Consider the following 56,560-nt stretch of genomic DNA (forward strand, 5'->3'; position numbering starts at 1 on the left):
TCGCCGTCAGGTAGCGGCCGCGCTGGAAGGCGCCGTAAGCTTCGTCGATCTTGCCGGTGAAGGGTTTTTCCGCCGGCAGGTCCGGCAGGTCCGCCCCCATGCGGTCGAGCACGGAGAGACCCGTCGAGGGGCCGTCGGCCGGCTTGTCCTTCTCCGCCGTCGCGGCAGGCTGGTCGTCGACCGATGCGGGCTCGGCCTCGCTTGCCGGATCCGTGACGGCGGTCTCAGCGCTGCCGGCCGTCACGGACGGTCCCTTCTTCGCCGGCTCCGCCAGGGCGGGCGCGGCCACGACGACGCCGGTGGCGAGCAGCGCCACCGGCACTATGCGGCAAGCTTGGATGAGAACGGCCCTGATCATGGGCGCCTACTATTGCTCAAACCGTGGCGCTTTTTCGTCAAGAAGCGCGTTGACCGCCGCAACCACATGAGGCGCCTGCGCAGGATCGGCGAAAACCGCCTTGTCGAGCGCCACGAACTCCGCGCCGGTCTCGGCCGCGGCAAGGGCGGACTGCGGATCCGTGCCACCGAGCACGATGCAGGGGATCTCCACCATGGAGGCCCACCATTCGGCAAGCGCGAGGTTCTTCGGATGCGCCTCCGGCTTGATGTCGCCGCCGATCTTGCCGAAGAAGATGTAGTCCGGCTGCACCTCGCCGATCTCCAGCGCCCTGTGCCGGTCCGTCGCATTGCCGCCGCCGACGATGAGCTTCGGCGTGAACTTCTCGATGGCCTCGCCCAGTTCCTCGATCCCGCCGGTAATGTGGATGCCGTCGGCCTTCGCCCGGCCGGCAACGCGGGTATCGCCGGCAACGAGCGCCGCGGCGCCCGCCTGCTGGACGATCGGCACCAGGGTTTCGGCATGCTTCTGGAACTGGCCGTCATCCAGCCCGTATTGCGGCAGGATCACCGAGGCGACGTCGCCGCCCTTCAGCGCGCCTTCCAGCATCGCGGCGCGGGCGGAAAGGTCCTCGCCCTCGGGGAGGATCAGCACCAGGCGGCAGCGGGGTTCGGCATCGGACATGGATGGACTTCCTTAGAATACGGCACTCGGGCTCGTCATAACAGATCAAAGCGGATAGACGGAAGGACGAACAGGATCAACCGCCCTCCATGCCCATCGACCCCACCATCTACTATGCCGCCATCCCCGCAGTCCTCCTTGTCGGCCTGACGAAAGGCGGCATGGGCGAGGCACTGGCCCTGATGGGCGTGCCGCTGCTTGCCATGGCCGTTCCCCCGGTGCAAGCCGCCGCCATCCTGCTGCCCATCCTCGTGGTGATGGATTGCGTCTCGCTCTGGATCTGGCGCCAGCACAACGACCGCACGCTGCTGAAGATGCTGCTGCCCGGCGCCCTCATCGGCATCGCGATCGGCTGGGCGACATCGGCCTATGTGCCGCGCGATGCGCTGCGCCTCATCATCGGCCTCATCACCGTGCTCTTCGTCGCCCGCTACTTCTACAATAGCTGGCGGGCACGGTACGGCTACATCGTCCCGGCCAGGCCGCACCGGCTGCTGCCCGCCGCCTTTCTCGGCACGCTGTCCGGCTATGGCAGCTTCGTCGCCCATGCCGGCGGCGCGCCCTTCCAGGTCTACGGCCTGCCGCTGAAGCTTCCGCCGCGCGACTATACCGGCGCGGGCGTACGCTTCTTCGCCATCCTCAACGCCATCAAGCTCGGCCCCTATTTCGCCCTCGGCCAGCTCGACACGACCAACCTGACGATATCGGCCACGCTGGTGCCGCTCGCCATTGCCGCAACGGCCGTCGGCGGCTTCCTCGTCAAGCGCATGAAGCCGGATGTCTTCTATCCCTTCATGTATGCCATGGTCCTCGTCGCCGGCCTGAAACTCGTCTATGACGGCGTTCTCGCCTTTCTGTGACGGCCGGGAAACCGGGCTCTTCGCAGCGCACAAAACGCTTGCCGCAAATGCTGCTTTGCCATAGCTTTCGGCCATGGCGCACCCGGACCCCTTCACGGCGATTGCCGATCCCAACCGCAGGTTCCTGCTGGAGGAGCTGCGCCGCGCGCCGCGTACGGTCAACGAGCTGTCCGAAGGCCTGCCGATCAGTCGCCCGGCGGTCTCGCAGCACCTGAAGGCCCTGCTCGACTGCAATCTCGTCAGCGTCAAATCCGAAGGCACGAAGCGCATCTACGCCATCAACGCGAAGGGTTTCGACCGGCTCAATCTCTGGCTCGACCAGTTCTGGTCGTAACGCCGACGTCCCATCCTGAAACAGGACGCCCCGGCGCGCTATCATGGCGGCCAGGGCGTCTCGACATCTAAGGTTTTCGTGTACCGGGAGCGGTTTCGCGAATTGGGCTCCTACCCTGGTCCTCCCATACAGACCAACTGTTCCGCGACCCTCACCCCTTCTGTAACTTTGGAAAAATCCCTGTCCTTTCAGTGAGACGAGCCGCGAAGGCGCTCGATCTCGTCCTTGATGCGCAGCTTGCGACGCTTGATGTCTGCAATCGTCTGGTCCTCGGAGGAGGGCTGATTCATTGCAGCGTGCAGCTCTGCCTCCAGAGCGAAGTGCTTCTTTTCGAGCGTGGCCAGATGAGCCTCAATCGTCATGTGACAGTTCCTTCCTTTTGCTTGCACCCGGTCATTTGCATGCCGGGTGATCCAGGTTGCAACAGAACCAGTGTGCCATGTCATTTTTCATTTGTCGAAGGCGAAAACGTGGCAAGGGATAACTTCCCGTTACCAGGGGTTTCGTGGTAGGAGCAGCCTTCATACAAGCTGGAGGATCGCGGCTCGGCCGCGTCGCCGACGACGGGGAAAGAATAGCATGGCCGACCAGGAACAGGCTGAATTGCGGCTTGCAGCCGCACGGCTTCGCCAGGAGCACGAAGACTACGATGCCGCTATCAACGCAATGATCCAGGTCGGCTGCGAAGCCCTCAGAATCCAGCGCATGAAGAAGAAGAAACTGGTCCTCAAGGACAAGATTTCCAAGCTGGAAGACCAGATCATCCCCGACATCATCGCCTGAAAGCGGGAAAGACGCCTTGGACACGACAGAAACGCCCCCCGTCGCCATCATCATGGGAAGCCAGTCCGACTGGGAGACGATGAAGAACGCCGCCGATACGCTCGATGCGCTCGGCGTCGACTACGAGGCCCGCATCATTTCGGCGCACCGCACGCCCGACCGGCTCTACAGCTTTGCGCGCGGGGCGAAGGCGGAGGGTTTCAAGGTCATCGTGGCCGGCGCCGGCGGCGCGGCCCACCTGCCCGGCATGGCCGCGGCGATGACGCCGCTGCCGGTCTTCGGCGTGCCGGTCCAGTCCAAGGCGCTGTCCGGCCAGGACAGCCTGCTCTCCATCGTGCAGATGCCCGCCGGCATTCCCGTCGGCACGCTCGCCATCGGCAAGGCCGGCGCCGTCAATGCCGCCCTGCTCGCCGCCGCCGTTCTGGCGCTGAGCGATCCGGAACTCGCCCACCGCCTCGATGAATGGCGGGACAACCAGTCGAACGCCGTCGCCGAATATCCCGTGGACGGCCCCCTATGAGCACCCGCACGATCGGCATCATCGGCGGCGGTCAGCTCGGCCGCATGCTGGCCATGGCGGCTGCCCGGCTGAACCTCAGGACCGTCATCCTCGAACCGCAAGCCGATTGTCCGGCCGCGCAGGTCGCCAACGCCCAGATCGTCGCGGCCTATGACGATGCGGATGCGCTGGCGGAACTTGCCCGCGTCTCAGACGTCGTCACCTACGAGTTCGAGAACGTGCCCGTCTCCGCCGCCGAGGCGCTCGCCGCGGCCGTTCCGGTCTATCCGCCGCCGCGCGCGCTGGAGGTCTCGCAGGATCGGCTTATCGAAAAGCGCTTCATCCGCGACTGCGGCATCCGCACCGCCGATTTTGCCGCCGTGGACAGCCAGGCCGACCTCGAAGAGGCGCTCGACCGTTTCGGCGGCGTCGGCGTCCTGAAGACGCGCCGGCTCGGCTATGACGGCAAGGGCCAGCGGCTTTTCCGTTCCCCCGCGGAGGAACGCGACGGCGCCTTCGAGGCGCTCGGCGGCGTGCCGCTGATCCTCGAAAGCCTGGTGCCGTTCGAGCGGGAAGTCTCCATCATCGCCGCGCGCGACCGCGACGGCACGATCGCCTGCTACGACCCGGCGGAAAACGTCCACCAGAACGGCATCCTGCACACTTCCACCCTGCCCGCCCGCATCAACGAGGCGACCGCCGACCAGGCCCGCAAGGCCGCGCGCGCCATACTCGACCAGCTCGGCTATGTCGGCGTCATCGGCGTGGAATTCTTCGTGTTGCAGGATGGCGGGCTCGTGGCCAACGAGATCGCACCGCGCGTGCACAATTCCGGCCACTGGACGGAGGCGGCCTGCATCATCTCGCAGTTCGAGCAGCATATCCGCGCCGTTGCCGGCCACACGCTCGGCGATCCCCGCCGCCATTCGGACTGCGTGATGCAGAATCTCGTCGGCGACGACATCGAGGACGTTCCCGCCTGGCTCACCAGACCCGGCGTGCTCGTCCATCTCTACGGCAAGACCGAGGCCCGGCCGGGTCGGAAAATGGGGCATGTCACGCAGATTCTGGACTGACGCAATTCCAGGAAAACTGTGCGTAAAAGCCTCCCAAGCCCGCCACAAATGGTTGACAGCACAAAAGCGACAAGGTACATGCCTGCTAACCCGAGAGCGCGCCCGAAACGGCGCGTTTTTGATTGAGGAAATCCGGCGAACTCGAGTCGCCCTGCAATACGCGGATCAGAAAAATGAAGATCAAGAATTCGCTCAAGTCGCTCAAGGCTCGTCATCGCGAGAACCGCCTTGTTCGCCGTAAGGGCCGCATCTACATCATCAACAAGCAGAACCCGCGCTTCAAGGCTCGCCAGGGCTGATTGGCGTCGTGGTCGCCATCCCGCGAGCGGGATGTGATGATCGAGAAATATTGATTTGAAGTTGGGCCATGGCGGTTTACCATAACCGCCATGCGCTTTTTTATGCTTTCAGCACTCTGTCTTTCCCTCGCCATGATCGGTACCGCACCGACCGCTGCGCTTGCGCAGGCGGTGGACAAGGCATCAGTCGATCCCGCCTCCAGCACCTTCACGACCCAGGCGCAGCGCCTCGACAAGCTCTTCACCGAGCTGAAACACGAGGGCAATGCGGATACGGCCCGCGGCATTGCCGACCAGATCCGCCGGGAATGGCAGGAATCGGGCAGCGCCAGCATCAACCTTCTTATCCGGTGGGCCGACAAGGCCATTTCAGAGGAAAAGAACGCCGCAGCGCTCGATTTCCTCGACGAGGCGATTCGCCTGAAGCCCGATTATGTCGAGGGCTGGAACCGGCGCGCGACGCTGCATTTCAAGATGGGCAACTATCGCAAGTCGATGTCCGACATCAACCGGGTGCTGGCCATCGAGCCGCGCCACTTCGGCGCGCTCGCCGGCATGGCGGCGATCCTCGCGCAGTCGGGCCGGGACGAACTGGCGCTGAGGGCCTGGGAACGCTTCCTCGACATCTATCCGAGCGAGCGGCAGGCGCAGAAGGAAATGGGCAACCTCGCCGAAAAGCTGACCGGCCAGCGCACATAGCCTGCGGCGAGGAACCCGCCTGGATCGACACTCTCGCCACAAACCGGACTACACCGTCACGGACCTTGCCATCTGGGCGCTGGAGAAGGTCGTCAGGAATCGGCAAGGCGGGCCGAGGCCCGCCTTGCGAGGGTTCATGAAGAACAGGCTCAGACGCCGCTGACGCCGTCCGCGCCGATATAGGCGATGCGCAGCATGTTCGTCGCGCCGGGCGTGCGCAGCGGCACGCCGGCCGAGATGATGATGCGGTCGCCCGGCTTGCCGAATTCTTCCGCGACGACGATGCGGCAGGCGCGGTTCACCATGTCGTCGAGGTCTTCCGCATCGCCCGTGACGACGCAGTGCAGGCCCCAGACGACCGAGAGGCGGCGGGCCGTTTCGATGACCGGCGAGAGCGCCAGGACCGGCACTTCCGGCCGCTCGCGCGCGGCGCGCAGGCCCGTCGTGCCCGACGAGGTGTAACAGACGATGGCCGACAGTTTCAGCGTCTCGGCGATCTGGCGGGCGGCGAGCGAGATGGCGTCGGCGCCCGTGGCTTCCGGCGTCGAACGCTGGGCATAGATGATGCCCGGATAGTGCGGGTCGCGCTCGACCTTGCTGGCGATCGAAGCCATGGTGGAGACAGCTTCGACCGGATAGTCGCCGGAGGCGGATTCGGCCGACAGCATCACGGCGTCCGCGCCTTCGAAGACGGCGGTCGCGACGTCAGAGACCTCGGCGCGGGTCGGCACGGGGGCGGAGATCATCGATTCCAGCATCTGCGTTGCGACGACGACCGGCTTGCCGGCGCGGCGGCAGGCGCGGATGAGCTGCTTCTGCAGGCCCGGAACGGCTTCCAGTGGCATTTCCACGCCGAGGTCGCCGCGCGCCACCATGAGCGCGTCGGACAGTTCGATGATCTCGTCGATGCGCTCGATCGCCTGCGGCTTCTCGATCTTCGACATCAGGCCGACGCGGCCGCGGGCGACCTTGCGCACCTCGGCAAGGTCTTCCGGGCGCTGGATGAAGGAGAGCGCCACCCAGTCGACGCTGCCGGTCGCCAGAACCGCATCGAGATCGACGCGGTCCTTCTCGGTCAGCGCGCCGACACCGAGCAGCGTATCGGGCAGGCTGACGCCCTTGCGGTCGGAGATCTTGGTGCCGGAGACAACGGTGCAGACGATGGATTTGCCGTCCGAGCTTTCGGCGCGCAGGTGCAGCTTGCCGTCGTCGATCAGCAGGCGATGGCCGGGCTTGACGGCTTCCAGGATTTCCGGATGAGGCAGGTAGACGCGCGTGTTGTCGCCGGGCACGTCCTTGTTGTCGAGCGTGAAGGTCTGGCCGGGTTTCAGCTCTTCCGATCCGTTGGCGAACTTGCCGACACGCAGCTTCGGGCCCTGGAGGTCGGCGAGGATGCCGATCGGGCGGCCGCAGCGGGCTTCCACGGCGCGGATGCGGCTGATCAGCGTGCGCATCACGTCATGGCTGGCATGGCTCATATTGATGCGGAACAGATCGGCCCCGGCCTCATGCAGCTTCTGGATCATCTGCTCGTCGGACGATGCGGGTCCGAGCGTGGCGAGGATTTTGACTTTTCTGTTCCGTCTCATCAGTTCTGGCTTTCCTGGGTCCCTGGCGTATCTGAGAGCTGCACCATCCAGCTCCCCTGTCGGCCCGTGTCATATTCCTTGAAGCCCATGCGCTGGAAACCGCGTGCGAAGCAGTCCTGCACGCCGGTGATCTTGAACTCGTTCTCGGCGACGCACATGTTGACGTCGCCGGTCCAGCGGCCGCCGCGGGCGGCATCTTCGGCATAGAGGTAATAGTAGCGCGACTGCAGCTCGCCCTCGATCAGCGTGGCGCAGGTGGTCGCGGGAACCTGCCACCAGCCTTCGGTGATCCAGCCTTCCTTGGCGCGGTAGCCGATGGCGACACCGACAAGGTTCTGCGTGCCGTTGCAGACGCGGAAATCGGCTCTTGCCGTATCCGGCACGGAAAGGGCGGCAAACCCTGCGAAAGCAAAGAGGCCGGCCTGGACTAGGCCGCGGGCTTTCGGGAAAAACGGGCGATGGCTCTTGGCTCTCACGGCTTCCGATGCAACTCCGTTGATTTGATCTCGCGCTTTCTTGCGACGGCGGGGCATGAATGTCAACGCAACACTAATCGATTACAATTTCACGACGAGAGAAGGATTCTTTCCCGAAAGGCGAGGCACTGCGCTTGCGGCTCCCATTGCCCCATGCGATCAGTCGGCATGAGCGATGCACATTCGGCAAAAGGCATGCAGGATCACTCCCCCTTCGAAATCATCGACGGCGACCTCGGCCTCGGGCTCGTCATCCTGGCGGACCACGCCACCAATCGTCTTCCCGAACGCTACGGTCGCCTTGGCCTGCCGGACAGCGCCTTCGAGCGCCACATCGCCTACGATATCGGCGTCGAGGGCGTGGTACGCGGCCTGAACGCCCGGCTGAACGCGCCTGTCGTCATGAGCCGCTTTTCCCGCCTCCTGATCGACCCCAACCGCGGCGAGGACGATCCGACGCTGGTGATGCGCATTTCCGACGGCGCGATCATTCCAGGCAATCACCCAATCACATCAGAAGAATGGCAATACCGGCTGGAAGCCTTCCATCGCCCCTACCACGATGCCGTGTCCCGGACGATAAAGGCCGTCGCGGAAAAGACCGGCAGGGCGCCGCTCGTCCTCTCCATGCATTCCTTCACGCCGGCCTGGAAGGGGGTTGCCCGGCCCTGGCAGGTGACCGTGCTCTGGGACAGCGACCCGCGCGCCGTCCAGCCGCTGCTGGCCGGGCTCGAGGCGCAAGGCGACGTCGTGGTGGGCGACAACGAACCCTATGACGGGGCGCTGCGCGGTGACACGATGTTCCGCCATTGCATGCGGCCCGGCATCCCGCATGCCCTCATCGAAATCCGCCAGGACGAGATCGCCGAACCCGCCGGTATCGCCCGCTGGGTGGAGCGGCTCGCGCCGATCTTCGCCCGGTTGAATGCGGACGAGACGCTGCACACCTATACCGTATTTCCCTCCCGCACGGGACCCTATTGAGGCCAAGACGATGACCGACCTGAGCAAGGAACAGCAGACCGAATTCGAGGCCGCCGCCTTCCGGCGCCTCATCAGGCACCTCGCCGAGCGCAGCGATGTGCAGAACATCGACCTGATGAACCTTGCCGGCTTCTGCCGCAACTGCCTGTCGAACTGGTACCGCGAGGCGGCGAACGAAGCGGGCGTGCCCCTCGACAAGGAGGCCTCGCGCGAGATCGTCTATGGCATGCCCTATGAGGAATGGCGTGCGCGCCACCAGCGCGAGGCGAGCGAGGCGCAGAAGGCCGCCTTCGAGGTGAACCGCCCGAAGGAATGAGCCTTACCCCCGTGAAAATCGGGGAGCAGGCCTTGATCTTGCCGGAAGTTCGCGGCAAGTCACGGCCTTCGAATTTTATCCCATCCAAGGAGAAGACCATGTCGGATGCCCACGGCGTCGCCCGCGACCAGCTTCGCGCGTTCATCGAGCGGATCGAGCGCCTCGAGGAAGAAAAGAAAACCATCGCCGACGACATCAAGGACGTCTATGGCGAGGCCAAGGGCGTCGGCTTCGACACCAAGATCCTGCGCAAGGTCATCCAGATCCGCAAGCAGGACAAGGACGAGCGCATGGAGCAGGAAGCCATCCTCGACACCTATCTCCAGGCCCTCGGCATGGTCGAGCTGCCGCCGGACGCGTGATACGCCGTCAAGCATCCTGGAATTCTCCCGTCATGCTCGGGTCGAGCCAGAGGATGACGGGAGTCGGCGAGCAAGGCCGATCAATAAAAAACCCGCCGGATCACTCCGGCGGGTCTTTTGTTGGGAATGAACCCAAATCTCAGTTCTCGGCGCTCTGGAACTTGCGCACTTCCATGAAGTTCACAGCAGTTCCGCTGAAGCGGCCGGCGTCGATGGATTTCTCCTCCGGCTGGAAGCCGGCCATGTAGACGGTCGTCGGCGCGGCGCGCAGCGTGCGGCTGACAAAGCGCGGCGCCTTGACGGGCTTGGAGAACGTCGCGACGCGGCCCTGGGTCAGCGCCCATTGCGAGATGATCTTCTGCGTCAGCTTCGGCTCGGTGCGGATGGCACCGCGGCTCGCCGCATCGGCATCCTTCTTCTTCGGGCGGCCGCCCTTGGACATCGTTTCTTCAGCCGGCTTGCCGTCGAAGGCATCGAGCCCTGCCAGCGAACGCGTGCCGCGGGCATTGGTGGAGACGAGCGCCGCCATTTCGACCGGGCCGCCCGCAGTGCCATCCGCCGTCGGATCGGCAAGCGCGGCAAGGCCGGAGCGATCGGCAGCAATGGGCAGGGCGACATCGGCTTCCGCGGCGGCCATCAGCGCGGTCTGCGACTGGTCGAGCGAGACCTCGGGACGCAGGCCCGGCACCGGCACCATGGCCAGTTCTTCCGCATCCTCGACGGCCGCTTCCGCGGTCATGATCGCGGCCGGCTCGGCATCGCCAGGTTCGGTGCGCGCACCGAGCAGGACGGGAAGCGGGATCTTGTAGGCCGCAAGGTCCTCGAATTCAGGCTTCTGCTCTTCGGTCGTCGCCGCTTCGAGGGCCGCAACGGCGGTGCTCGTCGTCGGGGCGACAAGGGCAAGCTCGTTCGCCGTCTCGGCGGCCTTGAAGGCAGGGCGGCTGCCCGGCACCGGCGCGGTGAAGGCAAGCTCCGTCTCGACTTCCGTCACGACCGGCTTCTTCTCCTCGACGACCTTCCTCTTCGCGCCCGCGCCGCCTTCGTCGAAGTTGTCGGCAATGGTAGCGCTGCTGGCGATCATTTCGGGTTCTTCATCCTCGTCGCCGCCGCCACCGAAGAGGGCAGCCAGGAAGCCGCCCTTGCGCTTGGACGCCGCCGGGGTGGAACCGCCGCCGGCCACCTGGATCGTGTCCGCGCCGACGCGGCGCCTGTAGTCGGCAACCGCCTGCTGGTAGCCCGGCAGCGGCTTGCCGTCCGTCGGAACGTGCATGGTCTTGCCGTCCGGGAACAGGCTGACCAGTTCCTGGCGGCTCATGCGCGGCCAGGCGCGCACGCTGCCGACGTCGAGATGCACGAAGGGGGAGCCGGAGGTCGGATAATAGCCGACGCCGCCGACCTGGAATTTCATGGCTGTGGCGCGCAGCGTCGCGAGCTTGACGCCCGGAATGTAGAAGTCCATCGCCTTGCCGAGCATATGCTGGCTCTTCTTGGCGACACCCTTGGAGCGCGAGCGCAGCATGCCGTTGGTCGCCGGCGAGCGATAAGCCGAGACGACGTTGATGTAACCGGTCGCGCCGACCTTCTGGTAGACTTCCCAGACGAGGTCGAGGAGCCGCGGATCCATCTTGGTCGGCTCGTTGCGGCGCCAGTCGCGCAGGAACTGGTTGATCTGCTTCAGGCCGCGCGCATCATAGCGCCCGTTGCGCTTGAAGGTGATCTCGGCCTTTTCCTTGGTGTGGATGAAATAGAGCTTCAGCGTCCGGCTGCCGCTTTCGGCCTGGACCGTGGCGGGAATGGCCGTGGGCAGGATGAGGGCAGCAGACAGCACAGCCGTGGACAAAGCCTTAGGCAGCTTTTGCAACACTGTCTTGCAGAGGCTGCCCAGGGATGCCCCGGGGCGCTTCATCGATGCGAACAAATTTGCCAACTCTTTCCCCGTCCGAAGGACAACGAACGTCCGTTATCCCAGATGACTGCCAATTGCGGTGAGAGCATGGCAAATACGCCACACTCGTCGTCGCGCACCCGTTATAGTGAACAATCCACTAACAGGGAATAAACGGCAATCGAGAAATCGCAAGTGGCCGGGATTCCAAGGGTTTTTACGCAGCTTCTTTCAACGGATCGTCCGGATCGATGCCATAATCCTTCAGTTTGCGATAGAGAGTCGAGCGGCCGATGCCCAATTTGCGGGCAACCTGGCTCATCTGGCCATGATAAAACTTCAGGGCAAAGCGGATCAGTTCCTCCTCCACATCGGCCAGCTTGCGCACGTGGCCGCCCTTGTCGACGCTGGCGATCGCGTTTTCCGGGCCGGTTTCGGCGCTTGGCGATTCGTTCGGGCGGAAGTCCGGATAGACGCTGGGCAGGCGCGTTTCGGCGGCCGGCTCGGGCGTGCGCTGGCTTGCCGATTCCCAGGTGACGGCACCGTCCTCGGCAAGACCGTAGCCCGGCACCTGTGCGGCGATCTGCGGGAAGTCGGCAGCGGTGAGCTCCGCGCCCTCCGAGAGCACGACGGCACGGAAGATGGCGTTTTCGAGCTGGCGGATATTGCCGGGCCAGTCATAGGCCGTCAGCAGCGCCATTGCAGCGGCGGAAACGCCGAGCGGACGGGCGAGCTTCTGTTCGCCGGCAAAACGCTGCACGAAGGCGCGGACCAGAACCGGAATATCCTCCTTGCGCTTGCGCAGCGCCGGGATCGTCACCGGGAAGACGTTGAGGCGATAGTAGAGGTCCTCGCGGAAACGGCCCTCGCGCACCTCGTTGATGAGGTCGCGGTTGGTCGCCGAGATGAGGCGGACATTGACCTTCTGCGGGAAGCGCGCGCCGATGGTCTCGATCTCGCCCTGCTGCACCGCGCGCAGCAATTTCACCTGCACGTCGAGCGGCAGGTCGCCGATCTCGTCGAGGAACAGCGTGCCGCCGTCGGCCTCCATGAACTTTCCGGTATGGCGCTCCGTCGCGCCGGTGAAGGCGCCCTTCTCGTGGCCGAACAGGATGCTTTCGACGAGATTGTGCGGGATCGCGCCACAATTGACGGTGACGAACGGCTTGTGCGCCCGGTCGCTCGCCGCCTGGATGGCGCGCGCGACCATTTCCTTGCCGACGCCCGATTCGCCTTCCAGCACGACCGGAATGTTCGACTGGGCGGCACGGCGGCCGAGCTCGATGACGCGCAGCATTTCGGGGCTGGCCGAAACGATATCGTCGAAATGCACCGTCTCGCTGCGGTGGCGGCGCCCGCCGCGGCCGCGGCCTTCGCGCTGGTCCATCTTCAGCGCATTGCCGACGGCGACGTTCAGCCGCTCCGGCGAGACCGGCTTCACCACGAAATCGAAGGCGCCGGCGCGCATCGCCATCACGACCGTCTCGATGCCGCCCTGCCCCGTCTGCACGATGACCGGAATGGTGTTCTCCCGTTCGGCCAGCGCTTCCAGAAAGGCCGAACCGTTCATTTCCGGCATCATCAGGTCGAGCAGGATCACATTGATAAGACCGCCCTTGCGATCGAGCAGATCGAGGCCCGCACGGCCGTTTTCCGCCATATGGGCGACATGGCCGGAGCGCTCGATCATGTTCTTCAACAGCCTGCGCTGGACAGGATCATCGTCGATGACAAGAATATGGGCCGTCACTGGAACCTCCTTGCCTAAAGGCGTGCGTCATGCACGCCCCAAGGGAACTAGACACCAGCGGACCATGGCAGAAAGGGTTGAACATGCCGTTTTGAGAAAGGCTTGCATTTTAACCATTGCCGACGCAAGCAAGGGGCCGATCCGCCCATCCCCGGAAGAGAGACAGACGATGACCCGATTTTCCCGATCCCCCCGCATCGCCTTCGCGCCGGCCGACGCCGCCGCAGCCGCTGAACTGGGCGATCTTCCCGGCTGGAACCTTGCCGATCTCTATCCCTCGCAGGCGTCCCCGGAATTTGAGGGCGACATGAAGAAGGCCGAGGCCGATGCGCTCGCCTTCGAGGCGAAATGGAAGGGCAGGCTGGACGCCGCGACGGAAAAGACGGGCGACGAGGGTATCGGCGCGGCCATCCGCGAATTCGAGGCGCTGGAAGACGTGATGGGCCGCCTCATCTCCTTTGCGGGCCTTACCTATTTCACCAACACGACCGATCCGGCGAACGGAAAATTCTACGGCGACATTCAGTCGAAGCTGACCGATCTCGGCGCGCATCTTTTGTTTTTCTCGCTTGAACTCAACAGGATAGCGGGCGAGCGCATCGAGGCAGCGCTGGCAAATGACGCCCTTGCAGCGCACTACCGCCCGTGGATCGAGGACCTGCGCAAGGACAAGCCCTACCAGCTCGACGACAAGACGGAACAGCTCTTCCTCGAAAAATCGATGACCGGTGCGGCGGCCTGGAACCGGCTCTTCGACGAGACCATGGCCTCGCTGCGCTACACGATCGACGGCGAGGAGGTGCCGCTGGAAATCGCCCTCAACCAGCTCCAGTCGCCGAACCCGGACGACCGCCGCGAGGCGGCGCAAGCGCTGGCGAAAACCTTCAAGGACAATATCCGCACCTTCACGCTGATCACCAACACGCTCGCCAAGGACAAGGAAATCTCCGACCGCTGGCGCGGCTTTTCCGACATCGCCGACAGCCGGCACCTTGCCAACCGCGTCGAGCCGGAAGTCGTCGCAGCCCTGGCCGCGGCCGTACGCGAAGCCTATCCACGCCTCTCACACCGCTACTATGCGATGAAGGCGAAGTGGCTCGGAATGGAGCAAATGGACTATTGGGATCGCAACGCGCCCCTTCCCGAGACACCCGACGCGGTGATCCCCTGGAACGAGGCACGCGACACCGTGCTCTCCGCCTACAGCGCCTTCGCGCCCGAAATGGCCGACATCGCCAAAGAATTCTTCGACAAGGGCTGGATCGACGCGCCGGTGCGTCCCGGCAAGGCCCCGGGCGCCTTCGCCCATCCGACGGTGCCCTCCGCGCACCCCTATGTGCTCGTCAACTATATGGGCAAGCCGCGCGACGTGATGACACTCGCCCACGAACTCGGCCATGGCGTGCACCAGGTGCTTGCCGGCGGCCAGGGCGCTCTGATGGCCTCGACGCCGCTGACGCTGGCCGAGACCGCCTCCGTCTTCGGCGAGATGCTGACCTTCCGCAGCCTGCTCGACAAGACGAAGGACAAGCGCGAGCGCAAGGCGATGCTCGCCCAGAAGGTCGAGGACATGATCAACACGGTCGTGCGCCAGATCGCCTTCTACGAATTCGAGCGCAAGGTGCACACCGCCCGCAAGGAAGGCGAACTCACCGCCGACCGGATCGGCGAACTCTGGCTTTCCGTGCAGGAGGAAAGCCTCGGCCCGGCCATCCGTATTTCGGAAGGCTACGAGACCTACTGGGCCTATATCCCCCACTTCATCCACTCGCCCTTCTATGTCTATGCCTATGCCTTCGGCGATTGCCTGGTGAACTCGCTCTATGCCGTCTACCAGCGGGCGGAAGCCGGCTTCCAGGCGAAGTATTTCGACCTGCTCAAGGCCGGTGGCACCAAGCATCATACCGAGCTGCTGAAGCCGTTCGGCCTCGATGCGAGCGATCCGTCGTTCTGGAGCAAGGGACTGTCGATGATCGAAGGGCTGATCGACGAACTGGAAGCGCTTGATAAGGCCTGACATCGAAAGAAGAAGCCGCGCATGACCGACCGCGAACGCTTTGTGCTCCTCAGGGACGACCGTGAGGACCGGACGGTGGTTTTCGCCGAGCCGCTTGGCGTCGTCACCGTGCGCGAGCGCGCCGGCTTCGAGCCCGCCTTCGCGGCCTTGCAGGCGGCACATGCGAAAGGCCACTGGATCGCCGGCTTCATGAGCTACGAGGCCGGCCATCTCTTCGAGGAGAAGCTCGCTCCCTTCGCCGTGGAGAACCGCCCGACGCCGCTGATGAGTTTCGGCATCTTCGAAAAGCCGGCGGACGACCACCCGCTGGCAAAACCCCGCCAGCGCACTGAAAACGAACCCTTCCTCACCGAGCCGAAAGCCGGCTGGGATTTCGAGACCTACCGCGGCCGCTTCGACCGCCTGCACCAGCATCTGCGCCAGGGCGACTGTTACCAGGCCAATCTCACCATGCCGATCCGCGCCCGCTGGGCCGGCGACCCGCTCGCCGCCTTCTGGTCACTGATCGAGCGCCAGCCCGTGCGCTACGGCGCCTTCGTCTCGCTCGACGGGCCGCAGCTCCTCTCCCGCTCGCCGGAACTCTTCTTCGACGTCGACAAGGACGGCTGGATCGAGACGCATCCGATGAAGGGCACCGCGCCGCGCGGAACGAGCGTAGCGGAAGATGCCGAGATCATCGCCGCCATGCAGGCCGATCCGAAGTCGCAGGCGGAAAACCGCATGATCGTCGATCTGCTGCGCAACGACATCTCGCGCATCACCGAGGTCGGCACGCTTCACGTGCCGAAACTCTTCGCCGTCGAGACCTATCCCACCGTGCACCAGATGGTGAGCCATGTGCGGGCCAAACTCCTGCCCGGGATCTCGATCCGTGACATCTTCGCCGCCCTCTTCCCCTGCGGCTCGATCACCGGCGCGCCGAAGATGAGCGCCATGAAGATTCTGCACGACCTGGAGGACGGCCCGCGCGACGCCTATTGCGGCGCGATCGGGATGATCGCACCGGACGGAACCATGCGCTTCAACGTGGCGATCCGCACCGTCTCGATCTTCGAGGATGGCGAGGCGGTCTTCAATGTCGGCGGCGGCATCGTCTTCGATTCGACTGCCGAGGCGGAATACGAGGAATGCTTGCTGAAGGCACGCTTTGCGGTGGGGGATCAATGGATATCTCGCTGATCGAGACCCTGCGCTGGGAATCCGGCTTCGTGCGGCTGGAGCGGCATCTGGCGCGTCTGGCGCGCTCGGCGGCGGAACTGGGATTGTCGGGGGCCGAGGGGGCACGGCAGGCCTTGTTCGCTGCGCTCCCCCCCTCTGCCCTGCCGGGCATCTCCCCCTCAAGGGGGGAGATCGATGGAGGACGCTCACCACTCCATCAGGCAGACGGCGCGGCAGCGACACCGACCGCTTTTGAAGGAAACCCTGGCTTCCCGCCGATCTCCCCCCTTGAGGGGGAGGTGCCCGGCAGGGCAGAGGGGGGTGCGCCGCACCCCTCACCTCTCCGCATCCGTCTCGAACTTTTCGCCGACGGCCGGATCGAGGTGCAGACCACCCCCTTCACGCCCCTCCCGGCGGACACGACATGGCACCTGAAGATCGCCGCCACCCGTCTCGCCTCCGCCGACCCGTTGCTCCGCCACAAGACCTCCCGCCGCACCGCCTATGCCGCGGCCCGTGCCGAATTCCCGGCAGCGGAGGTGGATGAGGTGATCCTCCTCAACGAACGCGGCGAGCTTTGCGAGGGCACCATCACCTCGCTCTTCCTCGACGACGGCACCGGCGTGCTGAAAACGCCGCCACTCGCCTGCGGCCTGCTGGCCGGCGTGCTGCGGGAAGAATTGCTGGAGAGCGGCAAGGCCGTCGAACAGATATTAAGACCGGACGATCTTGCCCGTGGCACGGTCTTCGTCGGCAATTCGCTGCGCGGGCTGATCCGGGGCAAGCTGGCATGAAACAGCCGGTCCATACGCCCTATGACGGTTCCGCCCGTCTCTTCACCATCGGCCTCGGCCCGCTCGACCCCGCCCGCTGGATCGAGCCGGACGCCGACCTGGAGCGCTACCTTCTCGAAAAGAACCGGCTGATCGCCGGACATCGCGACACCGTCTTCGTGGAGGAGGCCGGAACACGCGCCGCGCAGCAGGAGGTTCTCGACCTCCTCGCCGAGCATGTGACGGCGCAGCATCCGGCCCACTATCGCCGCGCAGGCTCGGCGATCGCCACCAAAGACCGCACCATCGATCTCGCTGCCGACGAAGCCCCGCTCGTCACCGCCGGCGCATTGGTGCAGGAAGACCTCGTGCTGATGCGCCGCGACGACAGCGGCTGGCGGCTCGTCGCCGGTTACGTCGCCTTCCCCTCCTCCTGGTCGCTGCCGGAAAAGTTCGGCCGGCGGATGGAGGATATCCATGCGCCCGTGCCTGATTTCGGCGAGGGCACGCGCAATGCCCTCCTGATCAACCGCATGTTCGACAATCTCAAGGTCGAGCAGCCGGTCTTCCGTTTCAACTGGTCGATCAACCCGGACGCCGACCTGCACTATCCGGCATCCAAGGCGCATGGCGCCCTGCCTGAAGGGCACGCGTTGTCGCTCGAGACCACCTTCGCCCGCGTCGAGCGCCAGACCCTGCGCAAGCTGCCGGTCTCCGGCGACATCCTCTTCACCATCCGCATCTACACCGATCCGCTCGCCGCGCTGCGCAGGCTGCCCGAGGCGCGTAGGATCGCGACCGTCTTCGCCGACCAGCTCGAAGCGCTGAACCTGCCGCAGGCGACCTACAAGGGGCTTGCCACGAAAAGGGCGGCGCTGGTGGCGGAATTGCGGGCGGTTGCGGCCGGTTAAGAATATCACGACGGAAAACCGCAGCCACCCTTTATTGTGACAGAAAACTGTGCTCTAGCGCTGCCATATTATGCTATGGGGCCCGTCGAGACCCTGATTTTACAGCAAAGCGGCCGGCCGCAGGAGAACCAAATGGCAGACAGCACCTATCCGGTTTATGGCGAGATCACCGGCCCGATCGTGATGATCGGTTTCGGCTCCATCGGGCGCGGCACGCTGCCGCTGATCGAGCGCCACTTCAAGTATGACCGGAACCGGCTGATCGTCATCGAGCCGCGCGAAGACGCCGCCGACGCGGAAATCTACGCCCGCCACGGCGTGCGCCACGTCAAGGCGCATGTCACCAAGGAGAACTACAAGGATCTCCTCAAGCCGCTTCTCACGGAAGGCGGTGGCCAGGGTTTCTGCGTCAACCTCTCCGTCGACACGGGCTCCGTCGACCTGATCAAGCTCTGCCGCAAGCTCGACGTGCTCTATATCGACACGGTCGTCGAACCCTGGCTCGGCTTCTACTTCGACAAGGGCATGAAGAACGCCGACCGCACCAACTATGCGCTGCGCGAGACGCTGCGCAAGGAGAAGGAAAAGCACCCCGGTGGCACGACGGCGGTCTCCACCTGCGGCGCCAATCCGGGCATGGTCTCCTGGTTCGTCAAGCAGGCGCTGGTGAACCTCGCCAAGGACCTTGGCGTGAAGTTCGAGGAGCCGACGCAGGACGACCGCGAAGGCTGGGCCAAGCTGATGAAGAAGGTCGGCGTCAAGGGCGTGCACATCGCCGAGCGCGATACCCAGCGCACCAGGAACCCGAAGCCGTTCAATACCTTCTGGAACACCTGGTCGGTGGAAGGCTTCATCTCGGAAGGCCTGCAGCCGGCCGAACTCGGCTGGGGCACCCATGAGAACTGGATGCCGAAAAACGCCAAGAAGCACAAGAAGGGCTGCAAGGCCGCGATCTACCTGGAGCAGCCCGGCGCCAACACGCGCGTGCGCTCCTGGTGCCCGACGCCCGGCCCGCAATACGGCTTCCTCGTCACCCACAACGAGTCGATCTCGATCGCCGACTTCTTCACCGTGCGCGACAAGGACGGCCACGTCACCTACCGCCCGACCTGCCACTATGCCTACCACCCGGCCAACGACGCCGTGATCTCGCTACATGAGATGTTCGGCAACGGCGGCAACCAGCAGCCGGTGCTGCATGTTCTCGACGAGAACGAACTGGTCGACGGCGTCGACGAACTCGGCGTGCTGCTCTATGGCCACGACAAGAACGCCTACTGGTACGGTTCGCGCCTGTCGCTGGAAGAGACCCGCCGCCTCGCCCCCTACCAGAACGCCACCGGCCTGCAGGTGACCTCGGCCGTGCTCGCCGGCATGGTCTGGGCGCTGGAAAACCCCAAGGCCGGCATCGTGGAAGCCGACGAGGTCGACTACAAGCGCTGCCTGGAAGTGCAGACGCCCTATCTCGGCCCGGTCGAAGGCCACTATACCGACTGGACCCCGCTCGACGGCCGCCCGGGTCTCTTCCCGGAAGATCTCGACACGAAGGATCCGTGGCAGTTCAGGAACATCCTGGTCCGCTGAACCGGCTTTCATTCCCTGGCAGGACGCCCGCGGCAGACCCGCAGGCGTCTTTGTTGCACCCCCTCGTTCCACCCGCTGTCGTCATCCTCGGCCTTGAGCCGAGGATCCAAAGCCGCGTCCGCAAGCGGGTGGATGCTCGGCTCAAGGCCGAGCATGACGAAGGAGGGGTGTGGCGGACTTGCCAGCGGTGTCTGAAACGCTTTCAATGGGATAATACCCGATGCCCCGGCGGCGCGTCTTGCTTTCGACGTTTCTTCGCGGCATGGTTTGCCGAATTGGACGGGTGGTTCGCGCCGCCGTGACCCTGGGAGACCCATATGAAGCCGATCACAGTCCTCAGCCTGCTGACCGCCGCCGTCGCACTCGCCGCTTGCCAGTCCGAGCGCGCGCCGCGCGACCTGCCGGTGACCCAGCGCCCCCTGGCGCAGGGAGTGGAAGGCGCCTGGGTGGACCCGAACGGCATCGTCTCCACCTTCCAGGGCGGCACGTTCACGACGCGCACCACCGACACGAACCAGCTTCTCGCTTCGGGCACCTACATCAACACGTCGCCGACGCTGGTCGAGATCAACATGACCTCGCTGGTGCGCAACACCCAGTCCAAGGTCAATTGCGCGCTCGTCAGCCAGAGCCAGCTCAACTGCACGACGGCCGAAGGCGCACAGTTCTCGCTCGCCCGCCGCGCCTGAGCGAACGACATCGTCACGAAAGGGCCGCAAGGCCCTTTTTTCGTTTCGGCTCATAAACATGGGTGGCCTGCGGCCTCTCCTCTTTTCTCTTGAACTCGTCCGCGACCGGTGAAAACATCCGCCGGCTGGCTGTCATGTTTCCGGTTTATCGAGAAGCGGATCGCCCCTCCCGCGCCTTCGCGGGCAAACAAGGAGAAGAGGACCATGACGTTTTTCCGATCCGGCCTTCTGGCCGCCTCCCTCATCGCGCTCTCCAGCGGCTCGGCGCTCGCCGATTACGAGCTGAACATCCTGCATATCAATGACCTGCATTCGCGCATCGAGGCGATCAACAAGTTCGATTCGACCTGCTCGGACGAAGAGGAAGGCAAGGGCGAATGCTTCGGCGGCGTGGCGCGCCTGAAGACCGCCATCGACGCCCAGCGCGAGGCGCTGACCGGCAAGAACGTGCTGCTGCTGAACGCCGGCGACAATTTCCAGGGTTCGCTCTTCTACACCACCTACAAGGGCGCGGTGGAGGCCGAGTTCCTCAATCTCATGAAGTTCGACGCCATGACCGTCGGCAACCATGAATTCGACGACAGCGAGGACGGCCTCGCCACCTTCCTCGACAAGGTCGCGTTCCCGGTCGTCACCGCGAATGTCGCGGCCAGCGCCAGCTCGAAGATCGGCGACCGCATCAAGCCCTTCATCGTGCTGAACCAGGGCGGCCAGGGGATCGGTATCGTCGGCGCCGTCGCCAACGACACCGCGGAACTCTCCTCGCCCGGCCCGAACGTCCTGATCGGCGACGACGTCGCCGATATCACGGCGGCGATCGCCGAACTGAAGAAGCAGGGCGTCAACAAGATCATCGCGCTGACCCATGTCGGCTATCCCCGCGATCTGGCGGCCATCGCCAGGATCCCCGACGTGGACGTGGTGGTCGGCGGCCACACCAACACCTTCCTTTCCAACACCTCGGACAAGGCGGAAGGCCCCTATCCGACGCTGGTCGACAATCCCGGCGGCTACAAGGTGCCCGTCGTGCAGGCCGCGGCCTATTCCAAGTATCTCGGCAATCTCAAGGTCGTCTTCGACGATGCGGGCGTCGTGAAGGAAGCCTCCGGCGAACCGATCCTGATCGATTCCTCCGTCAAGCCGGACGAGGCCGTGCTCGCCCGCATTAAGGAGCTTGGCGGCCCGATCGAGGAGCTGAAGAACAAGATCGTCGCCGAGAGCGCAGCGCCCATCGACGGCTCGCGCGAGGTGTGCCGCGCCGCCGAATGCGCCATGGGCAACCTGGTGGCCGACGCCATCCTCGACCGCACCAGGAGCCAGGGCATGACGATCGCCATCACCAATGGCGGGGGCCTGCGCGCCTCCATCGACGGCGGCCCGGTCTCCATGGGCGAGGTGCTGTCGGTGCTGCCCTTCCAGAACACAGTCGCCACCTTCCAGCTCAAGGGTTCGGACCTCCTCGCCGCCCTCGAAAACGGCCTCGGCCAGATCGAGGAAGGCGCCGGCCGCTTCCCCCAGGTCTCCGGCATGAAATACTCCTTCGACAAGTCGAAGCCGGCCGGCAGCCGCGTCGTCTCCGTCGAGGTGAAGGAGGGCGACGCCTTCGTACCGCTCGACCCGGCCAGGACCTACGGCATCGCCTCGAACAACTACATGCGGGCGGGTGGTGACGGTTACTCCATCTTCGCCACCGCCGGCATGAACGCCTACGATTTCGGCCCGAACCTCGAACTGGTCGTCGCCGACTATCTTGCCGCGCACCGCCCCTACCAGCCCTACACGGATGGCCGCATCACGGAAGTCGCCGATGCCACGGTCGTCGAGACCCCGGAGACCACGGAGACCGCGGCAGGCACCGAGGCCGAGCCAGCCACGAGCGAAACGGCAACCCCGACGGACACGGCCGCCAAGACGGCGGAAGGCACGGCAACCTCCGGCGAGGCCGCATCGGGCACCGCCGCCACGACCACGACCACCGAAACAGCAACAGTGGCAGCCGGCGGTAAGCATGTCATCGTCCGCGGCGATACGCTTTGGGATCTCGCCAAGGCGGCCTATGGCGACGGCACGCTGTGGCGCAGGATCGCGGAAGCCAACGGCAATCCGCGGCCGCGCGCCCTGCATGTCGGCACGGAGCTGTCCATCCCGACCAAATAAGGACAATTTGTCTCCACTATTTCTGCCGGCCCGGGCTTTCCCGGGCCGGTATTTCTTTTTAGAACGATTCTGAGCCGACCGGGCGTCCGTCGTGCAGGAGCAATCCGGCGCGCATGCCGCGGTCTTGCATATGCACTTGCAAGAAGACAAAGCCCGAGAGCAATGAACGACACCCCGCACGCCGAGGACCGCACCATGCAGGACACCACCGCCAAGCCTGCCGACCACCCATCCGTCAAGCACGGCAAGGTCGGCGTGCTGCTGGTCAATCTCGGCACGCCTGATGGTACCGACTACACCTCGATGCGCCGCTACCTGAAGGAATTCCTGACCGACAAGCGCGTCATCGAATGGCCGAGGATCGCCTGGTATCCCATCCTTTTCGGCATCGTGCTCAACACGCGCCCCGGCAAGGTCGGCAAGGCCTATGAGACGATCTGGAACAAGGAGAGGAACGAAAGCTTCCTGCGCACCTATACGCGCAGCCAGGCCGAACTGATGGCCAAGGCGCTGTCCGACTATTCCGAGGTCGTCGTCGACTGGGCGATGCGCTACGGCCAGCCCTCCATCGCCTCGCGCATGGAATACCTGCAGAAGGCCGGTTGCGAACGCATCCTCGTCTTCCCGCTCTATCCGCAATATGCGGCGGCGACGACGGCGACCGTCAACGACAAAGCCTTCGAGGCGCTCCTGAAGATGCGCTGGCAGCCGGCTCTGCGCACCGTGCCGCCCTATCATGACGATCCGGCCTATATCGACGCGCTCGCCGTCTCAATCGAAAAGCACCTGGCGACGCTCGACTGGGAACCGGAGCGGGTGCTCACCTCCTTCCACGGCATTCCCAAGAGCTATTTCGACAAGGGCGATCCCTATTACTGCCAGTGCCAGAAGACCGCGCGGCTCCTGCGCGAACGGCTCGGCTGGTCGAAGGAAAAGCTTCTTGTCACCTTCCAGTCCCGCTTCGGACCGGAGGAATGGCTCCAGCCCTATACGGACAAGACCGTGGAAAAGCTGGCGCAGGAGGGCATCAAGCGCATTGCCGTCATCAATCCCGGCTTCGTCTCCGACTGCCTGGAGACGCTGGAGGAGATCGCCGAACAGGCCGCAGAAAGCTTCCTGCACAATGGCGGCGAGAAGTTCGCGCACATTCCCTGTCTCAACGATTCGCCCGAAGGCATGGCGGTTCTCGAAAAGGTCGTGCGGCGCGAGCTTTCCGGCTGGGTCTGATCCCGGATAAATCTTGCCTTCGTCCAAATAGACTGGCGTCGCGGCCCGTATTCCTTACAGTGGCGCGGCGCCGCGTTGTCTGTTGGAGAAAAGAACTATGGATTTGGCCGGATTGGATATCGTCGTCATCGCCCTCGTGGTGCTGGTCATCCTGATCCTCTTTGCCGGGATCAAGACGATCCCGCAGGGCTATCAGTACACGGTGGAGCGCTTCGGCCGCTATACGCGCACGCTGGAGCCCGGCCTCAACCTCATCATCCCCTTCATCGACCGCATCGGCGCGAAGATGAACGTGATGGAACAGGTGCTCGACATCCCCACGCAGGAGGTCATCACCCGCGACAATGCGAGCGTTTCGGCAGACGGCGTCGCCTTCTACCAGATCCTCAATGCGGCGCAGGCCGCCTATCAGGTCGCCCATCTGGAAAACGCGATCCTCAACCTCACCATGACCAATATCCGTTCGGTCATGGGCTCGATGGACCTGGACGAGCTTCTGTCCAACCGCGACGTGATCAACGACAAGCTGCTGCGCGTCGTCGACGAGGCGGCCAATCCCTGGGGCATCAAGATCACCCGCGTCGAGATCAAGGACATCGCCCCGCCGAAGGACCTGGTCGATTCGATGGGCCGGCAGATGAAGGCGGAGCGCGAAAAGCGCGCGCAGGTGCTGGAAGCCGAGGGTGCCCGCAACGCACAGATCCTGCGCGCCGAAGGCGCCAAGCAGTCGGCGATCCTTGAGGCCGAAGGTCAGCGCGAGGCCGCCTTCCGCGACGCCGAAGCCCGCGAGCGCCTTGCGGAAGCCGAAGCCAAGGCGACGAAAATGGTCTCGGAAGCCATCGCCGCCGGCAACGTGCAGGCGATCAACTACTTCGTCGCCCAGAAATACACCGAAGCCATGGCTGCCATCGGCAAGGCGCCGAACTCGAAGATCGTGCTGATGCCGATGGAAGCCTCCTCGCTCGTCGGATCGCTGGGCGGCATCGGCGCCATCGCAAGGGAAGTCTTTGGCGACGGCGGCTCCTCGCAGACCGCGGGCACGCCGCGCACGCGCCAGTCGACACCGGCCACGACCACCACTGCCTCGACGTCCGCCTTCCGCAACCCGTTCGATACGTCGCAGGGAAGCTGAGCATGATCCAGCGCATCGTCACGGAACTCGGCCCCTGGGCCTGGTGGGTGCTCGGCATCGTGCTCCTCATCCTCGAAGTGCTGATGCCCGGCGTCTTCCTCGTCTGGATCGGCATCGCGGCGATCATCACCGGTGCCCTCTCGCTGCTCCTGTGGGACGCGGCGTTCTGGACCTGGCATGCCCAATGGCTGGTCTTCGCCGCACTGTCGCTGGTGGCCGTGCTGATCGGCCGGCGCATCGTCAAGACGCGCGGCCAGACCTCCGACCAGCCGCATCTCAACCAGCGCGGCCAGAGCCTTGTCGGCCGCACCGCGACGCTGGAACAGCCGATCACCGAAGGCCGCGGCCGCATTCGTCTCGACGATACGATGTGGAGCGTACAGGGGCCGGACCTTCCGGTCGGCGCGCGCGTGCGCGTCACGGCCAGCAACGGCCGCGATCTGACGGTCGAGGCCGTATAGTCAAACAAAACCCCCGCATTTCAGGAAATACGGGGGGCTTGAGCTTTATGCTTGTGGATTCGCCGGTCAGGCGACGCCGATGCGCAGCAGGTCGTGGAAGTGCACGACGCCGACCGGACGGAAGGTCTCGTCGGTGACGATCAGCGCGGAAATGTTGTACTGGTTCAGCAGGCCGAGTGCGGCGGTCGCCAGCGTCGTCGGCTTCACCGTCTTCGGCGCCCGCGTCATGATCTCGTCGACGCTGAGTTCGGCAAGGTTGCGCGAGAGATTGCGCGCGATATCGCCGTCCGTGACGATGCCGACGAGGATGCCCTCGTCATTGACGACGCCGACGCAGCCGTAGCGCTTCTGCGACAGGAGCAGGACGGCATCCGGCATCGAGGTGCCGAGGGGGACGAGCGGCATGTTCTCGCCGCTGTGCATGATGTCGCCGACATGGGAAAGGCTGGCGCCGAGCTTGCCGCCGGGATGGAAGGTCTTGAAATCCGTCGCGGTGAAGCCGCGGGCTTCGAGAAGCGCAACCGCGAGCGCATCGCCGAGCGACAGTTGCATCAGCGTGGAGGTGGTGGGCGCCAGGCCGTGCGGGCAGGCTTCCTGCTCCTTCGGCAGCAGCAGCAGCGTATCCGCCTCGCGGGCAAGGGCCGAGCGCTCGCCCGAGGTGATGGCGATCAGCGGGATGGAGAAGCGACGGGAATAGGAGACGATGCCCTGCAATTCGGCCGTCTCGCCGCTCCAGGACATGGCGAGGATGACGTCGTCACGGCCGATCATGCCGAGATCGCCGTGATTGGCCTCGACGGGATGCACGAAGAAGGACGGCGTGCCGGTGGAAGCGAGCGTCGCGGCGATCTTCGCCCCGATATGCCCCGACTTGCCGATGCCCGTCACGATCACGCGACCGCTGATATCGCCGATGACGCGAACAGCTTCGCAAAAAGCGTCGAAGAGCCGCCCCTGGAGAGCCGCCGAAAGAGCGGTAAGGCCGGCCATTTCCGTTTCAACGGTGCGGATTGCCGAAGCGATGGCACCGGCGCTGTCAACTTTTGCCTGTCTTTTGATCATGGGTCTCGTTAGCGCTTTTGCAATCCTCTGTCCATGCACGAAAGAAAGCAGATTGTTACGGCGAGTGATTTTGTGAGCGGCAACCAGACGTTAACCACAACGGCTGGCCCGGCAGGGTCTGAATCTGGACGAAGCCCTTGGCAAGCTCTTGCTGATGGTGGAGACGGGCCAGATCGCGCAAGGCGGTTCGCCTGCCCAGTGCCGGAAGCTGCTGCCCCGATTTACTGCACAGTCATAAGGCCTTCAGTCAGAATCGGAGCGTCATGCCCAGAACGGGGCCACTCAGGCGCGTATCGTAGACATGGCCGGCCCGGGCGTAGTCGACATCGAGCACCTTGTAGCCTGCGGAGATGGAGAGATGATCGGTAACGGTATAGTTGACCGTGGCGAGCGCCGACCAGGTGATGTCGGCCCCCACGCCAAAGCCGCCGACATCCGCTTGCGCCTGCACGGACAGCCTGTCGGTCAGGGGAAGGAAGGCGCGGATGCCGACCACCGGGTCCACCCAGCCGAAGCTCTCGCCATAGGTGCGCGACATGCCGAGAGCACTGACCGTCACATCGTTCGAAATGTGCCAGAAGCGCGCGCCGGCGAGAGCATCCAGCGTGAAATCCGGCGTATCGACGACGCGATAGCCGCCTTGCAGCGTGGCCATGAACTGCTTGCTGTCGACGCTCCCGTTGATGACGGTGCCGGGCGGCACCGCTATCGGCAGGGCCGGCAAGGGACCGAATGCATGGCTGTCGGTGGTGTCGACATACATCATATCGCCCGAGAAGACGAACCGATCATAGCGTGCCCACACATTCACGAAGCCGCCGAAATTGAGATCGTCCATAACATCGGAGAACGATTTCTCGATCCCGATTGTCGGAGCCCGCCTGAACGGTGATATCTCCCCCTTTAGACCCGCCGCCCACATATACGGTGTGACCTGCAAGGCCCAGGTCGAGGTCGCATCCACGACAGGAGCCGGTTCTTCAGATTGGCCGCTCGCGGCGTCTGCGGCATGAGCAGCCTCGCCACCGTACAGTCCAGCGAGCACAAGGATGATGGCGTATCTGTTCAAGAGACCTTCCTCTTCAAGCTGAAAACATATTGCTATCTCAGGCGGAAACGACACAGCAGGGCATGCCCTTCTCCTCGCTCGCTGATTGCCTTATGCCAAATGCACAAAATTTAATCAATCAGTTGCGCCATGATGACTTCCATTCGCAATGGCAGGCTCATAGTATCCCGCTGGAACCGACCGCGAAATATAGAATGGAGGCAGGTCATGATCTTGAAAAACAACTCCTTTTTTGCCGCCTGCACGGCTGCCCTCATCACGACGGGCGTGCTGGCCTCCGCTGCCGATGCTTGCACGCGCTTCGTCTATCTCGGCGCGAACGATCAGGTCATCACAGCCCGGTCGATGGACTGGAAGCTCGATGTGGGCACCAACCTCTGGGTGTTCCCGCGCGGTATGAAGCGGTCCGGCGAAGCGGGACCGAACTCGGTGGAATGGATCTCGAAATACGGCAGTGTCATCGCCTCGGGCTATGACATCTCGACCACGGACGGCATGAACGAGGCGGGACTTGTCGCCAACGTCCTGTGGCTCGTGGAATCCTCCTATCCCGACTACGACGGCAAGACGCCCGGCCTGTCGCTGGCGGCCTGGGCGCAATATGCCCTCGACAATTTTGCCAGCGTGCAGGAAGCGGTCGATACGCTGGCGAAGGAGCCGTTCACCATCGTCACCGACAAGGTGCCGGGCGAGGAACGGCTTGCAACCCTGCATCTCTCGCTCTCGGACGCCAGCGGCGACAGCGCGATCATCGAATATATCGACGGCAAGCAGGTCATCCACCATAGCCGTGAGCATCAGGTGATGACCAATTCCCCGATCTTCGAGGAACAGCTCGCCCTCAACGAATACTGGAAGCAGATCGGCGGCACCATCATGCTGCCCGGCACGAACCGCGCTGCCGACCGCTTTGCACGCGCGTCCTTCTATGTGAACGCCATCCCCAAGGCCGAAAACCCGGTCGAAGCCATCGCAAGCACTTTCAGCGTAATCCGCAACGTCTCCGTTCCGTTCGGCATCACGACGCCCGACCAGCCCAACATCTCCTCCACGCGCTGGCGGACCGTGGCGGACCACAAGCGCAAGCTATACTTCTTCGAATCGGCGCTCACGCCGAACGTCTTCTGGGTCGACCTGACGAAGCTGGACCTTTCGGAAGAGACCGGCAAGGTGAGGAAGCTCGACCTCGGCCCCAACCAGACGAACATCTACGCCGGCATGGCCAACGACCAGTTCAAGGAAGCCGAGCCGTTCAAATTCCTTGGGATATGAAGCGGGATGCGGGGTGGACGCGAGCCGCCCGCGAGCGAGATCGGAACCGGTCGTAAAACGTGCGCCTGCGTGCTCCGACACGCAGGGCCCTTGCTCAAACGGAATCAGCGGAAAAGATACGCCCGCAGATTTTCACCACCTGTTAACCATAAACTAACCCTTCGCCAATAGAGTGCTACCATCAGCGAATACGTGACGAATAACGCTATTTTTCAAATACTTATGCGCGCTGCGCTTGTGTATGAAACAACGTTGGACTTCACGTTCCCTTCGAAATCGGAAAGGTGCGCAGGCCGCAATCATGGCAGAGGTAAAGGCAAGAGATCACGAGGCAGCATTGCCCCGCCTGTCATGGCGTCTCGCCAGCCTTCTGCTTGCCGGCACCATGCTTGCAGCCGCGCCGGCTTTTGCCCAGCAGCGGCCGGCGAACGAGACACCCACATTCCAGGAACCGCTCGCCCAGAATACCGACGACGGCGCGGTGGACACGACGACGCTGCCGGGAACCGAGACGACGGCGTCGACCGGAAGGACCCTGACCGAGCCCGCCCTCACCGGCGACCAAGCCGATGCGCTTTCCGACGCTGCAAACGACAACGAGGCCAGCCTGCGCACCGCTCGCGAGGGCGAGCGGCTGAACCTGCGGGAAGGCAACACCGACGCGGCGAGAAGCAATTTCGGCGACCCCTACGAGCCGACCGGCATTCGCGTCGGCACGTTCCTGCTCCGGCCCTCGATCACCCAGGGTCTCGGCCACGAACGCACGAAATCCGGCAGCACGACGCGCCGGACCTATTCCCAGACCGGCTTTCGCGGCTCGTTGACCTCCGACTGGTCGCGCCACCAGTTGACCATCGACGCCACGGGCATCTATCAGCGCAACATCAGCGGCACCGGAGAAACGGAACCGCAGGCACGCATCAACAGCGACCTGCGCCTCGATCTCAGCGACGACACGATCGCCAATCTCACCGCTGGCTACGGTTTCGAGCGCGAGGATTCCGCCGATCCCAACGCCATTGACGGCGCGAGCGCCCAGTCAGGCGTCCATAACTTCACCGCCGGTGCGCGCGTCCAGCGCGATTTCGGCGCGATCCGCGGCACGATCGGCGCGGAAATCGAGCGCGAGGTCTATGGCTCGGCAAAGCTCGCCAACGGCACGAAGCTCAGCCTTTCCGACCGCAATTTCACGCAGGGCACCCTGACGGGGCGCATCGGCTTCGAACTGTCCCCGGCGCTGATCCCCTATCTGGAAGCCTCGATCGGCCGTTCGATCTACGACGATAAACGCGATTCGCTCGGCTACGAGCGCTCCAGCTCGACGGTGGGCGGCCGCGCCGGCGTGGAGATCGATCTTGGCGAAAAGCTGCGCGGCGATCTCGGCATGGGCTACCGGCGCGCCGCCTTCGACGACAGCCGCCTGAAATCGATCGCCGCGCTGGCGCTCGACGGCTCGCTCGCCTGGTCGCCGCAGCGCGGCACGGAACTCCGGCTCGGCCTCGCCACGGAGATCGAACCATCGACCACCGCCGGGGAAAGCGGCTACGTCTCCTATGCGACCACGGCCGAACTGACGCATGAACTGCGCGAAAACCTCGTCGCGCGGCTGAGCGGCGCCTATACCTGGCGGGATTTCTCCTCGTCCGGCAGCCCCGACCAGAATGTCTATCTCGTCGGTACGGGTCTCACCTGGGACCTCAACCGCTGGCTCGCATTGACCGGCGATGTCTCCTACGAATTGACCCGCCCGGCACGCGGCACCGACACCGGCATCACGCGCGCCGGCATCGGCCTCGTCCTGCGCCGCTGAGCCTTATTTCAGCTTGGCGACAAGCTCCCGCAGCGGGCCTTCGACGGTCGGGCGGATATCCGCACGGGCCAGCGCGAAGGCGATGTTGGCGAGGATGAAGCCGTCCTTGGCCCCGCAGTCATAGGTTTCACCGCGGAAGTGGTAGGCGGCGAACTTCTGGCTGCCGGCCAGCTTCACCATGGCGTCGGTGAGCTGGATCTCGTTGCCGGCGCCGCGCTCCTGCGTGGAGAGGATCGGGAAAATTTCCGGCTGGAGAATATAGCGGCCGTTGATGAAGAAGTTGGAGGGCGCGGTGCCCGGAGCCGGCTTCTCGACCATCCTGGTGATGGCGAACCCTTCGCCGATCGTCTCGCCGACGCCGACGATACCGTATTTGTGGGCCTGGTCGGGCGCGCATTCCTCGACGGCGACGATGTTGGCGCCGCTGTGTTCGAAGAGTTCCACCATGCCCTTCATGCAGCCCTTTTCCGCCTTCATGATCATGTCGGGCAGAAGCAGCGCGAAGGGTTCGTTGCCGACCAGCTCGCGGGCACACCAGACGGCATGGCCGAGGCCGAGCGGCTCCTGCTGGCGGGTGAAGCTCGTCGAGCCGGCGACCGGCAGGATGCTTTCGAGCAGCGTCAGCTCGGCGGTTTTGTTGCGCTGGCGCAGCGTCTGCTCCAGCTCGACCTGGATGTCGAAATAGTCCTCGATGACCGCCTTGGAGCGGCCGGTGACGAAGATCAGGTGCTCGATGCCGGCTTCCAGCGCCTCGTCCACCACATACTGGATGACGGGCTTGTCCACGACGGTCAGCATCTCCTTCGGCACGGCCTTGGTGGCGGGAAGGAAGCGGGTGCCGAGACCGGCCACTGGGAAGACTGCTTTGCGAACCTTGCGAGCCTGCGACATATTCACCTCGTTGCGCCCGTCGCCCTCATGGCCGGGACGTATATGTGCCGAAATAGAAGCCAATTGCTATTTTTTTGCAAAGGAAGACTTTTTTGCGAAGGAAGACGGGGCAAAAGTTTGATGGTAAAGAATTTGTTGACTTCGTTTTTATAAGTTTTGCGTTCAGCCGATGGTTCCACGCCATCGTACCGAAATTTGAGAAACGGACACGACAGCTGATGACACAGAATCTCAAAACCGTTCTGCGCCGATCCGCGCTCACTCTCCTCCTGTCGGCCGGGCTTTTCGCCCAGGCCACCGCCGCCCGCGCGGACGCCCGCTTCCAGCAGTGGATCGCCGATTTCTACGCGACGGCATCCGAGGCCGGCATCAGCAAAGCGACCTACCAGAAGGCGTTTTCCGGCGTCAAGACACCCGATCCGGACGTCCTTCAAAAGGCCGCCTACCAGCCGGAATTCAAGCACAAGATCTGGGACTATCTCGATTCGCGCGTCAATCCCTATACGGTGCGCGTCGGCCGGGAAATGGCCGCAAAGCATGCCCGCACGCTCGCCGCCATCGAGCGGCATTTCGGCGTCGACCGCAACATCCTGCTCGCCATCTGGTCGATGGAATCGAACTATGGCGCGGTGCTGGAGAAGGACGACCGGCTGCACTACGTGCCGCGGGCGCTGGCGACGCTCGCCTATGCCGACAAGAAGCGGGCGAAATATGCGCGCACGCAACTGATCGCGGCGCTGAAGATCATCCAGCGCGGCGACATCGCGGCCGCCAACATGACCGGCTCCTGGGCCGGCGCCATGGGCCACACGCAGTTCATCCCGACGAGCTACATGATCTATGCCGTCGATGCCGACGGCAACGGCCACCGCGACATCTGGAAGTCGGTGCCGGACGCGCTGGCGACCGCGGCGAACCTGCTTGCCAAGAACGGCTGGCAGTCCGGCAAGACCTGGGGCTACGAGATCGTCGTGCCGAAGGGCGGCAGCAAGTATTCCGGCCAGACGAAGACGCTCGCCCAGTGGGCGGAACTCGGCTTCACGCGCCCGAACGGCAGCGGCTTCAAGAACGGCGCCGACCGCGCCGAGCTGAAGCTGCCGGCCAATGGCGGCCCGGGCTTCCTGATGACCAAGAACTTCTTCGTCATCAAGCGCTACAACGCGTCGGACTCCTATGCCATGGGCGTCGGCATGCTGGCCGACCAGCTTGCCGGCTACAGCGGCGTCAAACAGCGCTGGCCGCGCCCGGACGGCGCACTCGACATCACGGAAAAATTCGAGCTGCAGACCCGTCTCAAGGAACTCGGCTATTATGAAGGCGAGGTCGATGGCAATTTCGGCTCCGGCTCCAAGGCCGCCATCCAGGCCTTCCAGAACCGGATGGGCCTTGCCGCCGATGGCGAGCCGAGCCAGCAGTTGCTGCGCGCGCTGCGCCGCTGACGCCTTCGGCAGGACGAACAGGGGCGCTCCGGCGCCCCTTTTTGCTGCCGGACTTTCGCTTGGCCCGCGCATTTGCCATCATGCCGCCACCGCGATCCGGCAAGGTTGCGGCCAAGACGGGAGCCCTTGCGATGAGCACGACGACGACCCTACGGATTGTGCGCCTCGGCCTTGCCCTTGTGGCGGGGGCGAGCATCGTGGTGACCGCCCTTCCGGCCGGCGCACAGCAACGCAAGGAACGCAAGACCATCCTGGAATTCCTCTTCGGCAAGCCGAAGCGCGAGGAGGTTGCACCCGAGCCGCAGATCAGGAAGCCGCGCATCGTCAATCGCAAGAAGAAGCAGGCGACGACCGTTGCCACCAAGCCGGAACCGGCGGCGATCGAGAAATTGCCGGACGCCAAGGTCGTGCTGGTGGTCGGCGACTTCATCGCCGGCAGCCTCGGCGAGGGCCTGATCGCCGCCTTCGAGGCAACGCCGGGCATCGTCGTCGAGCGCCGCACCAACGGTTCCTCCGGCATCGTGCGCGAGGATTATTACGACTGGCCGGCCTCCCTGCCCGGCCTGATCGCTGAAACCGACCCCGCCCTCGTCGTGCTCAGCATCGGCGCCAACGACCGGCAGCAGATGTCGGTAGGCGGGGAAAAGGAGAAGTTTCGCTCCGAGGCCTGGACCAGGGAATACGAAGCGCGTGTCGAACGCCTCGCGACGCTCGCCCGCGCGGGCGGCAAGCCGATGATGTGGATCGGCATGCCGGCCTTCCAGTCATCGGCCATGACGGCCGACATGACGACGCTCAACACCATCTACCGGGCCGGCGTCGAAAAGGCGGGTGGCGAATTCATCGACATCTGGGATGGTTTCGTCGATGAGAACGGCAAGTTCGTCATCTCCGGCTCGGACATCAACGGCCAGCAGGTGCGCCTGCGCGGCTCCGACGGCATTAACTTCACCAAGGCCGGCAAGCGCAAGCTCGCCTTCTATGTGGAAAAGGAAATCCGCCGCGTGCTGGGCGATGCCGCCGCCGATGGCCCCGGCCTGCAGGGCGACCTCAAGGATCTCGTCGTGACCGCGCCGGCAGAAGACACCGAAATCACCAAGACGCTGCCGATCAGCCTTGCCGACCCTGCGCTCGACGGCGGTACGGCGCTGCTCGGCGGCGCCGCGATCAAGGGCAATGGCAGGAGCCTGCGCGAAAAGCTGGTGGAGAAGGGCGAGATCGCCGACGCCCCGCTCGGCCGCGTCGACGATTTTCGGCTGGACAAGACCGCGACGCCCTGACCGGGAGCCGGCACGATCCCATGGATCGCTGCTCAGGCCACGATCCGCGGCAGCGTGATGCGGGCGCAAAGGCCGGGCTTGCGGTTTTCCAGCAGGAAGCTGCCATTCGCCTCCTCGACGAAGCTCTCGGCGATGGCCAGTCCCAATCCTGCGCCCTCGCTCGTCGTATCGAGGCGACCGCCGCGCTTCAGCACGAACTCGATCTCCCCCTCCGGAATGCCCGGCCCGTCGTCGACGACTTCGATGACCGCCGTCGCACCGTCCGCCCGGGCAAGGATGCCGACGGTGGTCCTGGCGTAACGGGCGGCATTTTCCGCAAGGCTGCCGAGGATTTCGGCGAGATCCTCCGCATCGATGCGCAGCATGAGGCCCGGCTCGATCTCCTGCTGCCAGTCGAGATCGCGGCCGGCCGGCGTACGCGAGACGACGCTGACGACCTGCGCGGCGACACGGCCAAGATCGCTGCGCGCCGTATGCCCGCGCTCGGCCTGGCGGGCGCGGGCCATCTCGTGATCGACATGGCGGCGCATGCGCAGGATGATCGCCTCGATGTCGCGCGCGACGCTTTCCTCCCCTCGCTCGCGCAGGCGCAGCACGTCGCCGGAGAGGATCTGGAGCGGCGTCTTGAAGCCATGGGCAAGGTCGGCCGCCCGTTCACGCGCCTTGCGCAACTGGTTTTCCCGCGATTGCAGCAGGGCGTCCACCTCGCCGGTGAGCGGCAGGACCTCGTCCGGGAAATCGGTGCCGAGCCGTTCCGCCTTGCCGGCACGAATGGCGGAAAGGCGCTCCGTCAGCGTTGCCAACGGGCGCAGGCCGACGAAGATCTGCACGAAGCTCGCCGCCAGCAGAAGCACGGCGAGCGCCTGCATGTAGGGCAGAAGATCCCCCTCGAATTCGGCCGTGGCGCTCGAAATGTCCGTGCGGTCGATAGCGACGGCGACGCGCAAGGGCAGTGCCCCGGCCCGCTCGCTGGTCACCACCTCGCGCTCGACCAGAAGCAGCGACGCATCCCCCGGCCCCGTGATGGTCGCCGTATGCACGCCGCCGGCCGGAATATCCGGCAGGACCAGCACGGTATCCCAGAGCGAGCGGGAGCGCAGGCGTTTCCCGTCGCCCTCGATCTGCCAGTAGAGGCCGGAGAGCGGCCGCTCGAAACGCGGATCGACCGGCGGCTTGGCAAGATGCAACGTCGCGCCCGGCTGCTCGGCAAGGCCGGCGATCACCTGGTTGAGATGCAGCATCAGCTCGGCGGCGATGCGCCGTTCCACATGCCGCTCGAACAGCGTCGACAGAACGAAGAACGCCGCCACGAGGGCGGCGATGATGGAGGCGGCGCCGGCAAGCACCAGGCGAAGGCGCAGCGAGCGGCGCGTCACGGCGCGGTCTCGCCCATGTAATAGCCGAAGCCGCGCCGCGTGCCGACGGCAACCGCGCCGAGCTTCTTGCGCAGCCGCGCGACGAGCGCCTCCAGCGCATTGGCATCGCGCGAGAAATCGTCGCCGTAAAGATGCTCCTGCAATTCGGTCGGCGGCACGATCCGGTCGCGATGATGGCCGAGATAGCTGACGAGCCGGTATTCGAGCGGCGTCAGCGACTGCGGCACGCCGTTGACGCTGACGCGCATCGCCCGCGTGTCGATGGTGACGGCGCCGATGGAAATCGTCGCCGCGCCATGGCCGACGGATCGGCGGATGAGTGCGCGGGCACGGGCCAGCAGCTCCTCGAACTGGAAGGGCTTCGGCAGGTAATCGTCGGCGCCGGCATCGATACCCTCGACGCGCTCGGCCCAGCTGCCGCGAGCCGTCAGCACCAGCACCGGCATGTGGCGGCCGTTGGCGCGCCAGCGCTTCAGCAGCGACATGCCGTCCATGCTCGGCAGGCCGAGATCGAGGATGATGAGGTCATAATCCTCGGTGTCGCCGAGGAACCAGGCGTCCTTGCCGTCCGAGGCGGTCTCGACGGTATAGCCGGCCCCCGTCAGCACGGCGGAGACATCGGCCGCAATGCGGGCATCGTCCTCGACGAGCAGCAGGCGCATCAGTCGTCGTCGTCCTCTACGATCGCCATCGTCTTGGCATCGAGCTGCAGCTCGATGATCTGGCCGGACGGCTGGATGAATTCCAGCTCATATATATAGCGATCGCCCTCGCGCTCAAGCTCGACTTCGATGAGGTCGCCCTCGACATGCTTGCGGGCTTCCACGATGATCTGTTCGAGCGGACGCACGAGGCCCTGTTCGAGGGCACGGCGGGCTTCCTCATGTTCCAGCGCATCGTCGTCGTCATCCGCCTGCGCGCCCATCGGCGGCGCTACGGAAAGGGCGACGAACAAGGTGAGCGCCAGCGGAAAGGGGGTCAATATCTTCCTGATCATGGACCTACCTATACGCGCATCAAGCTGACAAATCGCTGACAGCGCCTGTCAGGCAAGCAACAGGCAGCCTGTGCGAAACCTCTCCTCACAACGACAGGAAAGGACTTCGCCATGCGCCTCACCACGACCGGCCTTCTCGCCGCCAGCCTCCTCGCCCTCACCGTGCCGGCCCTCGCCGACACCACCAAGGCGCCGACCCGCAAGACGCTCGAACAGGTCGCCAACGAGCTTTCCGCCAAGGGCTATACGATCCGCGAAATCGAAATGGACGACGGCCATTTCGAGGCGAAGATCGTCGACACGAAGAACGTCGTCAGCGAAGCGAAGATCGACGGCTACACCGGCGAGATCCTGCGCCTTGAGCGCGAAGACTGATCCGCCGCCAAACTCCCCTCTGAAGACCCCATCGAACAAGGACATTATCTCATGGTCAAGATCATCGGCACCTCCTCCGCCAACACGCTCAAGGGCCAGTCGACGGCCGACGACATCTATGGCAAGGGCGGCAACGACAAGCTCTTCGGCTTCGGCGGCAATGACGACCTCGAAGGCGGCGCCGGCAACGACTGGCTGCACGGCGGCTCCGGCAATGACGAGCTGAGCGGCGGCACCGGCCGCGACACCTTCGTCTTCTCCAGCGGCCGCGACGAGATCGACGATTTTTCCGCAAACGCCGACAAGATCGTCATCGACAGCGCGCTCGGCGTCAAAAGCTTTGCGGAACTCAAGGCACTCGCCAGGACCGTCGACAACGGTGAGGACGTGCGCTTCGATTTCGGCAACGGCAACACGCTGACGCTGGAAGACACGAAGCTTTCGAGCCTCAAGGCCAGCCACTTCTCCTTCCAGGCCGTCGACACGGATGAACCCAAGGATCCGCGTTCCGGCGATGACGTGCTGAACGGCAACAGCAAGGCCAACACGATCTCCGGCGGCGACGGCAATGACCGGATTTCCGGCAAGGGCGGCAACGACAAGCTTTCGGGCGATGCCGGCAACGACAAGATCTGGGGCGGCAGCGGCCATGACGACCTGGAGGGCGGCGCCGGCAACGACCAGCTCTTCGGCGGCTCGGGCAATGACGACCTCGAAGGCGGCGCCGGCAACGATCGCCTGGACGGCGGTTCCGGCAACAACGAACTGGAAGGCGGCGCCGGCCGCGACACCTTCGTCTTCAAGACCGGCAAGACCGAGATCGAGGATTTCCAGACGAATTTCGACAAGATCGAGATTTCCAAGGGCCTCGGCGTTTCGAGCTTCGCCGACCTCACCGACATCGCCCGCACCGCCGATGGCGGCAAGGACGTGGTATTCGACTTCGGCCAGAGCGAACTGCGCCTCGACGACATCAAGCTCGCCGACCTCTCGGCGTCGGACTTCCTCTTCGTCTGAGGCGGATATCGCCCCTCATCCCGCTGCCGCGACCTTCTCCCCGCAAGCGGGGAGAAGGGACCTGTGGCGAATGCCTTGCCCACTGTTCCTTGAGGAAAACGGCGCGGCATATCCCCTCTCCCCGCTTGCGGGGAGAAGGTGCCGGCAGGCGGATGAGGGGCACTTTACCAACAGAAAAGGGCGCGCCGGTTTTCCTGGCGCGCCCTTTCTGTTTCCGCATACTCAGCGTGGCAGCGTGGTCGAGCCCATCAGCGCCTCGTCGATGGCGCGGGCGGCCTGGCGGCCTTCGCGGATCGCCCAGACGACCAGCGACTGGCCGCGGCGCACGTCGCCGGCGGTCCAGAGCTTTTCCACCGAGGTCTTGTAGTCGCGGTCGTTGGCGACGACGTTCGAGGAGCCGCGCTTGTCAGTGTTGATCGTCAGGCGCTCGCCGAGGTCCTTCAACACACTGTCGGTGAAGGGTCCGCGGAAGCCGATGGCGATGAAGGCGAGGTCCGCCTTGATGATGAACTCCGTGCCGGCGATCGGCTTGCGGCGGTCATCCACCTGGCAGCACTTCACGCCCGTCAGCACGCCATCCTCGTCGCCGACGAATTCGAGCGTACCGACCTGGAATTCGCGCACGGCGCCCTCGGCCTGCGAGGAGGAGGTGCGCATCTTCGTCGCCCAGAACGGCCAGACGGCGAGCTTGTCTTCCTTTTCCGGCGGCTGCGGACGGATATCGAGCTGCGTGACCTTCACCGCGCCCTGGCGGAAGGCCGTACCGACGCAGTCCGACGCCGTGTCGCCACCGCCGACGACCACGATATGCTTGCCACCGGCCAGGATCGGCGCGGAGGGCCAGCCGACGCTGTCGATGTTCTCGCGGCCGACGCGGCGGTTCTGCTGCACGAGGTAGGGCATGGCATCGTGCACGCCGGCAAAGTCGACGCCGGGAATGCCGGCATCGCGCGGCGTCTCCGAACCGCCGCAGTAGAGCACGGCGTCATGCTCGGCGAGCATCTCGTCCATCTTCTTGTCGACGCCGACATTGACGCCGTAGTGGAAGGTGACGCCCTCGCCGCGCATCTGGTCGACGCGGCGGTCGATGAAGTTCTTCTCCATCTTGAAGTCCGGAATCCCGTAGCGCAGCAGGCCGCCGGCCTTGGACTCGCGCTCGTAGAGGTGGACCTCATGGCCGGCGCGGGCGAGCTGCTGGGCGGCGGCCATGCCGGCCGGGCCCGAGCCGATGACCGCGACCTTCTTGCCGGTCTTCACCGTTGCCGGCTGCGGCACGATATAGCCCATCTCATAGGCCTTGTCGGCGATCGCCTGCTCGACGGTCTTGATGGAGACGGGCATGTCTTCGAGGTTCAGCGTGCAGGCTTCCTCGCACGGCGCGGGGCAGACACGGCCGGTGAATTCCGGAAAGTTGTTGGTCGAATGCAGGTTGCGGATCGCCTCTTCCCAGTTGCCGTTGTAGACGAGATCGTTCCAGTCCGGGATCTGGTTGTGTACCGGACACCCGGTCGGGCCGTGGCAATAGGGAATGCCGCAATCCATGCAGCGCGCGGCCTGCTTCTGGACCTCCGGGTCCGACATGGGGATGGTGAATTCGCGAAAATGGCGGATGCGGTCGGAGGCCGGCTGATACTTCGCCACCTGCCGGTCGATTTCCATGAAACCAGTAACCTTGCCCACTTCAATAATCCTTGCTCAAGGACGGGTGCCGCTCGGGCCCCGATGCCGGAATGCCGGCCAAGATGAAATCCATGCCGGCCGCGCGCCCGCGCAACCGGTCGGTGAAGGTCGAAACCGCTGCCTTATTCGGCAGCGATCCCCATCCTCATGCGCTCCATCTCTTCGAGCGCGCGGCGGTACTCGACCGGCATCACCTTGCGGAATTTCGGACGATACTCGGCCCAGCGGTCGAGAATCTCCCTGGCCCGCGGCGAGCCCGTATAGTGCAGGTGATTGGAGACGAGCTGGTAGAGCCGTTCCTCGTCATGGCGCGTCATGTCGTCGGACACGTCCACCATGCCCTTGTGCATGAGGTCGCCGCCATGGTGGTGCAGCTTCTCCAGCATGTCGTCCTCTTCCGGCACCGGTTCGAGTTCGACCATCGCCATGTTGCAGCGGCGGGCGAAATCGCCCTCTTCGTCCAGCACATAGGCGACGCCCCCGGACATGCCGGCCGCGAAGTTGCGGCCCGTCTGGCCGATGACGACGACAACGCCGCCCGTCATGTACTCGCAGCCATGGTCGCCCACGCCCTCAACGACGGCGACCGCGCCGGAATTGCGCACCGCGAACCGCTCGCCGGCAACGCCGTTGAAGTAGCACTCGCCGGCGATCGCGCCGTAGAGCACCGTGTTGCCGACGATGATCGATTCATGCGGCACCGCCTTGTTGCCCTCCGGGGGACGCACGATGATGCGGCCGCCGGAAAGGCCCTTGCCGACATAGTCGTTGCCCGCGCCGATGAGGTCGAAGGTGACACCGCGGGCAAGGAAGGCGCCGAAGGACTGGCCCGCCGTGCCATGCAGCTTCACGGAGATCGTATCGTCCTTCAGGCCCTTGAAGCCGTAGCGCTTGGCAACGGCACCCGAGAGCATCGCACCGGCCGAGCGGTCGACATTCTTGATATCGACCTCGAAGGCGACGGGCGTCTTCGATTCCAGGGCGGGCTTCGCCTCCTCGATGAGCTTGCGGTCGAGGATATCGTGGATCGGGTGGTTCTGCCGCTCGGTCCAGTAGGTCGCCTCCTTCGGCGCATCGACCTTGTGGAAGATGCGGGAGAAGTCGAGGCCGTTGGCCTTCCAGTGCGAGATCATCTTCTCCTTCTCCAGAAGCTCCGAGGCGCCGATGATCTCGTTCAGCGAACGCACGCCGAGCAAGGCCAGGATTTCGCGCACCTCTTCGGCGACGAAGAAGAAGTAGTTGATGACATGCTCCGGCGCGCCCTTGAAGCGCTTGCGCAGGACCGGATCCTGCGTCGCGACGCCGACCGGGCAGGTGTTGAGATGACACTTGCGCATCATGATGCAGCCGGCCGCGATCAGCGGCGCGGTGGCAAAGCCGAATTCGTCGGCCCCGAGCAGCGCGCCGATGACGACGTCACGACCGGTCTTGAGGCCGCCGTCAACCTGCAGCGCGATACGCGAGCGCAGCTTGTTGAGCACCAGCGTCTGGTGTGTCTCGGCGAGGCCGATTTCCCAGGGAGAGCCGGCATGCTTCAGCGAGGTGAGCGGCGAAGCGCCCGTGCCGCCGTCGAAGCCGGCGATGGTGATATGGTCCGCGCGCGCCTTGGCGACACCGGCGGCGACCGTGCCGACGCCGACCTCCGAAACGAGCTTGACCGAGATATCCGCTTCCGGATTGACGTTCTTCAGGTCGTAGATGAGCTGCGCCAGATCCTCGATCGAGTAGATATCGTGGTGCGGCGGCGGCGAGATGAGGCCGACGCCCGGCGTCGAGTGACGGGTCTTGGCGACCGTCGCATCCACCTTGTGGCCGGGAAGCTGCCCGCCCTCGCCGGGCTTGGCGCCCTGCGCGACCTTGATCTGCAGCATGTCCGCATTGACGAGATATTCCGTCGTGACGCCGAAGCGGCCCGACGCGATCTGCTTGATCGCCGAGCGCTCGGGGTTCATCGACCCGTCCGGCAGCGGCATGTAGCGGTCGGCCTCCTCGCCGCCCTCGCCGGTGTTCGACTTGCCGCCGATCCGATTCATGGCGACGGCGAGCGTCGTGTGCGCCTCGCGGGAAATCGAGCCGAAGGACATGGCCCCGGTCGAGAAACGCTTGACGATATCGACCGCCGGCTCCACCTCGTCGATGGAGATCGGCTTGCGGCCGGCCTCTTCCGCGTCCTTGATCGAGAAGAGGCCGCGGATCGTGTTCATGCGCAGCGCCGAGGCGTTCACCAGGTCGGCGAACTCCCTGTAGCGGTCGGCCGCGTTGCCGCGCACCGCATGTTGCAGCGAGGCGACGACGTCGGGCGTCCAGGCATGCTCCTCGCCGCGCATGCGATAGGCATATTCACCGCCGATATCCAGCGTGTTGGCGAGCAGCGGGTCGCGGCCGAAGGCGGCCTTGTGGCGGTTGAAGGTCTCCTTGGCGATCTCGTCGAGGCCGATGCCCTCGATGGTCGTCGCGGTGCCGAAGAAATATTTGTCGACCAGTTCGGAGGAAAGGCCGATGGCATCGAAGATCTGTGCGCCGCAATAGGACTGGTAGGTCGAGATGCCCATCTTGGACATGACCTTCAGGATGCCCTTTCCGATCGCCTTGATGTAGCGATAGACGATCTCTTCCGAATCCACTTCCTTCGGGAACTCGCCGCGCTTGTGCATGTCGGTAAGCGTGTCGAAGGCGAGGTAGGGGTTGATCGCTTCCGCGCCATAGCCGGCGAGAAGGCAGAAGTGATGCACTTCACGCGGCTCGCCGGTCTCCACGACAAGGCCGACCGAGGTGCGAAGGCCCTTGCGGATCAGATGGTGGTGCACGGCGGCGGTGGCAAGCAGCGCCGGGATCGCCACGCGGTCCGGCCCGATCTGGCGATCGGAGAGCACGATGATGTTGTAGCCCGACTTGACGGCCTGCTCGGCGCGCTCACAGAGCCGGTCGAGCATTTCCGGCATGCCGTCGGCGCCACGCGAGACGTCATAGGTGAAGTCCAGCGTCTTGGTGTCGAAGCGGTCCTCGACATGGCCGATGGAGCGGATCTTCTCGAGATCGCCATTGGTAAGGATCGGCTGACGCACTTCCATGCGCTTGGCCTTGGCCGCGCCGCCATGATCGAGGATGTTCGGGCGCGGACCGATGAAGGAGACGAGGCTCATGACCAGTTCCTCGCGGATCGGGTCGATGGGCGGGTTCGTCACCTGCGCGAAGTTCTGCTTGAAATAGGTGTAGAGCAGCTTGGTCTTGTCGGACATGGCCGAGATCGGCGTATCCGTGCCCATGGAGCCGATCGCCTCCTGCCCCGTCGTCGCCATCGGCGACATCAGCAGCTTGGTGTCCTCCTGCGTATAACCGAACGCCTGCTGGCGATCGCGCAGCGACACGTCGCGGCGCAGCGCGCGCGGCTCGACCGGACCGAGATCTTCCAGGATGATCTGGGTGTTATCAAGCCACTCCCGATAGGGATGCTTGGCGGCAAGCGCGGACTTCACCTCCTCGTCGGAGATGATGCGGCCTTCCTCCATGTCGATGAGCAGCATTTTCCCGGGCTGAAGACGCCACTTCTTGACGATGCTCTCTTCCTTGACCGGCAGCGTGCCGGCCTCGGAGGCGAGGATGACGCGGTCGTCGTCGGTGACGAGGTAGCGCGCCGGACGCAGGCCGTTGCGGTCGAGCGTGGCGCCGATCTGCTTGCCGTCGGTGAAGGCGACGGCGGCCGGGCCGTCCCACGGCTCCATCAGGGCGGCGTGGTATTCGTAGAACGCCTTGCGCTCCTGGCTCATCAACTGGTTGCCGGCCCAGGCCTCGGGGATCAGCATCATGACCGCATGGGCCATGGAGTAACCGCCGCGCACGAGGAACTCGAGCGCGTTGTCGAAACAGGCCGTGTCCGACTGGCCCTCGTAGGAGATCGGCCAGAGCTTGGTGATGTCCTCGCCGAAGAGCGGCGAGGAGACGGAGGCCTGGCGGGCCGCCATCCAGTTGACGTTGCCGCGCAGCGTGTTGATCTCGCCGTTATGGGCGACCATGCGGTAGGGATGCGCCAGCTTCCACGACGGGAAGGTATTGGTGGAGAAACGCTGGTGCACGAGCGCGACGGCCGATTCGAAGCGCGGGTCGGCGAGGTCCTTGTAATAGGCGCCCACCTGGTAGGCGAGGAACATGCCCTTGTAGACGATGGTCGTCGAGGACAGCGAGACGGGGTAGAAATTGCTCTCCTCGCCCTCGTACTCGTCGTAGATGCGGTTGGAGATCACCTTGCGCAGGGTGAAGAGCCGGCGCTCGAACTCGTCGTTCGTCGCGGCCTCGCGGCCGGCGCCGATGAAGACCTGGACATGCCGCGGCTCGGTGGCGGCGATCTCCGGGGCCTTGGAGAGCGAGGAATTGTCGACCGGCACGTCGCGGAAGCCGATGAGCACCTGCCCCTCTTCGGCGACGACATCTCCGATGACCTTCTTGAAATAATCGACGAGCTTCTCATCCTGCGGCATGAAGATGTGGCCGACGGCATATTCGCCTGCCTTGGGCAGCGTGACGCCCTGCTTTGCCATCTCCTCGCGGAAGAAGCGGTCCGGAATCTGGACGAGAATGCCTGCACCGTCGCCCATCAGCGGATCCGCGCCGACAGCGCCGCGATGCGTCAGGTTTTCGAGCATGAACAGCCCGTCCTTGACGATCTGGTGCGATTTCTTGCCTTTCAGATGCGCCACGAAGCCGACGCCGCAGGCATCGTGTTCATTGCGCGGATCATAGAGTCCCTGTTTTTTCGGCAGGCCCGGATTGGAAGCGCGTGTCGTGGCGCCCGTCGCAGTCGCCTGCGCCCGGAACTGCCGCAAATCATGTGCTTGGGTCTTCACCATCATTTTCTTCCTCCTGTGCGCCCATCCTGCGGGCATTCGTTTTCGCCCGTGTGACCCCTTTGCCTTTGGACGGGGCCTCGCGAGCGACTGTTTCATGAATCCGGCGCGACCGCAAAACGACGGCGGACCGGAAGGATCATCGGGACCCGTCTGGGCGCGCGGCTTTCGGAAGGAATACGCCCTCCTTGCCCGGCGCCGTTCCCGGCGGCTTCCGTGGTCTGGGAAGGCGCCTCTCGGTCTCTTGACCGAAATAGGACAGCAAACCTGTCCTATTTCATGGGCTCTATGCCAGAAACACCCCCCGGCCGCAAGGCCATCATGCCAAATAATCACCACCTCATGAAGAAAAATTGCCCGCTCCGCCGTAGGCTTGAAATTAAATTACGACCGCTTGCCACATTGTTTCCATTCCTTTCATTCTGGGGCCCGCCGGCACTTTCCGCCGTTTTCGGCGATTGATCGCCTTCATTTCTCCATTATGGTCCTTCCGCAGTCTCATTCGCATTGGAAACCGCATGTTTTTCGCTTCCGACAACTGGGCCGGCGCCCATCCCGACATCGCACAGAGCCTCGTGACGGCGGCCGGCGGCTTCGCCCCGGCCTATGGCGCCAGCGACCTCGACAAGCGTGTGGAAAAGGCTTTTTCGGAGATTTTCGAGCGCGACGTCGCCGTCTTCTTCGTCGGCACGGGCACGGCGGCGAATTCCCTGGCGCTCGCCAGCTTCAACCGTCCGGGCGGCCAGGTCTTCTGCCACCGCGAAGCGCATGTGAATGTCGACGAATGCAACGCACCGGAATTCTTCGCTTCCGGTGCCAAGCTGGTGCCGATCGACGGCCCCGCCGGCAAGCTCTCCCCGGACGCCCTTGCCGCCGCCATCGGCCGCTTCCCGCCGGATTTCGTGCATGGCGGCCAGCCGATGGCCGTCACCATCACCCAGGCCACCGAAGCCGGCACCGCCTATACGCTCGACGAGATCGCCGCCCTCTCCGACGTCACGAAGGTAGTGAACCTGCCGCTGCACATGGACGGCGCGCGTTTCGCCAATGCGCTCGTCCATCTTGACGCGACGCCCGCCGAGATGACCTGGAAGCGCGGCGTCGACATCCTCTCCTTCGGCGGCACGAAGAACGGCTGCTGGTGCGCCGAGGCGCTGGTGCTGTTCGATCCCGGCAAGGCACAGCAGATGCATTTCCTGCGCAAGCGCTCGGCCCAGCTCTTCTCCAAGTCCCGCTTCATCGCCGCCCAGTTCGATGCCTATTTCAAGGACGGCCTCTGGCTCACCCTCGCCCGTCATTCCAACGCCATGGCCGCGCGCCTTGCGGCCGGTTTCGAGACCTCCGACACGGCCCGCCTCGCCTGGCCGACCGGATCGAACGAGCTCTTCGTCGTCATCCGCAACGACGCGATGAAGGCCCTGAAGGAGAAGGGAGCCGTCTTCTACGACTGGCCCGCCGGCCCCGAGCTGAAGGCGACCATGCGCGCGGACGAAACGCTGATCCGGCTCGTCACGAGCTTCGCCACGAAGGAAGCCGACGTCGACGACTTCCTCTCGGCGCTCTGAGCGGCATTACCGGACACAAAAAAAGCGGTGCCCTGCGGCACCGCCCTTCTTCATTCCCGGGAAAGCGCAGGATCAGTTGGTCTGCGCTTCGATCTGCTTGGCGTCGCGCTGGACGGCCGTGATCTCGATACGGCGCGGCTTGGCGGCTTCCGGGATCTCGCGAAGGAGATCGATGTGGAGGAGGCCGTTCTTCAGCGAGGCGGCGCGCACTTCCACGTGATCGGCGAGCTGGAAGCGGCGCTCGAAGGCGCGCTTGGCAATGCCGCGGTAGAGAAACTGGCTGTCTTCGGCTGCCTCGTCCTTCTTCTCGCCCTTGACCGTCAGCGCATGTTCGCGCGCCTCGATGGAGAGCTCGCTCTCGTCGAAACCAGCCACCGCCATGGTGATGCGGTAGGTGTTTTCGCCGGTACGCTCGATGTTGTAGGGCGGGTAGCTCTGGGCCTGGTCAGGCTGGCCGAGGCTGTCGAGCATGGTGAAGAGACGGTCGAAGCCGACGGTGGAACGATAGAGGGGGGAGAAATCGACGTGACGCATGGTGTCCTCCTTTAGAGCAACGGTTGCGATCTTTCTGAAGGCTGCCCCCGATTTCCGAAGGTGCAGCCCGGTTCATCCGGCCCCGTCCCATTCTGGCGACGGAAGCCTCGACGGACCCTGTTGGCGTCCGTGACGTTGAGATGGGAATGGATTTTCGGCCGTTCAAGGGGTCCCGGGCAACCGAAAAGACGAGGCCAAAAAAATTTCGAGATGAACGGCGGATGAACGGCGGCTTCGGACAGCGTTCAGATTGGTCCTGCTAGAACGGCAGCATCAGAAGCGAAAACTTCTGACGACCGGGGTGTAACGTCCCTTCCTTCCCGGTCAAATTACGCCGGACTGCATGTGAAGCCACCCCCGTGCCGCATGCAGCCGGCTTTTTTCTTTGACGGCACTGGCGCCAGCGCCTATCCATCGATCATCGACGCCCGCCGAGACCCGCCCGCGCCATGGATTCCATCCTCAACGCCACCGCCGACAATCCCGTTCCGGGGAACCATTTCGCCGGCTTCCTGGAGGGCAGCGGCGGCGTGAAGATCCGCTATGCGGTGTTCCGCTCGAACGAGCGCGAGGCCAAGGGCACGGTCGTGCTGCTGCAGGGCCGCAGCGAATGCATCGAGAAATATTTCGAGACGATCAACGACCTCACCGCCCGCGGCCTCTGGGTCGCCACCTTCGACTGGCGCGGCCAGGCCGGCTCCGACCGGCTGATACCGGGCAGCCGCACCGGCCATATCCTGCGCTTTTCCGACTACGAGGCCGATCTCTCGCTCTTCCTGGAGAAGATCGTGCTGCCGGATGCCCGCCTGCCCTTCTTCATCGTCGCCCATTCGACCGGCGCGCTCGTCGCCCTCTCCCAGGCACCGCTGCTCGAAAACCGCATCGAGCGCATGGTGCTCGCCGCCCCCTTCATCGCGCTCGCCGGCCAGTCGATGAGCCAGCGCAAGATCACCGTCATCGCCCGCCTCGCCTCGCTGCTGGGTCTCGGCAAGCACACCTTCCGCAAGGGCGATCCGCCGCTCGACTTCGCACACAACATCGTGACGTCCGATCCGCGGCGCTTCGCCCGCAATGCGGCGATCTTCGCCGAACATCCGGAGCTTTCCATCAGTTGGCCGAGCGCCCGCTGGCTGAACGAGACGCTGAAGACCATGGCGCGCGTGACGCACCAGGACCACCTGACACGCATCCGCATTCCCACCCTGCTGCTTTGCCCGACACGGGACGCCCTCGTGCCGCGCAAGGCGATCGGCGATCTCGCGCGCATCTTCCGCGCCGCCCGCCTCATCGAGATCGACGGCGCACGCCACGAGCTGTTCCAGGAGGCCGACCGCTACCGCGCGCAGGCACTCGCCGCGATCGACGCCTTCATTCCGGGAAGCGACGCCGAGCGGACCGGGCTCGGCGCCTGACCGGCACCCTCGGGTCAAGCGCTATCGAGGAGTGCGCGAAGAGAATATCTACGCCCGCAGCAACGCCATCGCCTCGTCATAGACCTTGCGGCTGCCGGCGGCGATGATCTCGCCGCCCATTTCCGCCGGGCCACCGTCCCAGGCGGTGATGATGCCGCCGGCCTGCTCGATGACCGGGATGAGGCCGCCGACGTCATAGGGCTTCAGCCCGCATTCGACGACGAGGTCGATATGGCCGGCGGCGAGCAGCGCATAGGCATAGCAATCGACGCCGTAGCGGAAGAGCCGCACCTTCTCCTGCACGGTCTCGAACCGCGTCTTGCGGCTTTCCGTGAAGAGATGCGGCGAGGTGGTGAAGAGGATCGCATCGGACAGGCCGTTGCACGGCCGCGTCGACAGTGCCTTGCGGCCGTCCGGCCCGGCATAGTGGGACACCTTGCCGTCGGCGAAATAGCGTTCGCCGGTGAAGGGCTGGTCGATCAGCCCCATGACGGCCTCGCCATTGCGGTAGAGGCCGATCAGCGTGCCCCAGACCGGCACGCCGGAAATGAAGGCCCGCGTGCCGTCGATCGGGTCGATGACCCAGACATATTCCCGGTCGAGACCGACCGAACCATGCTCTTCGCCGAGGATGCCATGCTCCGGAAAATGCTGCTCGATCAGCGCGCGGATCGCCAGTTCCGCCGCCCGGTCGCCCTCTGTCACGGGATCGAAGCCGGCAGCCTCCTTGTTGACGATATCGGCACCGGCGCGGAAGCGCGGCAGGGTTTCCTTGCCGGCGGCATCGGCAAGACGGTCGAAGAAGGCGCGATCAGGCAACATGGGGGATCTCTCGGAGGGGCTGCGGACCGCCTCTCCTTACTGCATCGCCACGAAAAACGGAACCGGATTGACGCGGAAGCCTGCACGGAAGGGGCAACGGGAATTGCTTAACGGATCGCAAATTTGTCCCGCGGTTGCGCTTGACATTTGTGCAGCGCAATATTATTGTTTTCTTACAGTCATTCGTGGCTGTAAATACCCTCCTTGGGTGTTTCCTCCCTAGACTTAACCGCGCCCCAAGCGCGGTTTTTTTTGACGGGAGGCCAGCCTATTCCGCGGCCAGCGCCCGGTCGGCGGCGTATTCCTCGACATGGTCGGAAAAATCCTGCAGGAAGGCCGAGATCGCCGTCTGCAGCACCGCGAAGTCCGGCCGCTTGGCCAGCGTCGTCTCGTCGACATAGAGGCCGCGGTTCACCTCGATCTGCAGCGCATGCAGCCCCTTGGCCGGCCGGCCGTAATGCTCGGTTATGAAGCCCCCCGCATAGGGCTTGTTGCGCACCACGGAAAAGCCCATGTCCTCCAGAAGCCGCATCGCGGTGCGCGAAAGCTCGCCCGACGCGCTGGTGCCGTAGCGATCGCCGATGATGAAGTCGGGCCGCATGCCCGTGCCGGAGACGCGGATATTGCCCGGCATCGAATGGCAGTCGATCAGCACCGAGAAGCCGAAGGTGACATGGGTGCGCACGACGAGGCGGCGCAGGCACGCATGATAGGGCTTGTAGACGGTCTCCACCCGCTCCAGCGCCTCCTCCACGGGAAAACGCTGGCGGTAGATCTCCATGTTCTCGGCGACGACCCGCGGCACGGTGCCGAGCCCGCCGGCGACCCGGATCGAATTGATGTTCGCATAGGAGGGCAGCACGCCCTCGAACATGCGCGGATCGAGCTCGTAGGGTTCGCGGTTGACGTCGAGCCAGGCGCGCGGGAAGTGCGCGACCAGCATCGGCGCGCCGAGCGCCGGCGCGACCGAGAAGAGCTCGTCGACATAGTGATCCTCCGAGCGGCGGATGCCGAGCGAATCGAGGCGCGACTGCGCCAGGAAGCTCTGTGGATAACGTCGCCCGCTATGAGGAGAATTGAAGACGAGGGGCACGCTCTGCGAAACCGGTTCCAGCACTTCGAAGTGGCTGTTTTCGCTGAGAGCCTCCGCCATTGTTGTCCTTTACCATGCCTTCAAGTCATTGCGTCCGCCATGTTGCCAGCGGCCACCTCGCGTGTCCATACTGAGAAACGAGGGATAAGGGCTTGCCCTCACCCATTCACCGGATATTTACCGGAATACGCTCTTGTAACAGAACCGCCCGTCCGCGGGCAGACAACCTTAGCAACGGTTCCCGAATTCCATGACACCCAAGATTCTCCTCGCAGAAGACGACAACGATATGCGCCGGTTCCTCGTGAAGGCGCTCGAAAAGGCGGGCTACCAGGTGCTGTCCTACGACAACGGCGCCAGCGCTTACGACCGGCTTCGCGAAGAACCCTTCTCGCTGCTCCTGACCGACATCGTCATGCCGGAGATGGATGGCATCGAGCTCGCCCGCCGCGCGACGGAACTCGACCCGGACCTGAAGGTCATGTTCATCACGGGCTTCGCCGCCGTGGCGCTCAACCCGGATTCCAAGGCCCCGAAGGACGCCAAGGTTCTGTCCAAACCGTTCCACCTGCGCGATCTCGTTGAAGAAGTCAACAAGATGCTGGCCGCCTAACCCCCGGAAAAGACCGCAAAATCGGCCCGTAAAAAAAGCTTCAAAAAGCTATTGACGCGCCTCGGGGTTTTGTGGTCTATGCGCCTCATCGGATGGGCGTGTAGCTCAGCGGGAGAGCACTACGTTGACATCGTAGGGGTCACAGGTTCAATCCCTGTCACGCCCACCATTCGAAATCCAAAGGCCTTGCGGGAAACCGGAAGGCCTTTTGCTTTTCCGGTCGTCCGGCCTGCCGAAGAGGGCGAACGACCGCCGGGTCAGGCTTCCAGCGGCCCGCTCCCGATCCCCTTCCGCTTAGAAAACGCCAACGCTTTCTCAGGCCTGTTTCGTGCTCATCGCCTGGCGGCGTGGAAATACACATATGCCGCGCAGGAAACAGTTGACGGCGGTGGCTGTTTTGCGGTCAAATGATGGTCGGCTCAAGTCGCATATTGCACGCCGGATCGGCGCCAAGCAGGTGAAATTGCACCTGAATCCGGCAAGTCGGCCGCATGCGGCGCACGCGCTTCCTCGCAGGATTACCCCAGAAAACCGTAAAGTGTTTATCGCCCCGCTATGCTTGCGACCGTCTGTCGCTCTACCAAAGATGGCGCACCCCGTTGGAGGACGGGAATTCGGAAGGTCGATGGAATGGGAGGAGTATCCATGAGCGACGCATCCAGCATACACCCGGTGGACGAGAAACTGCCTACGGGCAGGCTCGCGACGCTGGGCATCCAGCACGTACTCGTCATGTATGGCGGCGCCGTCGCCGTGCCGCTCATCGTCGGGCGCGCCCTGCAGCTCAGCCCGCAGGACGTCGCGTTCCTGATTTCCGCCGACCTCTTCGTCTGCGGCCTCGTCACCATCATCCAGTCGCTCGGCTTCGGCCGGCATGTCGGCATCCGCTTGCCCGTCATGATGGGCGTCACCTTCGCCTCCGTCGGCCCGATGGTCTCCATGGCGACCATGACGCCGGGCACGGAGGGCGCGCGCATGATCTTCGGCGCCATCATCGGCGCCGGCTTCATCGCCCTCCTGATCGCGCCCCTGATGGGCCGGTTGCTGCGCTTCTTCCCGCCCGTGGTGACGGGCACCATCATCCTCGTCATCGGCGTCTCGCTGATGCGCGTCGGCATCAACTGGACCTTCGGCAATCCCTTCGGCCCGACCGCGCCCAAGCTGGTCGACCCGGCGCATGCCGAATGGCTCGCCCAGATGAAGACGCTCGCCGAAAGCGGCGGCCCGGCGGTGCCGAGCGGCTTTGCGATCGCGCCGACCGTGTCCAACCCGATCTATGCCGAGCCGAGCCATATCGCGCTGTCGGCGCTGGTGCTCGTCTCGATCCTCGCCATCGCCCGCTTCGGCCGCGGCCTCATCAGCAACATCGCCGTCCTCAGCGGCGTCGTCATCGGCTGCGTCGCCGCGTCGATCCTCGGCATGATGCATTTCGACCGCGTGGCCGATGCCGGCTGGTTCGCCGTCGTCACGCCGCTTCGCTTCGGCATGCCGATCTTCGACCCCGTGCTGATCGCCACCATGACGCTCGTCATGATTGTCGTGATGATCGAATCGACGGGCATGTTCCTGGCGCTCGGGGAAATCACCGGCCGGCCGGTCTCCCAGCAGAACCTGACGGCGGGCCTGCGTGTCGACGGCATCGGCACGATGATCGGCGGCCTGTTCAACACCTTCCCCTATACGAGCTTCTCGCAGAATGTCGGCCTTGTCGGCGTCACCGGCGTGAAGAGCCGCTATGTCTGCGTCGCAGGCGGCATCATCATGATCGTCCTCGGACTGATCCCGAAGATGGGCGCCCTTGTCGAGGCCGTGCCGACCTTCGTCCTCGGCGGCGCCGGTCTCGTGATGTTCGGCATGGTGGCCGCGACGGGCGTGCGCATCCTCACGACGGTGGACTTCAAGTCCTCGCGCAACAACCTCTTCGTGGTTGCCGTCTCCATCGGCTTCGGCCTGATCCCGCTGCTCGCCCCGAATTACCTGATGTGGCTGCCGCATGCGATCCATCCCATCATCGAATCGGGCATCGTGCTCGCCTCCATCGTCGCCGTCCTGCTGAACGCCTTCTTCAACGGCGTGCGCTTCGAGCAGTCCGATGCCGTCGAGGCCGCCCGCATGGCCGACAGCCACTGAGAACCCATTCATCGAATGAGAACCCGGCTTGCCCAGCGCAGGCCGGGTTTTTTCGTGCACAAGGCCCCGACCGGCATTTTCCCGATCCCGCTTCCAAGGCATAGCAAAGAGGGGGCGCATGCGCGCTGCCGGAAAACAGCGGTTTCAGGAGCAGGCATGGCCGGCATCATCCATGGGCGCGAAGCGCTCGTCCTGGCTGTCACACTCTGGACGGCGCTTTCCATCAACGATTTCCTGCTGCTTTCCGAGGGCTTCCTGCTGCTCGCGCCCGGCTGGCTGAGCAGCATTCTCCTGGCCCTGCTCCTGGCGCTGGTGCTTCAGCGATTGCAGAACCTGCCGCGGGAAAGGGCGCTCGGCCTCGGCGTGCTCGCGGTGCTGGTGGTTGCCGCAAGCCAGGCAGCGTTCGATGTCACCGCGATCGTGACGCTGGGTCCGCATCTGCTGCCCGGCGGCCTCGGCGTGCCCGGCTTTGCGATCGCCGATACGTTCGACGAGGCCGTCCTGCAGTTTCGCATGAGCCTGCTGTGGAACGTCGTGACCTTCGGCTTCTATGCCGCCGCACTCGCACTGCTCAATGCCGAGCGGCGCAAGCTGGACGCGGAAATGCGGGCGCTGCGCTACGAGCTCAATCCGCATTTCCTCTTCAACACGCTGAATTCCGTGGCCGGTCTCATCGAGGAGGGATCAGCCGGGCGGGCGGACCGCATGGTCCTGTCCCTGTCGCGCTTCCTGCAGACGACGCTCTCGCTCGATCCGCTGCATGACGTGCCACTGGCCGAGGAGATCGCCCTCCAGCGCGACTATCTTGCGATCGAACAAGAGCGCTTTGCCGATCGCATGCGCTTCGACATCCGGCTGCCGGACGCGCTTGCGGCCGCGCTGGTTCCCAATCTCATCCTCCAGCCGCTGATCGAAAACGCCGTCAAGCATGGCGTTTCGGCATCCCGAAAGCCCGTGGCCATTCTGCTGGATGCGCGACAGAAAGCGGATCGCCTGATCCTCACCGTCGAAAACGACCTGCCGGAAACGGACGCAATCCCGCACAAGCCGCCGGGCATGGGCGTCGGCCTGCGGAACATCACCGACCGGTTGCAGGCGCGCTTTGCCAGCCGCTGGCGCTTCTCGTCTGGCTCGACAGCCGAAGGACGCTACCGGGCTTCGATCGAGATCCCGCTGAGATGGGCCTGATGGAATTTCCCTCGGGGAGAACGGTGCAGTTCCCGCGCTCGGCCGGAACCGCACGCGCGTATCAGTTCAGCGGAATCTGAAGGCCGCTCGAGGCCGGCGGGCGGGCATAGGTCGTGTTGTTCGACGCGGTCGTGCTGCATCCTGCCAGCGACAGGACCGCGAGCGCGGCGACGACGAAACCGGTGATGGGGCGCATGAATCTCTCCTTTGCGATCTGCCTGTAAGACATAGGCACGACGAAGACCCGCGTCCACCACGGCGCGGAAAGGAAACAGCCCGTGCAGGGCACGCGGCCTTCCACGACAGACTCACCCCAGCCGACGGACCACGGATTCTCCCCCTTCGTCCTTCGTCATGGCGCGTCGGCGCGGTCCATCAGGCCGGAAATGTCACGCGCGGCAAGATCGAGAATGTGGCGTGAGTACGCCTCCGCCCGCGCGCCATCCCGCAGGCGCAGCGCATCGACCAGCGCCCGGTGCACCCCGAGCGCCTCGTCGTGGCGTTCCGTCGCCCGGTTGGAGGCATGCAGCGCATAGGAAAGGGCCGCGTGGATGATCGAGGAAAGCTGATGGAAGACCTGGTTGTGGCTGGCCTTCAACAGCGTCTCGTGGAAGCGCGCATCGGCGGCGGTGAAGGCTTCGAGGTCACCTTCGGCATCGCTCATGTCGTCGCAGGCCCGCTCCAGATCGGCGATCTCCTGCGCCGTCGCGCGTGCGGCGGCAAGGAAGGCCGCGGCCGGCTCGACGGTGCGGCGCGCTTCGAGAATGGAGCCGAGAAGCTCGGCGGACAGCACATCCGGCCCCATCCATTCGAGGATCTGCGCGTCGAGCACGTTCCATTCCGACCGGTCGCAGACAAGCGTGCCGACCCGGGGTCGGCCGCGCACGAGGCCTTTGGTCTCCAGCACCTTCAGCGATTCGCGGATGACGGTGCGGCTGACGCCGTAGGTTGCGCACAGATCGCTCTCACGCGGCAGCACCGCACCCGGCGGGAAACGTCCGCCGCAGATATCGCCGCCGATCGCCGCGGTCACATTGTGACGCACCCGCGGCCGGCGCGATAACGGCCGCTGCGCCTGTCTTGCCGGCTTGTCCGCCACGCTGCCTCCATCACTTCGGTCATTGATCGTACAATTATGATATTATCATACGATAAATTGAAAGCGGGAACCATTATCGCCATTCGCACGGCACGGACAATTCCCAATATTGACTTTTGCTGACAAAGTGCATAATGCGCCGGTCCCAACGAAGGAGCCGCCATGCTTGCCGACCTCCCCCCCGTGCTCATCCTCAACCCGAAAGACAATGTCGGGGTCGTTCCCGCCAATGTCGATGCCGGCCGTATGCTGGTGAATGGCATCGCCGCCGCGGAGCGCATTCCGCGTGGGCACAAGGTGGCGATCGCGCTTATCGCGGAAAACGAGCCGGTGCGAAAATATGGCCAGATCATCGGCTATGCGACGCGGGCGATCCGCCCCGGCGAGCATGTCCACCTGCAGAACCTCGCCATTCTCGACGTGGCGCTGAAACACGAATTCTGCGTCGACAACGCCCCGCCGGTGATGGTGCCGGAGGCCGAGCGCCGCACCTTCGAGGGTTATGACCGCGGCAATGGCCGCATCGGCACCCGAAACTATATCGGCATCCTCTCCACCGTGAACTGTTCCGCCACGGTCTCGCGCTATGTCGCGGAGCATTATGCCCGCAGGTTCCGCGAGACCGGCCACGACAATATCGATGGCGTGGTGGCGCTCACCTATGGCGGCGGCTGCGCGCTAAACCTGAAATCCGAGGGCGGGCGCATCCTCACCCGCACCTTCAAGGGCTATGCCCGCAACCCGAATTTCGGCGGCATCCTGATGATCGGCCTCGGCTGCGAGACCTTTCAGTACGGCCCGCTCGTCGAGGAGGCCGGGCTGGAAGAAGGCAAAACCTTCCGCACCATGATGATCCAGAACCAGGGCGGAACGCGCAAGACCATCGAGGCGGCCTGCGCGATGATCGACGACATGCTGCCGGATGTCGGCCGCATCCGCCGCACGCCGCAGCCCCTGTCGGGCATCAAGCTGGCACTGGAATGCGGCGGCTCGGACGGCTATTCCGGCATTTCCGCCAACCCGGCGCTCGGCATCGCCTCGGACCTCTTGGTGAAGGAGGGGGCGACGACAGTGCTGTCCGAAACGCCGGAAATCTACGGTGCGGAACATCTCCTGACGCGCCGTGCCGCCCGGCCGGAGGTGGCGGAAAAGCTGCTCGCGCGCATCGACTGGTGGCGGGACTACACGGCGAAAAACGACGCCGAACTCAACAACAACCCCTCGCACGGCAACAAGGCCGGGGGGCTCACGACCATCCTGGAAAAATCGCTCGGCGCGGTCGCCAAGAGCGGTTCCATGCCGCTCAACGCCGTCTACGAATATGCCGAGGAGGTGACGGAACCGGGCTTCGTCTTCATGGATACGCCCGGCTACGACCCCGCCGCCGTGACCGGCCAGATCGCCGGCGGCTGCAATCTCGTCGCCTTCACCACCGGCCGCGGCTCGGTCTCCGGCTACAAGCCGGCGCCCTGCATCAAGATCGCCACCAACACGACGATGTACGAGCACATCAAGGAGGACATGGACATCAATTGCGGCACGATCGTCGACGGCACCGAGGCGATCGAGGAGGCCGGCCGGCGCATCTTCGAGTTCGTCATCGAAACCGCCTCCGGCCGCAAGACGGCGAGCGAGGCCTTCGACTACGGCGACAACGAATTCGTGCCCTGGCAGGTCGGCGCCATCACCTGATCGTCAGGTGTGCATGACGATGTTGACGAGTGTGCCGGCGGGATCGCGCACGAAGAAACGCCGCACGCCCCAGGGCTCGTCCGCCGGCCCGTATTCCACGGCATAACCGCCTTCGAGGACTGCCGCATAGGCGGCCTCGACATCGTCGACCTCGACCGAAAGACCCGGCACCGGCGTGCCCGAGCCACCCTCCGAGGCGAAGCTGACCTGCAGCGGCATGCGGTCCTGCGTGCCATAGGTGGCGATCCAGCCGTGATCCAT

The 56,560-nt window shown here is 64.5% G+C and carries 53 protein-coding genes and 1 tRNA gene (2 of these 54 cut by a window edge); 33 read left to right on the forward strand and 21 right to left on the reverse strand.

Annotated elements, in window-relative coordinates:
* Both EV665_RS06715 and EV665_RS06720 read right to left on the reverse strand, forming a co-directional pair.
* Positions 1-358, reverse strand: partial view of a tetratricopeptide repeat protein gene (locus EV665_RS06715; protein WP_133033509.1) — the beginning only. 782 nt of this gene lie to the left of the window's left edge; 358 of the gene's 1,140 nt are visible here — the first part of the coding sequence; its start codon is at positions 356-358; its stop codon lies beyond the left edge, outside the window.
* A 9-nt stretch (positions 359-367) separates the two neighbouring features.
* The gene (locus EV665_RS06720) at positions 368-1,021 is read right to left on the reverse strand and encodes a thiamine phosphate synthase (RefSeq protein WP_133033510.1); all 654 of its coding nucleotides are present in this window, start codon (positions 1,019-1,021) and stop codon (positions 368-370) included.
* 89 nt (positions 1,022-1,110) lie between these two features.
* Here EV665_RS06720 and EV665_RS06725 point away from each other — a divergent pair, with 89 nt between their 5' ends.
* Together EV665_RS06725 and EV665_RS06730 are read left to right on the forward strand one after the other, a co-directional pair.
* Positions 1,111-1,881 carry a sulfite exporter TauE/SafE family protein gene (locus EV665_RS06725; RefSeq protein WP_064331146.1) on the forward strand — a complete coding sequence of 257 codons (771 nt, stop codon included), beginning with the start codon at positions 1,111-1,113 and terminating at the stop codon, positions 1,879-1,881.
* Between the two features lie 73 nt (positions 1,882-1,954).
* Complete coding sequence (locus EV665_RS06730) at positions 1,955-2,215, forward strand: ArsR/SmtB family transcription factor (protein WP_064331147.1); 261 nt, start codon at positions 1,955-1,957, stop codon at positions 2,213-2,215.
* A gap of 188 nt (positions 2,216-2,403) precedes the next feature.
* On the opposite strand, the gene EV665_RS06735 is transcribed toward EV665_RS06730, so the two are convergent.
* Positions 2,404-2,577, reverse strand: coding sequence for a YdcH family protein (locus EV665_RS06735; RefSeq protein WP_064496056.1), 174 nt, complete (start codon positions 2,575-2,577; stop codon positions 2,404-2,406).
* 217 nt (positions 2,578-2,794) lie between these two features.
* On the opposite strand from EV665_RS06735, the gene EV665_RS06740 reads away from it, so the two are divergent.
* The 5 genes from EV665_RS06740 (at position 2,795) to EV665_RS06760 (ending at position 5,571) form a co-directional block, all read left to right on the forward strand.
* A complete protein-coding gene (locus EV665_RS06740; RefSeq protein WP_024271181.1) occupies positions 2,795-2,998 on the forward strand; it encodes a YdcH family protein in 204 nt (67 codons plus the stop codon).
* A gap of 52 nt (positions 2,999-3,050) precedes the next feature.
* On the forward strand, positions 3,051-3,518 hold the full coding sequence (purE, locus tag EV665_RS06745) for a 5-(carboxyamino)imidazole ribonucleotide mutase (protein ID WP_133033738.1): 468 nt from the start codon (positions 3,051-3,053) through the stop codon (positions 3,516-3,518).
* Positions 3,515-4,573 carry a 5-(carboxyamino)imidazole ribonucleotide synthase gene (locus EV665_RS06750; RefSeq protein WP_133033511.1) on the forward strand — a complete coding sequence of 353 codons (1,059 nt, stop codon included), beginning with the start codon at positions 3,515-3,517 and terminating at the stop codon, positions 4,571-4,573. Before purE ends, EV665_RS06750 begins: the two co-directional genes overlap by 4 nt.
* 173 nt (positions 4,574-4,746) lie before the next feature.
* Entirely contained in the window at positions 4,747-4,872 is a 126-nt protein-coding gene (ykgO, locus tag EV665_RS06755; RefSeq protein WP_024271182.1) for a type B 50S ribosomal protein L36, read from the forward strand.
* Between the two features lie 81 nt (positions 4,873-4,953).
* Positions 4,954-5,571, forward strand: a complete 618-nt coding sequence (locus EV665_RS06760; RefSeq protein WP_064331149.1) for a tetratricopeptide repeat protein — start codon at positions 4,954-4,956, stop codon at positions 5,569-5,571.
* 149 nt (positions 5,572-5,720) lie between these two features.
* Here EV665_RS06760 and pyk read toward each other — a convergent pair whose 3' ends face one another.
* Complete coding sequence (gene pyk, locus EV665_RS06765) at positions 5,721-7,160, reverse strand: pyruvate kinase (RefSeq protein WP_133033512.1); 1,440 nt, start codon at positions 7,158-7,160, stop codon at positions 5,721-5,723.
* A complete protein-coding gene (locus EV665_RS06770) occupies positions 7,160-7,543 on the reverse strand; it encodes a DUF1036 domain-containing protein (RefSeq protein ID WP_342636205.1) in 384 nt (127 codons plus the stop codon). The genes pyk and EV665_RS06770 overlap by 1 nt, the downstream gene beginning before the upstream one ends.
* 288 nt (positions 7,544-7,831) lie before the next feature.
* Here EV665_RS06770 and EV665_RS06775 point away from each other — a divergent pair, with 288 nt between their 5' ends.
* The 3 genes from EV665_RS06775 (at position 7,832) to EV665_RS06785 (ending at position 9,298) form a co-directional block, all read left to right on the forward strand.
* On the forward strand, positions 7,832-8,620 hold the full coding sequence (locus tag EV665_RS06775) for an N-formylglutamate amidohydrolase (protein WP_133033739.1): 789 nt from the start codon (positions 7,832-7,834) through the stop codon (positions 8,618-8,620).
* Positions 8,621-8,630: 10 nt separating this feature from the next.
* Positions 8,631-8,936: a DUF1244 domain-containing protein gene (locus EV665_RS06780; protein ID WP_133033514.1), complete on the forward strand. Its 306-nt coding sequence runs from the start codon at positions 8,631-8,633 to the stop codon at positions 8,934-8,936.
* 98 nt (positions 8,937-9,034) lie between these two features.
* The gene (locus EV665_RS06785; RefSeq protein ID WP_064331154.1) at positions 9,035-9,298 is read left to right on the forward strand and encodes a DUF2312 domain-containing protein; all 264 of its coding nucleotides are present in this window, start codon (positions 9,035-9,037) and stop codon (positions 9,296-9,298) included.
* A 139-nt stretch (positions 9,299-9,437) separates the two neighbouring features.
* Here EV665_RS06785 and mepK read toward each other — a convergent pair whose 3' ends face one another.
* Positions 9,438-11,225, reverse strand: coding sequence for a peptidoglycan L,D-endopeptidase MepK (mepK, locus tag EV665_RS06790; protein ID WP_380684860.1), 1,788 nt, complete (start codon positions 11,223-11,225; stop codon positions 9,438-9,440).
* Positions 11,226-11,400: 175 nt separating this feature from the next.
* On the reverse strand, positions 11,401-12,933 hold the full coding sequence (locus EV665_RS06795) for a sigma-54-dependent transcriptional regulator (RefSeq protein ID WP_064331156.1): 1,533 nt from the start codon (positions 12,931-12,933) through the stop codon (positions 11,401-11,403).
* 169 nt (positions 12,934-13,102) lie between these two features.
* On the opposite strand from EV665_RS06795, the gene EV665_RS06800 reads away from it, so the two are divergent.
* The 10 genes from EV665_RS06800 (at position 13,103) to EV665_RS06845 (ending at position 25,042) form a co-directional block, all read left to right on the forward strand.
* Entirely contained in the window at positions 13,103-14,950 is a 1,848-nt protein-coding gene (locus EV665_RS06800; protein WP_133033515.1) for a M3 family oligoendopeptidase, read from the forward strand.
* A 21-nt stretch (positions 14,951-14,971) separates the two neighbouring features.
* Complete coding sequence (locus EV665_RS06805; RefSeq protein ID WP_133033516.1) at positions 14,972-16,129, forward strand: aminodeoxychorismate synthase component I; 1,158 nt, start codon at positions 14,972-14,974, stop codon at positions 16,127-16,129.
* A complete protein-coding gene (locus EV665_RS06810; RefSeq protein WP_133033741.1) occupies positions 16,114-16,902 on the forward strand; it encodes an aminotransferase class IV family protein in 789 nt (262 codons plus the stop codon). Before EV665_RS06805 ends, EV665_RS06810 begins: the two co-directional genes overlap by 16 nt.
* The gene (locus EV665_RS06815; protein WP_133033517.1) at positions 16,899-17,792 is read left to right on the forward strand and encodes a heme-dependent oxidative N-demethylase family protein; all 894 of its coding nucleotides are present in this window, start codon (positions 16,899-16,901) and stop codon (positions 17,790-17,792) included. The genes EV665_RS06810 and EV665_RS06815 overlap by 4 nt, the downstream gene beginning before the upstream one ends.
* A gap of 132 nt (positions 17,793-17,924) precedes the next feature.
* Entirely contained in the window at positions 17,925-19,376 is a 1,452-nt protein-coding gene (locus tag EV665_RS06820; protein WP_064331161.1) for a homospermidine synthase, read from the forward strand.
* A 317-nt stretch (positions 19,377-19,693) separates the two neighbouring features.
* Positions 19,694-20,065 (forward strand): outer membrane lipoprotein Omp10, encoded by a 372-nt coding sequence (gene omp10, locus EV665_RS06825; RefSeq protein ID WP_133033518.1) that lies wholly within the window; start codon positions 19,694-19,696, stop codon positions 20,063-20,065.
* Positions 20,066-20,269: 204 nt separating this feature from the next.
* Positions 20,270-22,222, forward strand: coding sequence for a 5'-nucleotidase C-terminal domain-containing protein (locus EV665_RS06830; protein ID WP_133033519.1), 1,953 nt, complete (start codon positions 20,270-20,272; stop codon positions 22,220-22,222).
* Between the two features lie 195 nt (positions 22,223-22,417).
* Positions 22,418-23,449, forward strand: a complete 1,032-nt coding sequence (hemH, locus tag EV665_RS06835) for a ferrochelatase (protein WP_133033742.1) — start codon at positions 22,418-22,420, stop codon at positions 23,447-23,449.
* Between the two features lie 97 nt (positions 23,450-23,546).
* Positions 23,547-24,581: an SPFH domain-containing protein gene (locus EV665_RS06840; RefSeq protein WP_162852996.1), complete on the forward strand. Its 1,035-nt coding sequence runs from the start codon at positions 23,547-23,549 to the stop codon at positions 24,579-24,581.
* A gap of 2 nt (positions 24,582-24,583) precedes the next feature.
* Complete coding sequence (locus EV665_RS06845; protein ID WP_133033520.1) at positions 24,584-25,042, forward strand: NfeD family protein; 459 nt, start codon at positions 24,584-24,586, stop codon at positions 25,040-25,042.
* 66 nt (positions 25,043-25,108) lie between these two features.
* Here the strand turns inward: EV665_RS06845 and EV665_RS06850 are convergent, their stop codons facing one another.
* Positions 25,109-26,104, reverse strand: coding sequence for a KpsF/GutQ family sugar-phosphate isomerase (locus EV665_RS06850; RefSeq protein ID WP_064331166.1), 996 nt, complete (start codon positions 26,102-26,104; stop codon positions 25,109-25,111).
* Positions 26,105-26,351: 247 nt separating this feature from the next.
* On the reverse strand, positions 26,352-27,173 hold the full coding sequence (locus EV665_RS06855) for a hypothetical protein (RefSeq protein ID WP_380684854.1): 822 nt from the start codon (positions 27,171-27,173) through the stop codon (positions 26,352-26,354).
* A gap of 207 nt (positions 27,174-27,380) precedes the next feature.
* On the opposite strand from EV665_RS06855, the gene EV665_RS06860 reads away from it, so the two are divergent.
* Positions 27,381-28,445 (forward strand): linear amide C-N hydrolase, encoded by a 1,065-nt coding sequence (locus EV665_RS06860; RefSeq protein ID WP_133033521.1) that lies wholly within the window; start codon positions 27,381-27,383, stop codon positions 28,443-28,445.
* Between the two features lie 301 nt (positions 28,446-28,746).
* Positions 28,747-30,255 carry an outer membrane beta-barrel protein gene (locus EV665_RS06865; protein ID WP_133033522.1) on the forward strand — a complete coding sequence of 503 codons (1,509 nt, stop codon included), beginning with the start codon at positions 28,747-28,749 and terminating at the stop codon, positions 30,253-30,255.
* A gap of 3 nt (positions 30,256-30,258) precedes the next feature.
* Here EV665_RS06865 and galU read toward each other — a convergent pair whose 3' ends face one another.
* Positions 30,259-31,146 carry a UTP--glucose-1-phosphate uridylyltransferase GalU gene (gene galU / locus EV665_RS06870; protein ID WP_064331169.1) on the reverse strand — a complete coding sequence of 296 codons (888 nt, stop codon included), beginning with the start codon at positions 31,144-31,146 and terminating at the stop codon, positions 30,259-30,261.
* Positions 31,147-31,364: 218 nt separating this feature from the next.
* On the opposite strand from galU, the gene EV665_RS06875 reads away from it, so the two are divergent.
* Both EV665_RS06875 and EV665_RS06880 read left to right on the forward strand, forming a co-directional pair.
* Entirely contained in the window at positions 31,365-32,585 is a 1,221-nt protein-coding gene (locus EV665_RS06875) for a lytic murein transglycosylase (protein WP_064331170.1), read from the forward strand.
* Between the two features lie 131 nt (positions 32,586-32,716).
* On the forward strand, positions 32,717-33,865 hold the full coding sequence (locus tag EV665_RS06880; protein WP_133033523.1) for an SGNH/GDSL hydrolase family protein: 1,149 nt from the start codon (positions 32,717-32,719) through the stop codon (positions 33,863-33,865).
* 32 nt (positions 33,866-33,897) lie between these two features.
* Here the strand turns inward: EV665_RS06880 and EV665_RS06885 are convergent, their stop codons facing one another.
* Genes EV665_RS06885 through EV665_RS06895 form a run of 3 tightly spaced genes read right to left on the reverse strand, consistent with a single transcriptional unit; the run spans position 33,898 to position 36,238 of the window.
* Positions 33,898-35,241: a sensor histidine kinase gene (locus EV665_RS06885; RefSeq protein ID WP_133033524.1), complete on the reverse strand. Its 1,344-nt coding sequence runs from the start codon at positions 35,239-35,241 to the stop codon at positions 33,898-33,900.
* Positions 35,238-35,903 (reverse strand): response regulator transcription factor, encoded by a 666-nt coding sequence (locus EV665_RS06890; RefSeq protein ID WP_133033525.1) that lies wholly within the window; start codon positions 35,901-35,903, stop codon positions 35,238-35,240. The genes EV665_RS06885 and EV665_RS06890 overlap by 4 nt, the downstream gene beginning before the upstream one ends.
* Positions 35,903-36,238, reverse strand: a complete 336-nt coding sequence (locus EV665_RS06895) for a PepSY domain-containing protein (RefSeq protein WP_206362176.1) — start codon at positions 36,236-36,238, stop codon at positions 35,903-35,905. Before EV665_RS06895 ends, EV665_RS06890 begins: the two co-directional genes overlap by 1 nt.
* Before the next feature lie 111 nt (positions 36,239-36,349).
* Here EV665_RS06895 and EV665_RS06900 point away from each other — a divergent pair, with 111 nt between their 5' ends.
* Both EV665_RS06900 and EV665_RS06905 read left to right on the forward strand, forming a co-directional pair.
* Positions 36,350-36,613, forward strand: coding sequence for a PepSY domain-containing protein (locus EV665_RS06900; protein ID WP_064331173.1), 264 nt, complete (start codon positions 36,350-36,352; stop codon positions 36,611-36,613).
* A 51-nt stretch (positions 36,614-36,664) separates the two neighbouring features.
* On the forward strand, positions 36,665-37,630 hold the full coding sequence (locus tag EV665_RS06905; RefSeq protein WP_133033526.1) for a calcium-binding protein: 966 nt from the start codon (positions 36,665-36,667) through the stop codon (positions 37,628-37,630).
* 222 nt (positions 37,631-37,852) lie between these two features.
* Here the strand turns inward: EV665_RS06905 and EV665_RS06910 are convergent, their stop codons facing one another.
* Both EV665_RS06910 and gltB read right to left on the reverse strand, forming a co-directional pair.
* Positions 37,853-39,310 carry a glutamate synthase subunit beta gene (locus tag EV665_RS06910; protein WP_133033527.1) on the reverse strand — a complete coding sequence of 486 codons (1,458 nt, stop codon included), beginning with the start codon at positions 39,308-39,310 and terminating at the stop codon, positions 37,853-37,855.
* Between the two features lie 122 nt (positions 39,311-39,432).
* Positions 39,433-44,154, reverse strand: coding sequence for a glutamate synthase large subunit (gene gltB / locus EV665_RS06915; RefSeq protein ID WP_380684891.1), 4,722 nt, complete (start codon positions 44,152-44,154; stop codon positions 39,433-39,435).
* A 515-nt stretch (positions 44,155-44,669) separates the two neighbouring features.
* On the opposite strand from gltB, the gene EV665_RS06920 reads away from it, so the two are divergent.
* Positions 44,670-45,716 carry a threonine aldolase family protein gene (locus tag EV665_RS06920; protein WP_133033529.1) on the forward strand — a complete coding sequence of 349 codons (1,047 nt, stop codon included), beginning with the start codon at positions 44,670-44,672 and terminating at the stop codon, positions 45,714-45,716.
* Positions 45,717-45,788: 72 nt separating this feature from the next.
* Here the strand turns inward: EV665_RS06920 and EV665_RS06925 are convergent, their stop codons facing one another.
* Positions 45,789-46,250, reverse strand: a complete 462-nt coding sequence (locus EV665_RS06925; protein ID WP_133033530.1) for an Hsp20 family protein — start codon at positions 46,248-46,250, stop codon at positions 45,789-45,791.
* Between the two features lie 449 nt (positions 46,251-46,699).
* On the opposite strand from EV665_RS06925, the gene EV665_RS06930 reads away from it, so the two are divergent.
* A complete protein-coding gene (locus tag EV665_RS06930) occupies positions 46,700-47,662 on the forward strand; it encodes an alpha/beta fold hydrolase (RefSeq protein WP_133033531.1) in 963 nt (320 codons plus the stop codon).
* 48 nt (positions 47,663-47,710) lie between these two features.
* On the opposite strand, the gene hisN is transcribed toward EV665_RS06930, so the two are convergent.
* Together hisN and EV665_RS06940 are read right to left on the reverse strand one after the other, a co-directional pair.
* Positions 47,711-48,484: a histidinol-phosphatase gene (hisN, locus tag EV665_RS06935; RefSeq protein ID WP_133033532.1), complete on the reverse strand. Its 774-nt coding sequence runs from the start codon at positions 48,482-48,484 to the stop codon at positions 47,711-47,713.
* A gap of 268 nt (positions 48,485-48,752) precedes the next feature.
* Complete coding sequence (locus EV665_RS06940; protein ID WP_064331181.1) at positions 48,753-49,637, reverse strand: N-formylglutamate amidohydrolase; 885 nt, start codon at positions 49,635-49,637, stop codon at positions 48,753-48,755.
* Between the two features lie 190 nt (positions 49,638-49,827).
* Between EV665_RS06940 and cpdR1 the strand changes: the two genes are divergently transcribed.
* From cpdR1 to EV665_RS06960, 4 genes are all read left to right on the forward strand, one after another.
* On the forward strand, positions 49,828-50,190 hold the full coding sequence (gene cpdR1 / locus EV665_RS06945) for a response regulator CpdR1 (RefSeq protein WP_023512679.1): 363 nt from the start codon (positions 49,828-49,830) through the stop codon (positions 50,188-50,190).
* 94 nt (positions 50,191-50,284) lie between these two features.
* Positions 50,285-50,359, forward strand: a tRNA-Val gene (locus EV665_RS06950).
* A gap of 476 nt (positions 50,360-50,835) precedes the next feature.
* Positions 50,836-52,320: a nucleobase:cation symporter-2 family protein gene (locus EV665_RS06955; protein WP_133033533.1), complete on the forward strand. Its 1,485-nt coding sequence runs from the start codon at positions 50,836-50,838 to the stop codon at positions 52,318-52,320.
* Positions 52,321-52,476: 156 nt separating this feature from the next.
* The gene (locus tag EV665_RS06960; RefSeq protein WP_133033534.1) at positions 52,477-53,508 is read left to right on the forward strand and encodes a sensor histidine kinase; all 1,032 of its coding nucleotides are present in this window, start codon (positions 52,477-52,479) and stop codon (positions 53,506-53,508) included.
* Positions 53,509-53,569: 61 nt separating this feature from the next.
* Here EV665_RS06960 and EV665_RS33080 read toward each other — a convergent pair whose 3' ends face one another.
* Together EV665_RS33080 and EV665_RS06965 are read right to left on the reverse strand one after the other, a co-directional pair.
* The gene (locus tag EV665_RS33080) at positions 53,570-53,704 is read right to left on the reverse strand and encodes a hypothetical protein (RefSeq protein WP_256388472.1); all 135 of its coding nucleotides are present in this window, start codon (positions 53,702-53,704) and stop codon (positions 53,570-53,572) included.
* Between the two features lie 156 nt (positions 53,705-53,860).
* Positions 53,861-54,607: a FadR/GntR family transcriptional regulator gene (locus EV665_RS06965; protein ID WP_245507656.1), complete on the reverse strand. Its 747-nt coding sequence runs from the start codon at positions 54,605-54,607 to the stop codon at positions 53,861-53,863.
* Positions 54,608-54,769: 162 nt separating this feature from the next.
* Here EV665_RS06965 and EV665_RS06970 point away from each other — a divergent pair, with 162 nt between their 5' ends.
* Positions 54,770-56,299: a UxaA family hydrolase gene (locus EV665_RS06970; RefSeq protein WP_133033536.1), complete on the forward strand. Its 1,530-nt coding sequence runs from the start codon at positions 54,770-54,772 to the stop codon at positions 56,297-56,299.
* 3 nt (positions 56,300-56,302) lie between these two features.
* Here the strand turns inward: EV665_RS06970 and EV665_RS06975 are convergent, their stop codons facing one another.
* Positions 56,303-56,560: the 3' portion of a VOC family protein gene (locus EV665_RS06975; protein ID WP_064331186.1), read on the reverse strand. 93 nt of this gene lie beyond the right edge of the window; the window shows 258 of its 351 coding nt (coding positions 94-351); its start codon lies beyond the right edge, outside the window — the gene reads right to left on this strand; it ends in the stop codon at positions 56,303-56,305.

The sequence above is a fragment of the Shinella granuli genome, from assembly GCF_004341885.1.
GTDB classification, from domain to species: Bacteria; Pseudomonadota; Alphaproteobacteria; order Rhizobiales; family Rhizobiaceae; genus Shinella; species Shinella granuli.

What these genes read in the sequence shown, in the direction of transcription:
- gltB (WP_380684891.1), bottom strand. Translation starts at nt 44,154, where the DNA reads ATGGTGAAGACCCAAGCACATGATTTGCGGCAGTTCCGGGCGCAGGCG.
- ykgO (WP_024271182.1), top strand. Translation starts at nt 4,747, where the DNA reads ATGAAGATCAAGAATTCGCTCAAGTCGCTCAAGGCTCGTCATCGCGAG.
- EV665_RS06850 (WP_064331166.1), bottom strand. Translation starts at nt 26,104, where the DNA reads ATGATCAAAAGACAGGCAAAAGTTGACAGCGCCGGTGCCATCGCTTCG.
- EV665_RS06880 (WP_133033523.1), top strand. Translation starts at nt 32,717, where the DNA reads ATGAGCACGACGACGACCCTACGGATTGTGCGCCTCGGCCTTGCCCTT.
- EV665_RS06730 (WP_064331147.1), top strand. Translation starts at nt 1,955, where the DNA reads ATGGCGCACCCGGACCCCTTCACGGCGATTGCCGATCCCAACCGCAGG.
- EV665_RS06750 (WP_133033511.1), top strand. Translation starts at nt 3,515, where the DNA reads ATGAGCACCCGCACGATCGGCATCATCGGCGGCGGTCAGCTCGGCCGC.
- EV665_RS06740 (WP_024271181.1), top strand. Translation starts at nt 2,795, where the DNA reads ATGGCCGACCAGGAACAGGCTGAATTGCGGCTTGCAGCCGCACGGCTT.
- EV665_RS06890 (WP_133033525.1), bottom strand. Translation starts at nt 35,903, where the DNA reads ATGCGCCTGCTGCTCGTCGAGGACGATGCCCGCATTGCGGCCGATGTC.
- EV665_RS06900 (WP_064331173.1), top strand. Translation starts at nt 36,350, where the DNA reads ATGCGCCTCACCACGACCGGCCTTCTCGCCGCCAGCCTCCTCGCCCTC.
- EV665_RS06960 (WP_133033534.1), top strand. Translation starts at nt 52,477, where the DNA reads ATGGCCGGCATCATCCATGGGCGCGAAGCGCTCGTCCTGGCTGTCACA.
- galU (WP_064331169.1), bottom strand. Translation starts at nt 31,146, where the DNA reads ATGTCGCAGGCTCGCAAGGTTCGCAAAGCAGTCTTCCCAGTGGCCGGT.
- EV665_RS06845 (WP_133033520.1), top strand. Translation starts at nt 24,584, where the DNA reads ATGATCCAGCGCATCGTCACGGAACTCGGCCCCTGGGCCTGGTGGGTG.
- hemH (WP_133033742.1), top strand. Translation starts at nt 22,418, where the DNA reads ATGCAGGACACCACCGCCAAGCCTGCCGACCACCCATCCGTCAAGCAC.
- EV665_RS06840 (WP_162852996.1), top strand. Translation starts at nt 23,547, where the DNA reads ATGGATTTGGCCGGATTGGATATCGTCGTCATCGCCCTCGTGGTGCTG.
- EV665_RS06970 (WP_133033536.1), top strand. Translation starts at nt 54,770, where the DNA reads ATGCTTGCCGACCTCCCCCCCGTGCTCATCCTCAACCCGAAAGACAAT.
- EV665_RS06925 (WP_133033530.1), bottom strand. Translation starts at nt 46,250, where the DNA reads ATGCGTCACGTCGATTTCTCCCCCCTCTATCGTTCCACCGTCGGCTTC.
- EV665_RS06955 (WP_133033533.1), top strand. Translation starts at nt 50,836, where the DNA reads ATGAGCGACGCATCCAGCATACACCCGGTGGACGAGAAACTGCCTACG.
- EV665_RS06940 (WP_064331181.1), bottom strand. Translation starts at nt 49,637, where the DNA reads ATGGCGGAGGCTCTCAGCGAAAACAGCCACTTCGAAGTGCTGGAACCG.
- EV665_RS06865 (WP_133033522.1), top strand. Translation starts at nt 28,747, where the DNA reads ATGGCAGAGGTAAAGGCAAGAGATCACGAGGCAGCATTGCCCCGCCTG.
- EV665_RS06780 (WP_133033514.1), top strand. Translation starts at nt 8,631, where the DNA reads ATGACCGACCTGAGCAAGGAACAGCAGACCGAATTCGAGGCCGCCGCC.
- EV665_RS06800 (WP_133033515.1), top strand. Translation starts at nt 13,103, where the DNA reads ATGACCCGATTTTCCCGATCCCCCCGCATCGCCTTCGCGCCGGCCGAC.
- EV665_RS06815 (WP_133033517.1), top strand. Translation starts at nt 16,899, where the DNA reads ATGAAACAGCCGGTCCATACGCCCTATGACGGTTCCGCCCGTCTCTTC.
- EV665_RS06810 (WP_133033741.1), top strand. Translation starts at nt 16,114, where the DNA reads ATGGATATCTCGCTGATCGAGACCCTGCGCTGGGAATCCGGCTTCGTG.
- pyk (WP_133033512.1), bottom strand. Translation starts at nt 7,160, where the DNA reads ATGAGACGGAACAGAAAAGTCAAAATCCTCGCCACGCTCGGACCCGCA.
- EV665_RS06830 (WP_133033519.1), top strand. Translation starts at nt 20,270, where the DNA reads ATGACGTTTTTCCGATCCGGCCTTCTGGCCGCCTCCCTCATCGCGCTC.
- EV665_RS06920 (WP_133033529.1), top strand. Translation starts at nt 44,670, where the DNA reads ATGTTTTTCGCTTCCGACAACTGGGCCGGCGCCCATCCCGACATCGCA.
- EV665_RS06735 (WP_064496056.1), bottom strand. Translation starts at nt 2,577, where the DNA reads ATGACGATTGAGGCTCATCTGGCCACGCTCGAAAAGAAGCACTTCGCT.
- EV665_RS06720 (WP_133033510.1), bottom strand. Translation starts at nt 1,021, where the DNA reads ATGTCCGATGCCGAACCCCGCTGCCGCCTGGTGCTGATCCTCCCCGAG.
- EV665_RS06895 (WP_206362176.1), bottom strand. Translation starts at nt 36,238, where the DNA reads ATGATCAGGAAGATATTGACCCCCTTTCCGCTGGCGCTCACCTTGTTC.
- EV665_RS06775 (WP_133033739.1), top strand. Translation starts at nt 7,832, where the DNA reads ATGCAGGATCACTCCCCCTTCGAAATCATCGACGGCGACCTCGGCCTC.
- EV665_RS06905 (WP_133033526.1), top strand. Translation starts at nt 36,665, where the DNA reads ATGGTCAAGATCATCGGCACCTCCTCCGCCAACACGCTCAAGGGCCAG.
- EV665_RS06820 (WP_064331161.1), top strand. Translation starts at nt 17,925, where the DNA reads ATGGCAGACAGCACCTATCCGGTTTATGGCGAGATCACCGGCCCGATC.
- EV665_RS33080 (WP_256388472.1), bottom strand. Translation starts at nt 53,704, where the DNA reads ATGCGCCCCATCACCGGTTTCGTCGTCGCCGCGCTCGCGGTCCTGTCG.
- purE (WP_133033738.1), top strand. Translation starts at nt 3,051, where the DNA reads ATGGGAAGCCAGTCCGACTGGGAGACGATGAAGAACGCCGCCGATACG.
- omp10 (WP_133033518.1), top strand. Translation starts at nt 19,694, where the DNA reads ATGAAGCCGATCACAGTCCTCAGCCTGCTGACCGCCGCCGTCGCACTC.
- EV665_RS06725 (WP_064331146.1), top strand. Translation starts at nt 1,111, where the DNA reads ATGCCCATCGACCCCACCATCTACTATGCCGCCATCCCCGCAGTCCTC.
- EV665_RS06785 (WP_064331154.1), top strand. Translation starts at nt 9,035, where the DNA reads ATGTCGGATGCCCACGGCGTCGCCCGCGACCAGCTTCGCGCGTTCATC.
- hisN (WP_133033532.1), bottom strand. Translation starts at nt 48,484, where the DNA reads ATGTTGCCTGATCGCGCCTTCTTCGACCGTCTTGCCGATGCCGCCGGC.
- EV665_RS06805 (WP_133033516.1), top strand. Translation starts at nt 14,972, where the DNA reads ATGACCGACCGCGAACGCTTTGTGCTCCTCAGGGACGACCGTGAGGAC.
- cpdR1 (WP_023512679.1), top strand. Translation starts at nt 49,828, where the DNA reads ATGACACCCAAGATTCTCCTCGCAGAAGACGACAACGATATGCGCCGG.
- EV665_RS06860 (WP_133033521.1), top strand. Translation starts at nt 27,381, where the DNA reads ATGATCTTGAAAAACAACTCCTTTTTTGCCGCCTGCACGGCTGCCCTC.
- EV665_RS06930 (WP_133033531.1), top strand. Translation starts at nt 46,700, where the DNA reads ATGGATTCCATCCTCAACGCCACCGCCGACAATCCCGTTCCGGGGAAC.
- EV665_RS06875 (WP_064331170.1), top strand. Translation starts at nt 31,365, where the DNA reads ATGACACAGAATCTCAAAACCGTTCTGCGCCGATCCGCGCTCACTCTC.